Here is a 49,331-nt window from a genome sequence, read left to right as displayed (position 1 = left end):
GCCCCGAGGCGCACGCCGGACTGCCGCCGGTGGGGTTGCGCGCGGCGAGCGCCTCGCGCAACCCCACCGGCGGCAGTCCGGCGTGCGCCTCGGGGCCCTGCCCGGCGAGGTCGGCCGAGAAGGTGGCCGCCCAGTCCGCGGCGGGCACGACGTGGCGGCGGATGGACTTGGGCAGCGACCGCAGCAGCGCCGTGATGAGCTCGTCGCGCATGCCCGGCACCTGCCAGTCGAACCCGTCCGGCCGCAGCTGGGCCAGCAGTGCGAGCGGCACGACCGCCGTCACGCCGTCGTCGGCGGCGCCCGGTTCGAAGCGATACGCGAGCGAGAGCACCTGGTCGCCCTGCGTCCACCGCGCCGGGAAGTCCCGCTCGTCGCCGCGGGACGCCTCGTCGACCAGGTCCGCCTCGGTCATGTCGAGCAGGCGGGGCGTGCGGACCGAGGCCTCCCGCCACCAGGCCTCGAAGGAGCGCGCGTCGAAGACGTCACGGGGGATCCGCGCGTCGTAGAAGCGGTAGACGGCCTCGTCGCCCACCAGGATGTCGCGGCGCCGCTCGCGCTCCTCGATCTTCTCGAGGCGGCGGCGCAGCTCGAGGTTGCGCCGCTCGAAGGCGGTCAGCCTCTTGTCGCCCTTCGACGAGCTCAGGGACCCAGGGGGGTCCCACTCGCCCTCGACCAGCGCGTGGCGCAGGAACAGCTCGCGCGCGAACGGCCGGTCGAACCGGGCGAGCTGCACGCGCCGCTTCGGCACGATCTCGAGCCCGAACAGCGTGACCTTCTCATACGCGGATGCCGCCCCCGACGCCTTAGACCAGTGCGGCTCGCTCAGCGACCGCTTGGCGAGGTCGCCCGCGAGCGGCTCGGCCCACTCCGGATCGATCGCCGCGACCGTGCGCGCGAACAGCCGGCTGGTCTCGACGACCTCGGCGGCCATCACCGCGCTCGGGCGCTTCTTCTTGAGGCCGGAGCCCGGGAAGATCGCGAAGCGCGTGCCGCGCGAGCCCACGTACTCGGCGCCGCGGCGCTGCTCGGCGCGCTCCGAGCGCTCGCCCGATCGGCCTCGTGACGCGGTGCTCGTCGTGCGCTCGTCGAGGATCCCGAGCTGCGACAGCAGGCCCGAGAGGATCGCTTTGTGGACCTCGTCGGCGTCGGCGGCGCCCGTTTCGTCTCGCTTCGCTCGCTCAACGACCGAGGAGCGGGGTGCGTTCACGAGGGTGCTCAGCTGCCGATGCACATCGGCCCACTCCCGCACGCGCACGTAGTTGAGGTACTCGGCGCGGCACAGCCGCCGGAACGCGCTCGAGCCGAGCTCGGACTGCTTCTCCCGCAGGTGGTTCCACAGGTTGAGGAGGCTGAGGAAGTCGCTGGACGGGTCGGTGAATCGCGCATGCAGGCGATCCGCCTCCTCCCGACGGTCCTCGGGCCGCTCCCGCACGTCCTGGATCGACAGCCCAGCGACGATCGCCAGCACGTCGCGCAGGACGCCGGTGCGGCGGGCCTCGACGAGCATGCGGGCGAAGCGCGGGTCGATCGGCAGCCGCGCGATCTCGCGCCCGAGGTCGGTGAGCGTCGGGTGGCGTCTCGTCTCGCTCGTTCCTGGCTCGCTCAACGACCGATCCGTCACGGCGCCGAGTTCGACGAGCAGGTCGAACGCCGCCTTCACCCCACGGGAGTCGGGTGGGGTGAGGAACGGGAACGACGAGATGTCGCCGAACCCGAGCGACAGCATCTGCAGGATCACCGAGGCCAGGCTCGTGCGCAGGATCTCGGGCTCGGTGAACTCGGGACGGGTGTCGAAGTCCTCCTCCGAGTAGAGCCGGATCGCGATGCCGTCGCTGGTGCGCCCCGCGCGGCCGGAGCGCTGCTGCGCGGATGCCTGCGACACGGCTTCGATGGGCAGGCGCTGCACCTTGCTGCGGTTGCTGTACCGCGAGATGCGGGCCGAACCGGTGTCGACGACATACCGGATGCCCGGCACCGTGAGGCTCGTCTCGGCCACGTTCGTCGCGAGGATCACGCGGCGACGGACGCCGGCGACATGCGACCTCTCGAAAACCCGGTGCTGCTCGGCCGCCGACAGCCGCCCGTACAGTGGCAGGACTTCGGTGGGCGCGGCATCCTTCGCGTACATCCCGCGCACGGCGTCCGCGGCGTCGCGGATCTCGGCCTCGCCGGGCAGGAACACCAGGACGTCGCCCGCGGGCTCCCGGTCGAGCTCGCGCAGCGCCGAGGTGATGCCGTCGACGTCGTCGGGCGTCTCGTCTCGCTCGTTCCTCGCTCGCTCGACGACCGGCGCCGGCGGACGGTAGCGGATCTCGACCGGGTAGGTGCGTCCCGATACCTCGATGATGGGCGCGGGCGTGCCGTCGGCCTTCGCGAAGTGCTCGGCGAAGCTCAGCGGGTCGATCGTCGCGCTGGTGATGACGACCTTGAGATCGGGGCGCTTCGGCAGGATCCGTCGCAGGTAGCCCAGCAGGAAGTCGACGTTGAGCGAGCGCTCGTGCGCCTCGTCGACGATGATCATGTCGTACCGGCGCAGCAGCCGGTCGCGGTGGATCTCGTTGAGCAGGATGCCGTCGGTCAGGAGCGCGATCCGCGTGTCCTCCGACACCTTGTCGGTGAATCTCACCTTGTAGCCGACGGTGGAGCCGAGGGGCACCTGGAGCTCCTCGGCGATGCGCTCGGCGATGGTCCGGGCCGCGATCCGGCGTGGCTGCGTGTGGGCGATGCGCGTGCGGCCCAGCTCCAGCGCGATCTTCGGCAGCTGCGTCGTCTTGCCGGAGCCGGTGGCGCCCGCGATGATGACGACCTGATGGTCGCGGATCGCGCGCGCGATCTCGTCCCGCGCGGCGCTGACGGGGAGCTCCGGTGGGTACGCGATGACGGGTTCGGGCACGGACATAGCCTTCGATCGTATCCCGTGTGGCGGCGTGCTCCGCCTGCAGGGTCGTCGGGTCGAGCCGCGCAGGGTCTTGATCGGCAAACAACTTTGCGGTACAAAGTTCTCATGACCACCTCGTCGCGCACTCTCGCGCCGCCGCCCCCGTCCGGGCGACGCTCCGATCGCGGCGCGCTCGCCTGGGGCATCGGGCTGCCGGCTCTGCGCGTGCTGCTCGTCGCCGCGGCCTGCACGCTCGCATGGCTGCTGCTGACCGCGTGGGCGGGGCCGGCGGTCTTTCCGCCGCCGCCTCTCGTGGCCGCTGTGGCGATGCTGCCGGTCAACGTCGTGTGTCTGCTGGTGGTGGTGCGCCGCCTCCGAGCCTCCGGCACGAGCGCCGCCGCGCTGATCGGCTACCGGCGCGGGCGCCTCGGCCGCGACATCCTGTGGGGTCTGCTGTGGCTGACCGTGCTGTACGTGCCGTTCGTGCTGACCATCATGCTCGTCATGTGGGCGCTGCACGGCGCCGGCATGTTCACGGCGTTCGAGACCGTCTTCTTCGATCCGGAAGCGATTCCGCCGCTGTCTCCGGGTGTCGCGGCGGTGCTCGCGGTCGTCGCCGTCCTGACGTTCGCGCCGTTGAACGCGCCGACGGAGGAGCTCGTCTATCGAGGGTCGGCGCAGCGGGATCTCGGGAGCCGGATGCCGCTGCCCGCCGCGATCCTCATCTCGGCGGCGTTCTTCGGCCTGCAGCACGTCTGGTACGCGCCCACGCCCGACGCCGTCGTCGTCTACGCCAGCGCCTTCTTCGTCTGGGGCATCGGCTCCGGCATCATCGCGTGGCGCCAAGGGCGGCTGCTGCCGCTGATCATAGCCCACGGTCTGGTGAACCTGCTGTCGACGCTTCCCGCGCTCGCCGTGCCTTTCTTCCTCGCGGACGGAGTCCGATGAACATCCCCGGCACCACTGACCCTTCCGATCCGGCCGACGACGACGCGCCCCGCGACGCCGCCGCGATGCTGGATCTCGTCCGCAGCCAGCAGGACCGCGTCACCCGGCAGCTCGCGGCCGAGGTGCCGCTCATCCTGCTCGTGTGGGGGATCGCCTGGTTCGTGGGGTTCGGGCTGCTGTGGCTCATCGACGGGGCTGAGCCCGCCGTCAGTGTGCCGCTGCCGGTGGCGGTCACTGTCTTCATCGTGCTGATGGCCGGGGCTCTCGGCGCGACGGCGATCCTCGGCATCCGCAGCGGTCGCGGCATCCGGGCATCTGCGGAAGCGGCGTTCACCGGGGCGGTGTACGGCTGGAGCTGGACAATCGCGTTCGTCGCGATGTTCGTCTTCGGCACCGCGCTCGTCCAGAACGGGATGCCGCCCGATCTCGCGAACATCTACTACCCGACCGCGTCGACGCTGCTGGTGGGGCTCCTCTACTTCGTCGGCGGCGGGATCTGGCACGCGAAGCCGCTGCTGTGGCTCGGCGGCTGGATCGTGGTCGTCGCCCTGGTCGCGCCGTTCTTCGGGTATCCGACGCACTACCTCGTCTTCTCGATCGCGGGCGGCGGCGTCTTCCTCGTCGGCGCCCTCGTCGCCTGGCTGTGGATCCGCCGATGACCGAGCTCGATCCCGTGATCCACGCCGCTGCGCGCCTGCGGATCACCGCGACGCTCGCGACGCTGGACCCCGGCGAGAGCATCGCGTTCCCGCGCCTGCAGGAACTGCTCGACATGACCGCCGGAAACCTCTCGACGCACGTCCGCAAGCTCGAGGACGCCGGCTACGTCGCGGTCGAGAAGACGCATCGCGGGCGCACACCCGTCACCTATCTCGCGCTGACGAAGCAGGGCCGCCGCGCGTTCGAGGACTACACCGACGCCCTGCGCTCCGTACTGGGGGAACGGCCATGACCATCGCTGAGTTCGTGCACGTCACACGTCGCTACGGTGACCTCGTCGCCGTCGACGACGTCACCCTCGGGATCGATCCCGGTGTCATCGTCGGGCTGCTCGGTCCGAACGGGGCGGGAAAGACCACCCTCCTCTCCCTCCTGCAGGGCCTGCGCCGGCCGACCTCCGGACGCGTGAAGATGTTCGGCGGCGATCCGTCCGATCCGCGCAACCGCCGGCTGCTCGGGACGACGCCGCAGGAGACGGCGCTGCCCGACACGCTGCGCGTCGGCGAGGTGATCGACTACGTCGGCGGCCACTTCGCCGATCGGGCGCCGACAGCGGAGCTGGCGGCGGAGTTCGGCCTCGACGAGGTGCTGCGGCGACAGTGCGGGTCGCTCTCGGGCGGTCAGAAACGGCGTGTCGCGGTCGCCCTCGCCTTCGTCGGGCGACCTCGTCTGGTGCTGCTGGATGAGCCGACCACCGGTCTCGACGTCGATGCCCGCCGCACGCTGTGGGCAGCCATCCGGCGCCAGCATGAGGCGGGTGCGACGGTAGTCGTCACGAGCCATTACCTCGAAGAGATCGAGGCACTCGCCCAGCGTGTCGTGGTGATGGGGGAGGGCCGCGTGCTCGCCGATGACACCGTCGCGAGTGTTGTGGGCCGCGTCGGCGTGAGTCGGGTGGAGCTCACGATCGACGATGCCGATGGGGTCGCCGCGCTTCCCGGCGTCGTGCGCCATCAGCAGGCGGACGGCATCGAGGTGCTGACCGTGAGGGATGCCGATGCCTTCATCCGTGCGCTGGTGCAGAGCGGCGCCGACTTCCGCGATCTCGCCGTGCGCGGTGCGACGCTCGAAGAGGCGTTCCTCGCTCTCACGGAAGCCGCCGGCTCGGCCATGGCGCACTCCGCCCCGGGATCGCCGACCTCCTCACGGAAGGACCTGTCATGACCACCACCGCACGTGTGCCCGCGGCATCCCTGCCGGCATCCGTCCCCTCGACGATGCGGCTGACGGCGCTGCATGCGAAGTACGGGCTCATCGAGACGTTCCGCGTGCCCATCGCCGTCATCGGAACCGTCGTCTTCCCCGCGCTCGCGCTGCTCTTCTTCGTGGTGCCGCAGCGTGCGGTGGCCGAGAACCCGCTGTACGCGACGCAGGCGGTGATCTCGCTCTGCGTGTTCGCGGTGATGTCGAACGCGCTGTTCTCGTTCGGCCTGACGATCTCGGAGAACCGCGAGAAGCCGTGGGATCCGTACCTTCGCACGCTGCCCGCACCCGGCATCGCACGGGTGCTGGCGCAGATCCTCTCGACCGGTGCCCTCGGACTCGTGGCGATCCTGCCTGTGGTGCTCGTCGGCGGCTTCTTCACCGCTGCCACGGCGCCGCCGGTCCGCATTCTGGCGGGCATTCTCGCGCTCGCGATATCGGCGGTGCCGTTCATGCTGATCGGCACCGCGATCGGGTATGCGCTGCCGTTCAAGGCGGCGATCGCCGTCATCCAGATCGTCATGTTCTCGCTCGCGTTCATCGGCGGGCTGTTCCTCCCGCCGATACTCTTCGCCGACTGGTTGAACGAGATCTCGAAGTTCACCCCGTCGCGCCAGGCCCGCGAGTTCGTCATCTGGGCCGTCGAAGGTGGACCCCTCGACTGGTGGGTGTGGGTCGGCATCCTGGTCTGGACCGCTGTCATGCTCTTCGTCTCGCTGGCGCTCTACCGGCGCGACGAGGGCAAGCGCTACCGCTGAGGAGCCGGGAGCGGTGCTCCGTTGAGCCGTTCGGGCGGTCCATGCCGTTCGGGCGGTCCATGCCGTTCGGGCGGTCCATGCCATTCGGGCTGCGGTGCCGTTCCAGCCGCCCGCCATTGCGGGGCGCGATGGCGGCCGAAGTGCCGGGAACCGAATCTTCCGTGCGCCGTCTCTGGGTCCACCGGAACGAACCTTCCGAAAACCCCGATGAACTTCCGGCTCACACGGCTCCGATGAACTTCCGGCTCACACGGCTCCGATGAACTTCCGGCTCACACGGCTCCGGTGAACTTCCGGTGCACACGGCTCCAGTGAAATTCGGGGTCAACGGATCCAATGAACTTCCGGCTCACACGGCTCCGATGAACTTCCGGCTCACACGGCTCCAGTGAACTTCGGGGTCACCGGATCCAATGAACTTCCGGCTCACACGGCTCCGATGAACTTCGGGGTCACCGGTTCGGTGAACTTCGGGGTCACCGGATCCAATGAACTTCCGGCTCACACGGCTCCGATGAACTTCCGGCTCACACGGCTCCAGTGAACTTCGGGGTCACCGGATCCAATGAACTTCCGGCTCACACGGCTCCAGTGAACTTCGGGGGCACCGGATCCAATGAACTTCCGGCTCACACGGCTCCAGTGAACTTCGGGGGCACCGGATCCAATGAACTTCCGGGTCACACGGCTTCAGTGAACTTCGGGGTCAACGGGTTCAACGAACGGCCGGTTCATGCGGGACCGATGAAATTCCGGTTCACGCGGGTCGACGGACTTCGCGTCGAATGGCGTCGGGCTTGAGGTCCACCCGGATCCCCGGAACACGCTGTCGGCGACGGTCCGGGCTGACGCATGAGCGACGGCGTCGCAATGGCCTCATTTCCGAGGCGTCGTCGACACACGCGGCGGATACGTGGGTCGCCGTCGACCCTCGTCTCCCAGGCCCCTGTCGCTCGAATTGTCGGCGGAGACCCGGCCGGGGGTGGGGTGTGTGAACCGGAAGTTCATCGAGGCATTGTGAACCGGAAGTTCATCGGCGAAAAAGACATGGTGTCGCCCGATGGGGCGCTGTGTGTTGACTGCGAACGTCGGCCGCTTCCTCCCCAGCAGGAGCGCGGGCGATCCTTCGCACCGATCGGGCGCTCGCGATGAACGACACGACGCGTCCGGCTTAGCGTCGGTGCATGGACCCCTTCGAAGCCCTCGCGGAACCCGTGCGGCGACGGATCATCGAGATACTGGCGAGCGGCGAGCACACGTCGGGCCAGTTGGCCGATGTCATCGGGTTCGAGTTCCGCATCAGCCGCACCGCCGTGTCGAAGCACCTGCGGCTGCTGCGCAACGCTGAGTACGTCGACGTGCGGGCGGACGAGAACTGGCGCTCGTACCGGCTGAAACCCTCGGGCTTCGTGACGCTGGAGAACACGGTAGCCGGCCTGAAGCTGAAGATGGCGAGCGCGATCGGGTGGGATGCCGACGCCGGTCAGCAGCGCGACCCGCTGGCGGTGCTCCCGGTCTACCCCGCCGTCCCCTTCCGCGGACCGGGAAGGGCGCTCAAGCGCGGTCATCGCGGTCGGCAGACGGCATTCGAGCCGCACGCATCTCCGGATGACATCGCTCCGGTGCCGCCGATGATCGACCTCTCTCTACCGCCCGCATTGCGCGCGGCCGACGCAGCCGGCGACGACGAAGAAGACGACGACCTCGACGCTGGCCACGTCGAGCACCTCGGCAGCGCTCACGTCGGCCACACCGAACCTACCGACCCCGCCGACCCGCGCCCGCCTAGGCTGGGAGCATGACAGTTCCCACCGTGACCCTCAACGACGGCAACACCATCCCGCAGCTCGGCTACGGCGTCTTCAAGGTGCCGCCGGCCGATACCGAGCGGGCCGTCACCGAGGCGCTCGAGGTCGGCTACCGTCACATCGACACGGCCGCGATCTACGGCAACGAAGAGGGCGTGGGCGCGGCGATCGCGGCGAGCGGCATCGCGCGCGACGAGCTGTTCATCACGACGAAGCTGTGGAACGACCGCCACGACGGCGACGAGCCGAACGCGGCGATCGCCGAGAGCCTCGACCGACTCGGCCTGGAGCAGGTCGACCTGTACCTCGTCCACTGGCCGACTCCCGCCCGCGACAACTACCTGCACGCCTGGGAGAAGCTCATCGAGCTGCGCAGCGCCGGGTTCACCCGCAGCATCGGCGTCTCGAACCACCTCGTGCCGCACCTCGAGAAGATCGTCTCGGCCACGGGTGTGGCGCCGGCGGTGAACCAGATCGAGCTGCACCCCGCCTATCAGCAGCGCGACGTCACCGGCTGGGCGGCGGCGCACGACGTGAGGATCGAGTCGTGGGGCCCGCTCGGACAGGGCAAGTACGACCTGTTCGGCGCCGCGCCGGTGGCGGCCGCCGCCGAGGCGCACGGCAGGACTCCGGCGCAGGCCGTGCTCCGCTGGCACCTGCAGAAGGGCTTCATCGTCTTCCCGAAGTCGGTGCGCCGGGAGCGTCTCGAGGAGAACCTCGACGTCTTCGGCTTCGAGCTCACCGCCGACGAGATGGCGGCGATCGACGCGATGGACCCCGGCGACGGCACCGGCCGCGTCAGCGCGCACCCCGACGAGCTGAACTGACCGCTCGCGAGCGGGAGGAGCGGATGCCGTGAACCCACGCCTCGCGGATGCGACGAGCCCGTACCTGAGAGCCCACGCGGGCAACCCGGTCGCGTGGTTCCCGTGGGGCGAGGAGGCGTTCGCCGAGGCTCGGCGGCGCGACGTGCCGGTCATGGTGTCGATCGGCTACTCGACGTGCCACTGGTGCCATGTGATGGCACGGGAGTCCTTCGAGGATGCCGCGACCGCCGCAGACCTCGACGCCGGCTTCGTGTCGATCAAGGTCGACCGCGAGGAGCACCCCGAGGTCGACGCGGCGTACATGGCAGCGGCATCCGCGTTCAGCCCGAGCCTCGGGTGGCCGCTCACCGTGTTCGCCACACCCGACGGACGCCCGTTCTACGCCGGCACGTACTTCCCGCCCGAGCCCCGAGCGGGGATCCCCGCCTTCCGGCAGGTGCTCGCCGCCGTACAGGAGGCATGGACCGAACGACGCGATCAGATCGACGAGACCGCGGATGCCGTCGCCGGCGCTCTCGCGGAGGTGCGGGCGGCCGCGCCGGCCGCCGACGCCGTCGTTCCCACCGCCGAGGAACTCGCGCGCGCCGCGCACGCACTCGCCGCCCGCGAGGATCCGCGTCACGGCGGATTCGGCGATCCCGGCTCGAACGCGCCCAAGTTCCCTGTGGCGACGGCGCTGCGGTTCCTGCAGACCCGCATCGTGCGCGAGCAGGCGGCTGCGGCCTCCGGCGTCGCCGATCGCGCGCTCGCCGCCATGGCCTCGTCGCCGCTGCGCGACCCCGTCGAAGGCGGATTCTTCCGCTACGCCACGCGCCCCGACTGGACCGTGCCACACTACGAGCGCATGCTGACCGACAACGCCCAGCTCCTCGACGTGGCCATGGAGGCGTCACCGGCCCGGCACGATGTCGCGCGCGGCGTCGCGGGATTCCTCGTCGACGTGCTGCAGCAGCCGAGCGGCGGGTTCGGCGCCGCACAGGACTCGGAATCCTGGATCGACGGTGCGCGCAGCGAGGGGGGCTACTACGCCCGCGACGCCGCCGGCCGCGCCCCGCTCGAGCCGCCCGCGGTGGACGGCAAGGTCGTCAGCGGCTGGAACGGCCTGGCGATCGGCGCTCTCGCCCGCGCCGGGGTCCGCCTCGGCGAGGCGTCCTGGATCGAGGCAGCACGCTGGGCCGCCGACGCCGTCCTCGAGTCCAACGTCACCGCCGGCGGCCGGCTGCTGCGGGCATCGCTCGACGAAGTGCCGTCGCGCGCCCACGCGACCGTCGCCGACCACGGCCAGCTCGCGTCCGGGCTCCTGGCCTTGGCGGTCGGCACCGGCGAGACTGCCTATGCGGTGCGCGCCCGCGAGCTCGTCGACGCCTGCGTGCAACCCGACGGTCGCATCATGGTGCCCGGCGGGGGAGACCCGGTGCTCACCCGGCAGGGGATCGGAGCACCGGATGCCGCCTCCGACGCCGATGAGCCCTCCGGTACCGCAGCGCTCGCGGAGGCCGCCGCGGTGCTCTGGGTGCTGGGCGCGGGAGAGCAGTACCGATCCGTCGCCGAGCGTCTGGTCGCGACACATGCGTCGGCCGCGCTCGCCCAGCCGCTCGCGTACGGCGCCCTGCTGCGTGTCGCCACCACTCTCGCCGCGGCCCCGCGGCAGGTCGTGGTCGTGACGGACGACACCGGAGCGGCGATCGCGAGCGCGGCTCGCGGCATCCGTGCCGACGTCGTGAGCATCGTGTCGCCCGCGCAGGCGACCGCCTGGGCCGACGCCGGCTTCGGGCTGTTCGCCGACAAGGCCGTGCGCGACGGGCTGCCGACCGCCTACGACTGCCGCGACTTCGCGTGCCGGCTGCCGGTCACCGATCCGGCCGGGCTGCAGCTCTGAGCGGCGCGAAGGGTCAGATCCAGCTGCTGAGCCACATGTGCAGGTGCCAGAAGTCGTACGGCACGTTCGCCGCCGCGATGATCGGGTACCAGAACGCCGACAGCGCCACAGCGACCCCGAGGAACACGAGCACCAGGCGCTGGCCGGTGAGCCGGCGGTACGAGTCGGCCGTCGGCGACCCGGCGATGTCCTTGAGTGCGAAGGTGAGCGCCAGGAGCATGAACGGCAGGATGAGCACCGTGTAGAACTGGAACACCGTGCGCTCGGGCAGGAACAGCCAGGGCACGTAGGTGACGACCACACCGGTGAGCACGAGCGCGTAGCGCCAGTCGCGCACCACCACGAAGCGGTACACCAGGTACAGGACCGCAGCCACCCCGGCGTACCAGACGAGCGGATTCGGCATCGTCGAGATCACTTCGACGCAGCCGTTCGAGGCGCCGCAGCCGTTCACGCCGAGCGCATCGTGGTGGTAGTAGACACCGGTCGGGCGCATCAGCAGCGGCCACTGCCACGCCGGGCTCGCGTAGGCGTGACCCGAGGTGATGCCCGCCGTGGAGGTGTACATCGCGACGTGATAGAGCCACAGGCTCTCGAGCGGATTGCTTCCGGCGTGGCGGTCGTATCCGCCGTCGGTGACCAGCCAGCCGGTCCACGACGCGACGTACACGAGCACGGCGACAGGGACGAACAGCAGGAAGGTCACGAGACCCTGGCGCACGGCATCCGTCGGCCAGAAGAGCACACCTGCGCGGCGACGCGCGAGCGCATCTGTCACCACGAGGTAGACGCCGAGCCCGGCGAGCACCCACGCGCCGGACCACTTCACGGCGCTCGCCGCGCCGAGCGCCGCACCCGCCGCGATGACCCACGGCCGGTTCCAGAGCACCGGCCCCCACGACGGAGCCTCGTCGCCGTCGAACCGCGCCGCCACGGACTCGGCGATCCGCGTCATCGTGCGCTCCCGATCGCGCAGCAGGAAGAAGAAGGCGAGCAGCACGAAGAACGTCAGGGAGGTGTCGAGCAGCGCGACGCGGCTCATCGAGATCGCGAGGCCGTCCACCGCCATGAGCAGGCCCGCCACCACCGCGAAGGTGGTCGATCGCGTCAGGCGCTTGGCGATCAGCATCAGCAGGAGCACGGAGGCGATGCCGAGGAGCGCGGTCGTGATCCGCCACCCCCACCCCGACTCGGGGCCGAGCACCATCATGCCCAGCGCGATAATCCACTTGCCGAGCGGCGGGTGCACGACGAACGACGGGTCCGTCGAGAAGACGTTCACATCGCCCGACAGGAACCGCTCGTTGGCGCCGCCCGGCCAGGATCCCTCGTATCCGAGGTTGAGCAGAGTCCACGCGTCCTTGACGTAGTACGTCTCGTCGAACTGGTTCATCAGGTCGTGCGCGGCGGCGAGGTTCCACAGCCGCAGGACGGCGGCGATAACGAGCACGATCGCCGGTCCGAGCCAGGCGTAGAGGCGCCGGGCGCGCGCATCCCGGCTCAGGCGGCGTGCGAAGCGGTCGTACAGGCTCGGACGTGCCGGCGGAATGAGGGGTGCGGCGGGCTGGTCGGCACTGTGCTGGTCCACACTGGGCTGGTCGACCGCGGGCCGTGGGGCATCCGTCACCCGGCAAGTTTAGGCTGAGGGCGTGATCATCCTCGCGGCGACCCCCATCGGAAACCTCGGGGACGCGTCCCGCCGCCTCGTCGAGGCGCTCTCCGAGGCGACGGTCGTCGCCGCCGAGGACACCCGCACGACGCAGCGGCTGCTCGCCGCGCTCGGCATCTCGAACAGACCGCGCCTGATCGCCCTGCACGACCACAACGAGAAGGAACGCGCTCCGGAGCTCGTGGAGCTCGCCCGTGACCAGGACGTGCTCGTGCTGAGCGACGCCGGCATGCCCACGGTGAGCGACCCCGGCTACGGGCTCGTGGCGGCTGCCGCCGACGCGGGCGTCCTCGTGACAGTGATCCCGGGGCCGAGCGCGGTCGTGACCGCGCTCGCGGTATCGGGGCTGCCGACCGACCGCTTCACCTTCGAGGGATTCGTGGCGCGCAAGCCGGGAGAACGAGCGGCGGGCTTCCGCTCGCTCGCCTCGGAGCCGCGCACCATGGTCTTCTTCGAGGCGCCCTCGCGGGCGGCGGCCACGCTCGCCGATATGGCGACCGCCTTCGGCGCGGATCGGCGTGCGGCCGTCTGCCGCGAGCTCACGAAGCTGCACGAGGAGGTAGCGCGCGGACCGCTGGCCGACCTCGTCGCCTGGGCCGAGGCCGGCGTGCGGGGAGAGCTCGTGATCGTCGTCGAGGGGGCGCCGGCGCGCGCCGTCGCCTTCTCCGACGCGGTGACCCAGGTCCTCGAGCTCGTCCGCGAGGGCACACGCCTCAAGGCCGCCGCGGCCGAAGTGTCCGGCTTGACCGGACACTCCAGCCGCGAGCTGTATCAGGCAGCCCTCTCGATGCGCGGATAGCGCGCCTAGGGCTTCCGCTTCTTCAGCTGGTGCACCGCCTTCTCGACGAGCTTCGTGGCCGCCTTCACATCGACGGCCGTCGCCTTCGAACCGGCGAGCACGACCTCGCCCACCGCGACCGCCTCGTCGAGTCGGGCCAGCGAGGTGTCCGTGTACCGCGCGCGATCGACGGCTGCCGCCGCCGCGAGGGCGCGCTCCAGCGCGGTGGTGTCGGCTTCACCGCCGCCGCCGGTCGAGGCCGCGTCGACCAGGCGCACCTCGTCGAGCACGCCCCACGCGCCGGCCGCGAGCGAGAACTCCGCTGAGATCTCGACCACGCCGTCCGCTCCGACGACGATCGTGGGGATCTCGGCCGTGTGGAAGTCGTTCCACACGGTGAACTCCAGCGGTGCGCTCCACGATCCCTCCGACGTGGTGGCGCGCAACGTGCGTGCGTCCGTGGCGGGGCTGTTCGTGCCCTGCGTCGTCGCCTGCAGCACGTAGTTGCCCGCCGGAACGCCCGTCACCGTCTGCGAGACCGATGTCTCGTACGCCCACCCGTTCCAGAACGTCACGGCGTAGTCTCCGGCGAACGCGTCGGCGCTCTCCTGGCGCGCTGCGGGTGCCGTCAGCGACCACGCGCCCATATCGGCGCTCTCGAACCCGGGGTTCACGACGAAGTTCGGCGCGTCGACGGTGACGCTCGCCGTCACGGCGAGTCCGGAATCGGTGCGGCCGGGGATCGAGTACACACCGGGCCCGCGGATCCACTCGACGGCGTCGCTCCACTGCACCGCGTGGTACTCGGTGGTGCCGTCGTTGAAGTCGATCGCGAGGTTCTCGGGCAGCTCGATCGGCGCGCCGTCGACCACGACGAGCGACACCGCTTCCACGCCGACGATCTCGCGGGGCGCGACAGCGCCGGTGCGCACGTAGGAGAACGTGCGGAGCGACTCGAGCGGTGTGCCGTCCCACGCGAACAGCGCCTGGTTGTCCCACGCCGAACCGCCGTAGAACTCGCCGACGTGGAGCGGGTCGTAGTCGCTGGCGGCGCTCGTCGCCCAGCCCGAGCCGAACTGCTCCCAGAGCACGCGGTTGGCGTCCACCTCGGACGCCGGTCCGACGGGCAGCCAGGCCGGCTCCCAGTAGTACACCCCGATGCCCGCGGCGCCCACGGCCGCGACAGCCGCGATCACGTCGCGAAGCTCCCACGCCTGACCCTGCACGCTCACGGGGTACTGGCCGGTGATGCCGCCCGCGCCGATGACGTTCGGGTAGCCGTCGCCGTCCTCGAGCGTGTGCGCCCAGCTGGTCTCGGCGACCATGACCTTCTTGTCGTAGGTCGTGGCGATGTCCGACAGCACGGCGGTGAGGTTCTCCACGGTGCCGTGCCAGTACGGATAATAGGAGCTCGCGAAGACGTCGTAGTCGACACCGAACGACGCGAGGCCGGCCGCGTAGGTGGCGTACCGGCCCGCCGTCTCGGGGTTCGTGAAGTGCACCGCGACCAGCGCGCCGGGAAGCACCTCGCGGACGGCGGCGCTGCCGGCCGAGACCAGCGCCGCGAACTGCGCGTCGATCTCACGGCCCGACCGGGTGTGGCCGGCGATGGCGTTGTTGGTCTCGTTGCCGATCTGCACCATCCGCACGTCCACGCCGGCGTCGGCGAAACGCTGCAGCGCGCCGGCGGTGAAGTCGTGCAGCGCCGTGACGGTCTCGGCCTCGGTGAGAGCCTCCCACGCCTTCGGCGCGAGCTGACGCGCGGGGTCGGCCCAGAAGTCCGAATAGTGGAAGTCCACCAGCACGTCCAAGCCTGCGGCGGTCGCACGCTCCCCGATCTCGACGGCGCGGTCGACGTCGACGTTGCCGCCGCCGTAGCCGCGGCCCGTCGCGTCGTAGGGGTCGTTCCAGACGCGGACGCGCACCGAGTTCACGCCGTCGGCGGCGAGCACCTCCAAGAGGTCGGCGGGCTGCCCTGCGGCATCCCGGAACACCACGCCGCTCTCTTCGAGCGAGAGCACGGTGGAGACGTCGACGCCCATCGCGAAGTCGTCGGCAAGACCGTCGACCCTGTCGACGAAGATGCCGGCGTCGACCGGCTCGTCGGCCTCATCGGCGGCTGCCGGGGCCGCCAGCGCGAAGCCGGCGACGAGGGTGACGGATGCCGCGGCGGCGGCGAGGACGGACCGCACGGGGTGGCGGCGGAAGAGGGTGGACATGTTCTTCTCCGATCGACGGTGATCAGGGACCCGGGTGGGTCAGCCCTTGACGGAGCCGGCGGTGAGGCCGCCGACGATGTAGCGCTGCAGCGACAGGAAGAGGACGAGCACGGGGATGGCGGCGATGACGGCGCCGGCCGCGAACAGGCCCCAGTTGGAGGCGAGCTGGTTGGAGACCCACTGGTACATGCCGACGGCGAGCGTCCAGTTCTCCTCCGAGACGAGGACGATCTTGGCGATGATGTAGTCGCCGAACGCGGCGATGAAGGCCAGCAGCGCCACGACCGCGAGGATCGGCGTCACGAGCGGGATGATGAGCCGCCAGAAGATCTGCGCGTGCGTCGCGCCATCGATCTTCGCGGACTCGTCGATCTCGATCGGCACCGTGTTGAAGAAGCCGTACATCAGGAACGTGTTCACGCCGAGCGCACCGCCCAGGTATACGCAGATGAGCGCGATCTTCGAGTTGAGTCCGAGCACGGGCACCACCTCGCCGAGGGCCAGCAGCATGAGGAAGATCGCGACGAACGCGAGCGCCTGCGGGAACATCTGGATGATGAGGAGGCCCGTGAGCCCGGCCCGGCGCCCTGAGAAGCGGAAGCGCGAGAACGCGTAGGCCGCCGCGGCGCCCATCAGCACCGCGCCCACCGCGGCGATGCCGCCGATCAGCAGGGTGTTGCCCGCCCACGTCCAGAACCGGGTCTCGCCGAGTGCGGCGTAGTTGGACACGTCGATCACGCTGAAGAGGGCGTTGCTGGCGGCGAGCGTGCCGTTCGGGTTCAGCGACGCCGACAGCACGTACACGAGCGGGAAGATCGCGTAGAAGATCACGACGACGGCGAGGAGATACTTCCAGCCGACCTCGAGCAGCCAGCGCCGCCGGCGGGCGGCACGGCGATCTTCGGGGGCACGGGTGGCCCGTCCCGCAGCGACCTCGGTGGTGGTTGTCATCACTGGAACTCCTCGAGCTTGCGGGTCTGGCGGAACGCGATCGCCGAGATGCCCCCGACGACGGCGAACACGAGGATCGACAGCGCGCTCGCGAGGCCGTAGTCGGCTGCGCCGCCCGAGACCCCCGAGATGTCGTAGATCGCGGAGATCAGGATGTCGGTGGCGCCGAGCGCGTACGGCGCGCCGGGTATCGCCGGGCCGCCGTTGTTGAACATGTAGATGACCGTGAAGTTGTTGAAGCTGAACGCGAACGACGAGATCAGCAGGGGCGCGGTCGCGACGAGCACCAGCGGCAGGATGATGGACCGGAGCTGTCGGGTCCGGCCGGCGCCGTCGATGGATGCCGCCTCCAGCGTGTCCTGCGGAAGCGCCTGCAGCGCGCCGGTGCACACGAGGAAGTAGTACGGGTAGGTGAGCCACAGGTTCACCCAGACCACGGCGGCGCGGGCGAGCCATGGATCGCCCAGCCAGTTGATGTTGGCGCCGAAGAAGAACAGGTCGTTGATCACGCCGAACTCGGCGTTGAACATGCCGCGGAACAGCAGCGCCGACATGAACGCGGGGAACGCGTAGGGGAGGATGTACAGCGTTCGCAGGAACCGCCGGCCCTTCAGGCGCGCGTCGTTGTAGATGAGCGCGAGCAGGAGCCCCAGCGCGAACGGCAGCACGACCGAGAGCGTCGCGAACGCGAAGGTCCACACGGTGACCGAGAGCAGCGTCTGCGCGAGCGCGGGATCGGTGAACAGGCGGAAGAAGTTCTCGAACCCGACGTTCACGTACCAGCCGGTGGGAAGCGCCGAGCCGTCCTCGGCGACGAACGAGCCCTGGTCGTTCGCGGTGTAGACCGTGCCGGTGGTCGTGTCGGTGATCGTCTGGGCACCGGCATCCCACACCAGCGTCGACTCGTAGACGGCGCCCGACGAACCGTCGCGCGTGCGGATCGAGCCGTCGTTGGGGTCTTCCGACACCGCGACGCGCAGGCCGGCGATCTGCTCCTGCAGTTCGGCGTCGGTGATGACCGTGGTGCGCGGCACGACGTCCCAGCCAGGGACCTCCGTGGGGACGCCGCCGCTGCCCACTTCGGCATCCCGGGCCTCTTCCAGCGGCTGCTCGGCCGACCCGACGAGCACGTCGCCGTTCTCGTCGACGACCGCGAAGCCGAGCTCGCCGACCCGCTCGACCACCGAGAGCGGGTAGGTCGGCGAGTCCTCGATGCGACGCTCGCCCTGGATGAGCGCCGCCTCGACGGCCTGCTCCTGCGTGCCGGCGTGGCCCGTGCCGTAGTTCGTGAAGGCGATGTACGCGGTGTACCCGAAGATGAACACCTGGAACACGAGCAGGAACACCAGCCCCGGCAGCAGGTACTTGAGCGGCAGCGACCGTCTGGTGAAGTAGACGACGTCGGCCGCGAGCAGCAGCACGAGCGTCGCCGAGAACACGACCCACGACTCGACGCGGAACGCGCTCAGCAGCGTCATCACCCCGAATGCGTTGACGAGCGCCATCAGCGCGAGCTTCGCGAGGAAGCCCCAGCCGGGGCCCCGCCAGCGGCGCGCGTGCGATTCGCGCGGCGCGGGCTCTGCCGGCGCCCGTGGGGTGGTGGGTGCGTCCACCGTCATTCGTCTGCTCCTGTCACGGTCCCCGTCGACCTGGGGCAATCGGGGTGCGGATGTGTGGGGTCGAGATGGTGGGGTCCGGGAGGCGGGGAGAGGCACTCACCCGCCTCCCGGAGTCGATCGGCCGCAGGAGGTCCTGCGGCCCGTTCAGGCGACCGAGGTCAGCCGGCGACCGCGGCCTGGACGTCGGCGACCATCGTGTTCCACGTCGACACGGGGTCGGCGCCGTTGATGATCTGCGACTGTGCGGCGTTCCAGAGGTCCCACACCGAGCCCATCTCGGGGATGCTCGGCATCGGCACGCCGTTCTGCGCCGACGCGAGGAACCCCGCGATGATCGGGTCGGAGGAGACCTCGGTCGCCAGGGTCGACCACGCCGGGATGCGCGGGTCCGCCTCGTAGAGGGCGCGCTGCGCCTCCTCGGTGCCGAGGTAGTTCACGAGGAACTCCTGCGCGAGCAGCGCGTTCTTCGACTGCGAGCTCAGGTAGAAGCCCTGCACGCCCACGAACGGCGCCGCCGTCTCGCCGCCCGCCGTGGGGATCGGGTTCACCGCAATGTTCTCGACGTCGGGATAGGCGCTGATCGCCCAGGGACCCTGGATCGTGTACGGCGCCTTGCCGGTGTTGAACAGCTCGTTGTTGATGTCGTAGTCGACCGTCGTCGAGACGTAGCCGGTGCCGGCCGAGCCGTTGGCGCCGAGCCACGTGGCGAAGCCCTCGCCCGCCGCGCCGCCCATGCCGACCTCGGTCGTGTACGAGCCGGAGTCGTCCTGCACGAAGACCGGGGCGCCGAACGACGTCTGGAAGCCGTACATCGTGTAGCCGTCGCCGGTCTCGCCGTTGGTGTTGATCACGAACGGACGCTCGGCGCCGGACGCGAGGCCCTTCTGGATCATGTCGTCCCACGTCGCAGGGGCCTCGGCGCCGACGAGGTCGACGTTCTGCACCAGCGCGATGGTCTCGAGCGAGTACGGGAGGGCATAGAGCTGACCGTCGTAGGTCATGGCCTCGAGGGCGACCGGCTCGAACTCCGACGCCTTGTCGCCGAGGTCGATCGTGTCGACGACGCCCGCGGCGACGAGCGCGCCCAGCCAGTCGTGCGCGCCGACGGTGATGTCGGGGCCCTCGCCGGTGGGGACCTGCGCGATGAAGTCGTTGCGGAGGTCCTCGAAGTTCTTCTGCACGAGTGTGACCGTGGCGCCGGTCTCCTCTTCGAAGGCGGCCGCGGCGTCGGCGATGGACTGCTCGCGCTCCTCGTCGGTCCAGATGACGAGCTCGGCGCCGCTGCCGTCGGACTCGCTGTCGCCGTTGTCGGACGAGCCGCCGCCGGCGCAGCCGGCGAGGACGACCGCTGCCGTGAGCGCCAGCGCTCCGAGTGCGATCTGCTTTCGCATGGTTTCCCTTTCGGTGGTGGGTGGTGTTGCAGGTTTCGGGTTCGGGTCAGGAGGTGCGGTCCGTGCGGACGACCGCGATGCCGCCGGCGGTCACGACGAACTCCCCGTCGACCGCCCGGCCGGTGAGGAGCTCGACGCCCGAGGCGGCGAGCGTGACGTCGTCGTCCCGGTGGTTGATAGCGACCGTGTAGTCGGCCGCGTCTCCGCGGCGCACGACGACCTCGAGCCCCTCGGGGTGCACCGACGGCGCCACGCCGGCGTCGGCGTACACGTCGTTCATCACGGTGCGCAGGCCCGCGGCATCCAAGCGGGTGCTGATGTACCAGCCGTGTCCGGTGCCGTGCGAGTGGCGGGTGATCGCGGGCTTACCGGCACCGGGGCCGTCGACGTACGTCGCCCTCACGTCCGCCCCGCTCGGCACAAGGTCCTCCTGCCAGGCGTCGGCGAGGAGCGTGGCGGGTGCGGCACCCGTCCAGTGCACAGCGTGGCGGGCGCCCTCGCGCAGGGGCAGGAACTCCTCCACGGCCACGCCCAGCGCGTCGCGCAGCGGGGCGACGAAACCGCCCGGGTGGACGGCGTCGTTCTCGTCGACGATCGCGGAGAAGAAGGAGACGACGAGCGTGCCGCCGGCTTCGACGTATCGGGTCAGGTTCGCGGCATCGCCGGCACTCAGCAGGTACTGCGCGGGGGCGAGGACGAGCTTGTAGCCGGACAGGTCCTGACCGGGCAGCGCGAAGTCGACGGTGATGCCGTCGCGCCAGAGCCGCTCGTAGAACGCGCGGATCTGCTCGGCGTGCGAGACGTCCACCGACGGGCGCCACTCGAGGTCCTGCGCCCAGAAGGACTCGAAGTCCCACAGGATCGCGACCTCCGCCTGCACCCGCGAGCCCCGCACCTCGTCGAGGCGTCCCAGCGCGTCGCCGAGCTCGACGACCTCGCGCCACACGCGGGAGGTGGTGCCGGCGTGGGGGATCATCGCCGAGTGGAACTTCTCGGCGCCCGAGCGCGAGGCGCGCCACTGGAAGAAGAGGATCGCATCGGCGCCGCGCGCGAGGTGCGTGAGCGAGTTGCGGGCCATCTCGCCGGGACGCTTGGCGACGTTGCGCGGCTGCCAGTTCACCGCCGACGTCGAGTGCTCCATGAGGATCCACGGCTTGCCGTCGCCGACGGAGCGCGACAGGTCGGCCGCGATCGCGAGCCCGACCTCCCCCTCCGGGTCGGCCGCCCACAGGTAGTGGTCGTCCGACACGATGTCGACCTCGCGGGCCCAAGCCCACATGTCGGTCGTCCAGCTCTGGTTGGCCATGAAGTTCGTCGTGATCGGCTGCGGGGCATGGGCGCGGATGGCATCGCGCTCGGCGACGAAGCAGGCGCGGAGCTGGTGGTCGGTGAAGCGGGCGAAGTCCAGGCGCTGCGCCGGATTCACGACCGATGGCGCCGCCGCGGGGGCGCCGATATGGTGCCACTCGCCGTAGCGCTGGCCCCAGAACGTCGTTCCCCACGCCGCGTTGAGCGCGTCGAGGGTGCGGTACCTGTCGCGGAGCCACCCCCGGAAAGCGCGGACCGACTGGTCGGAGTAGTCCTCGCCGACCGGCACGCCGTACTCGTTGTGCACGTGCCAGAGGACGACGGCGGGGTGCGACGCGTAGCGCTCGGCGAGTGCCGACGCGATGCGGACGATCGCCTCGCGGTAGGCCGGTGAGGAGTGCGAAGCCATGCCGCGCGCTCCGAAGCCCATCGTGACCCCGTCGCGCGTGACGACGCGGGCGTCGGGGTGATCGGCGAAGAACCACGCCGGGGGAGAGGCGGTGGGGGTGCCGAGGTCGACCGAGATGCCGTTGTCGTGCAGCAGGTCGAGCAGCTCGTCGAGCCACGCGAAGTCGAAGACGCCCTCGCTCGTCTCGATCAGAGCCCAGGCGAAGATCCCGACGCTCACCATGTTGACGCCGGCCTCGCGCATCAGGGCGACGTCTTCGCGCCACACCTCCCGGGGCCACTGTTCGGGGGTGTAGTCGCCGCCATAGGCGATTCCCCGGATCTCGGGCCAGCGGTCGGGCGAAGTCATGGACGCTCCATCGGGTCGATGCGGGTGTGATCCGCAAGTCGTGGCGGGCACGGTCGGCGAGTGCGACTGTGACCGGTCACAGTTCTACCTGAGCGTGTGCCCGGACGCAGGCGCACGGCGTCAACCGTTACCCAACTGTGACCGGTCACAGTCAGGTCGTGTCGGCGCGATGTTCGCGGCCCGGCGGGGAGTAGAGTCGCTCGTCGTGGACGAGACGACGACCGTGCGGCGCAAACCGACGATCCGCGATGTGGCCGCGGCGGCCGGCGTCTCTCGCGGCACGGTGTCACGGGTCATCAACGGCGGGCACTGGGTGTCGCCCGACGCTCGCGTGGCCGTCGAGGAGGCGATCCGCCGCACCGGCTACACCGCCAACCACGCGGCGCGCAGCCTCGCAACCGGTCGTGCCGGGTCGCTCGCGTTCCTGCTCACCGAGCCGCAGCACTTGCTGTTCGACGATCCGACCTTCGCGCTCCTGCTCCGCGGCGCCGCCGAGGCGCTCGCCCAGCGGTCGATGACGCTGGTGCTGCTGGTCGCCGGCACACCGGCCGAGCGCGCCAACGTCACGCACTTCGTCAGTGCCGGTCACGTCGACGGCGTGCTGCTCATCTCGTCTCACGAAGCCGATCCGCTCGTGGAGGAGCTGCTCGAAGCCGGCGTGCCCACCGTATGCTGCGGCATCCCGCTCGGTCACGAAGCCCAGGTGCCGACGGTGTCGGTCGACGAGATCGGTTCGGCGCGCGAGATGACCCGTTACCTCCGGGGGCGCGGCCATCGCCGCATCGCGATGATCGCCGGCCCTCACGACACGCCGGGCGGCAGGTTCCGGCTCGTGGGCTTCGAGGAGGAGATGGGCGCGGACTTCGACCCCGCGCTCGTCGAGGAGGGCGACTACAGCCAGGAGTCCGGGGCCGTCGCGATGGCGCACCTGCTGGAGCGGACGCGCGACATCGACGCCGTCTTCGCCGCGAGCGACCTGATGGCCGCCGGCGCCGTCGCGACGCTGCGCAAGGCGGGGCTGCGCGTCCCCGAAGACATCGCGGTCGCGGGATTCGACGACTCGGGTCTCGCCGCCACTCATGAGCCCGCGCTCACCACGATGCGCCAGCCATGGGACCGCATCAGCGACGGGATGGTGTCGCTGCTCCTGGAGGTCATCGCCGGGGCTCACCCGGAGCCCATCACGCTGCCGACGACCCTCATCGTGCGCGACAGCGCCTGAGTGCTGCCTTCCGGGCCTGAGTGCTGCGTTCCGGGGCCTGAGCGCTGCCTTCCGGGCCCGAGTATTACGTTCGGGCCCGTTTTCTCCGCGCGCGTGGCGGCGTCCGGTCACAGCGGCGGACGGGGCATCCGCGCTGGCTAGACTCGTCGGGTGACTTCCGGCCCCTCGTCCTTCTACATCACGACGCCGATCTACTATCCGAGCGACGTGCCCCACATCGGCCACGGCTACACCACCGTGGCGGTCGACACCCTCGCGCGCTGGCACCGCCAGGCGGGCGACGACACCTGGATGCTGACCGGCACCGACGAGCACGGACAGAAGATGATGCGGGCGGCCGCCGCGAACGGCGCGACGCCGCAGGAATGGGTCGACCGTCTCGTGGGCGAGTCGTGGTTCCCGCTGCTGAAGACGCTGGACGTCGCCAATGACGACTTCATCCGCACGACGCAGCCGCGCCATGAGGAGCGTGTCCGCGCGTTCGTGCAGGCGATCTACGACCGCGGCTACATCTACGCCGGCGAGTTCGAGGCGCTCTATTGCGTGGGCTGCGAGGAGTTCAAGACGGAGTCCGAGATCGTCGACGGCACCGGGCCCTTCGAGGGTCTCAAGGTCTGCGCGATCCACTCCAAGCCGCTCGAGCTGCTGCAGGAGAAGAACTACTTCTTCAAGCTGAGCGAGTTCCAGGACAAGCTCCTCGAGCTCTACTCCGGCGGCGACTTCATCCGGCCGGAGTCGGCGCGCAACGAGGTCGTCTCGTTCGTCAGGAACGGCCTGAAGGACCTCTCGATCTCGCGGTCGACGTTCGACTGGGGCATCAAGGTGCCGTGGGACGAATCGCACGTGATCTACGTGTGGGTCGACGCGCTGCTCAACTACGCGACGGCCGTCGGCTACGGCAGCGACCCCGTGGAGTTCGCGCGACGCTGGCCCGCCTACCACGTCGTCGGCAAGGACATCCTGCGCTTCCACGCCGTCATCTGGCCCGCGATGCTGATGGCCGCCGGCGTCGACGTGCCCAAGGGCGTCTTCGCGCACGGCTGGCTGCTCGTCGGTGGCGAGAAGATGTCGAAGTCGAAGCTCACCGGCATCGCCCCGACCGAGATCACCGACGTGTTCGGCTCGGACGCCTACCGGTTCTATTTCCTGTCGGCGATCGCGTTCGGGCAGGACGGATCGTTCTCGTGGGAGGACCTCTCGGCCCGCTACCAGGCGGAGCTCGCGAACGGCTTCGGCAACCTCGCGTCGCGCACCACCGCCATGGTCGAGCGCTACTTCGAAGGAATCGTGCCGCCGCCCTCGTCGTACACCGAGGCCGACCTGCACATCCAGACGACGGTGGCGGATGCCGCGGCTCGCGCCGACGATGCGATCGAGCGATTCCGCATCGACGAGGCGATCAGCTCGGTCTGGACGATCGTCGACGCGCTCAACCTGTACATCACCGAGAACGAGCCGTGGGCGCTCGCCAAGGACGACTCCCAGCGGGAGCGCCTCGGCACCGTGCTGTACACGGCGGCAGAGGGCCTCCGTGCGCTGGCGGTGCTGCTGTCGCCGGTCATGCCGGAGTCGACCGAGAAGCTCTGGATCGCGCTCGGCGCCGCAGAGTCGATCGGCCGCCTGCAGGACCAGCCGATCCGCGAGGCGGGCGGATGGGGCGTGCTGAAGCCCGGCACGTCGGTCAACGGCCTGGCACCGCTCTTCCCGCGCGTCGAGCAGTCGGTCTGATGGCGACACCCCCCGTCCCGTACCCGGCGGAGGGCTCGGACCCCTCGCAGTACGTCCGCACCCGCGAGAAGGGCTCGCGCGACGTCACGTACCCCGTGGCGCCGGAGCCCCTCGCGGTGCCGGTCTACGACAACCACGCCCACCTCGAGATCGAGGACGGCGAGGTCGGTCTGTCGCTCGACGAGCAGCTGCAGCGCGCGGCGGCGGTCGGCGTCGTCGGCGTCGTGCAGGCGGGCGGCGACATCGACTCGAGCCGGTGGTCCGCGTGGGCCGCGGCATCCCATCCCCGCGTGCTGGCGGCCGTCGCCATCCACCCCAACGAGGCGCCCGCGTACAAGACGGCCGGCCGCCTCGACGAGGCGATCGCGGTGATCGACGAGCTGGCGGCGCAGCCGCGCGTGCGTGCGATCGGCGAGACCGGCCTCGACTTCTTCCGCACCGGCGAGGACGGGCGGCCCGCGCAGTTCGAGAGCTTCGAGGCGCACATCGCGCTCGCGAAGAAGCATGGCGTCGCGATGCAGATCCACGACCGCGACGCCCACGACGCCGTGCTCGAGACCCTGGATCGGGTGGGTCCGCCGGAGCGGACCGTCTTCCACTGCTTCTCGGGCGACGCGGCCATGGCCCGCCTCGCGGGCGAGCGCGGCTACTGGCTGTCGTTCGCCGGCAACGTCACCTTCAACAATGCGCAGAACCTCCGCGACGCGCTCGCGGTGATCCCGCGCGAGCGGATCCTGGTCGAGACGGATGCCCCGTTCCTGACCCCGACGCCGCACCGCGGTCGTCCGAACGCGCCGTACCTCGTCCCGGTGACGGTGCGATTCATGGCCGCCGAACTCGGCGTCGACGTCGACGAGCTGTGCGCACAGCTCGCGGCGAACACGCTCGAGGTCTACGGAGCGTTCGAGGACTGACGGGATTCGAGGAGCGCTGTGGACGGCGAGCTGTGGGATGTGACGGATGCCGACGGCATCCCCACCGGACGCACGCACCGTCGCGGCGACCCGGACTTCCCGGCGGGGATGTTCCACATCGTGGCGTCGGTGTGCGTCGTGCGCGGCGACGGGCTCGTGCTCATGACGCGCCGCGCGGCCACCAAGGACTTCCCGCTGGACTGGGAGTTCCCGGCGGGCAGCGCCCTCACCGGCGAGACGAGCGCCCAGGCCGCGGTGCGTGAGCTCGCCGAAGAGGCCGGGGTCCGGGTCGGCGCCGACGACGTGGTGCTGGTCGGCCGGCTCACCGAGCGGACGGCCCTGTTCGACGTCTATGTCACGGCCGTCGCGGGCGACCCGGCCCTGACGCTCGACCCGGAAGAGGTGTGCGAGAGCGCGTGGGTCCCGTTCGCGGAGGCGCTCCGCCGCGCAGCGGCGGGCGAGATGGCAGCGCCATGGGTGCCGCGGCTGGAGCGGTTCGGCACGCGTCTGGCCGAGCTCGTGGACTCGCGAGGCGCGTAGCCGGCTGATCCACCGGGCGGCGGCTCAGGTGTCGATCCGATACCGCACGGGTGTCTGCCGATGAGCCTTGCCGCTGCACCCGTCAGTCGGGCAACGGCATCCCGCCGGCACCCGGCTCTTGCGAGGGTCGCACATCGCCCTCCGTGCCGTCGCCGAGCACGGGCTTGGCGGCGGCGATGTGCGAGATCGAGCGCCACACCAGCAGCAGAGTGATCGCCGATCCCGCGAAGGCGAACCACCACGGGGCGGTGAGTCCGAACAGCTGGGCCAGGATGCCGCCGATGAACTGCCCGATCACGAGACCGCCGAAGACGCCCACCATGTTGACCGAGGCGATCCGGCCTTGCAGCTCCATCGGCACGAGTCGCTGGCGCACGGTGGTCGAGATCGTGCCCCACACGAACGCGTACACCCCGAAGCCGAACATGATGACGAACGCGACGGGCGGGGACGTCGTGAGGGCGAAACCCAGGTGCATGAGCACCTCGAGCGACAGGCACACGCGCATCAGCGTCGAGAACGACACGTGCTTCTCGAGCCAGCCGAAGCTCGCGATGCCGACGAGGCCGCCGAGCGCGGATGCGGTGGTGAGCGCCCCGTAGCCGACGGGGCCCATGCCGAGGTGCTCGGTGGCGTAGAGCACCAGGACGCCCCACGGCGCGGCCCAGGTGACGTTGAACACCAGGATGATGATCACGAGGGTGCGCACCGGCGCGTTGTGACGCAGCCACCGGAGGCCCTCGCGGATCGCGTGCACCTTGGTGCCCGGTGGGGCACCTGGCTGATCCGGCACGGGCGTGCGGGCGATGCGCGAGATGAGCAGCACAGCGAGTGACACGCAGATCACCTGCAGCAGGAACGGCCAGAACGATCCGAGCGCGAAGAGGAACGCTCCCAGCGGCGGACCGGCGAGCTGGTTGGCCACGAGGAAGCCGGCCTGCATCCGGGCGTTGCCTATGCCGAGGTCGGCGGGCTTGACCAGCATCGGCAGCAGCGTGCTGCCGGCGGAATCGGCGAACACCTCGGCCGTGCCGTAGAGGAACGCCGTCGCGAGCACGAGCCACACCGTCGCCTGGCCGGTGACGAGGAAGACGACCAGGGCGAGGACGACCACCGCTCGCAGTCCGTTGGCCAGCATGACGAGGCGGCGGCGGTCGTGGTGGTCGGCGACAGCCCCTGCGAGCAGCCCGAACAGCAGCCACGGCAGGAACTGCATCATGGCGCCCGCGGCGACGAGGAACGGCGACGAGGTCAGCGACGCGATCAGCAGAGGCGCGGCGGCGAGTGCGATGCCGTCGCCGAGATTGCTCGTCCACGACGACGCGAGCAGCCAGCGGAAGTCTGTCCCGAGGCGGCGCGGCGCGATGATCTCCCCGAGCGAAGGCATCCCGCCATCCTATGAGGGCGGCGGGATGCGCGACGGCCCGCGGGCGCGACGTCAGCTCGTGGGCGTGGCCGCGCCCTTATGCGTGAACAGCGTCTCGGTCTGCTCGATGTCCATGCCCTTGGTCTCGGGAATGCGCAGGAGCACGTAGAAGAACGAGAGCGCCGCGAACAGGGCGTACATGCCGTATGTGAGCGGCAGCGACCACGACGACATCGCGGGGAACGAGATCGTGATGAGGAAGTTCGCGATCCACTGCGCGCCGGCGGCGACGCCGAGAGCCTTGCCGCGGATGCGGCTGGGGAAGATCTCGCCGAGCAGCACCCAGACGAGAGGGCCCCACGAGGCGCCGAATCCGACGACGAAGACGTTCGCCGCGATGAGCGCGATCGGTCCCCACGGTGCGGGCAGGGTGACCGCGCCCTCGGCGTCGGTCTCGGAGAACACGAACGAGATCGCCATCAGGCCGAGCGAGAGCGCCATCATCACGGAGCCCGTGAGCAGGATCGGCTTGCGCCCCACGCGGTCGACCAGGAAGATCGCGATGAGCGTCACGAGCACGTTCGTGATCGAGGTCACGACGCTGATCGTGAACGAGTCGCTCTCGTCGAACCCGACCGACTGCCAGAGGCTCGTCGAGTAGTAGAAGATCACGTTGATGCCGACGAACTGCTGGAACACCGACAGGATGATGCCGACCCAGACGATCCGCTGCAGGCCCAGCACGGGACCCCGCAGCGAGACGCCGGCATTCTTGCGGTCCGTCTCTATCGCGGTCTGCAGATCGCGCATGGTGTGGTCGAGGTCTGCGGCCGGGACGAGCCGCGAGAAGATCTCCTTCGCCTCGTCGTAGCGGCCCTTCGCGATCAGGTAGCGAGGGGACTCCGGCAGCGTGAACGACAGGATGCCGTACACCGCCGACGGGATCACGCCGACGAGGAACATCCACCGCCACGCCTCGAGTCCGAACCACAGCACGTTGTCGGCACCACCCGCGGTGTTCGCCAGCAGTGCGTCCGACAGGAGGGCGGCGAAGATGCCGATCGTGATCGCGAGCTGCTGCAGCGACGCGAGCCCGCCGCGGATCTGGCGAGGCGCGATCTCGGCGATGTATGCGGGAGCGATCACCGACGCGATGCCGATGCCGAGACCGCCGATGACGCGCCACAGCGCGAGGTCCCAGGCCGAGAACGCGAGGCCGGCGCCGATGGAGCTGACGAAGAACATGATCGCGCCGAGGAACATGACCCGCAGGCGCCCCCAGCGGTCCGACAGGTTGCCGGCGATGATCGCTCCCACGGCACAGCCGAGGAGGGCGATGGCGACGACGAACCCGGTGATGACGTCGTTGAGCGCGAAGTCCTTCGAGATCGAGTCGACGGCGCCGTTGATGACCGACGAGTCGAAGCCGAACAGGAAGCCGCCGACGGCGGCGGCGACCGAGAGGCCGATCGCCCGTCGCCCGTAGGGGCTTCGGAGAGAGAACGCGTCTGCGGGGATCGATCCGGTCGAACTCATGGTCGTACGCTAGCGGCCGACCGCCCCGAGGGCGAGGCAATCGACGGCTCGTCGGCGAACCGAGTGGTGCGGCTCCCGCCGGCGCCGCAGGACGGATGCCGGCACGCGTGGCGCCGGCGACCAAGGACTCCCGGCCGGCCCCCGCCGCGACGATGGGTACAGTGAACGCATGCCCGTGACACTCCTCGGTGCGGCCGAGATCCGCGCGCTGGCCGCCGACCTCGACGTGACGCCGACCAAGAAGCTCGGGCAGAACTTCGTCGTCGACGCAAACACGGTGCGCAAGATCGTGAGCGTCGCCGAGGTGGCTCCGGGCGACCGCGTGGTCGAGGTGGGGCCGGGACTCGGGTCGCTGACTCTCGCGATCCTCGAGGCGGGCGCATCCGTCACCGCCGTCGAGATCGACCACCGACTCGCCGAGCGCCTGCCGGCGACGGCGGCCGCGCACGGCGTCGCAGACGGCGCTCTCACCGTCGTGGACGCGGACGCGTTGCGTGTCACCGAGCTTCCGGGCGACCCCGCCGTGCTCGTGGCGAACCTGCCCTACAACGTCAGCGTGCCGGTCCTGCTGCACTTCCTCGAGAACTTCCCCGGCCTCGAACGCGGTGTGGTCATGGTGCAGGCCGAGGTGGGGGAGCGCCTCGCCGCCCCGCCCGGATCGAAGGTGTACGGCGCCCCGAGCGTCAAGGCCGCCTGGTACGGACCCTGGCGTCTGGCCGGCACCGTCTCGCGCCAGGTGTTCTGGCCCGTCCCGAACGTCGACAGCGTGCTCGTCGGATTCCGCCGCGACCCCGAGCCCCGCGGTGACGAGGCCCTCCGCCGGAGGACGTTCGGCATCGTCGACGCGGCTTTCCAGCAGCGGCGGAAGATGCTGCGTCAGGCCACGTCGGGCGTTCTCGGGGGCACCGCGGCCGCGGCGTCGGCGGTGCTGGAGAGCGCGGGAGTGGCGCCGACCGCACGCGGCGAGGACCTCTCCATCGACGATTTCGTGCGCATCGCGCGGGCTGCCGGAGACGCCGTCGTCGTGTGAGTTTCGTGATTGTTCACCGTGTGGTGACCGGACGGCCCGAAACATGCCGGTAACATTTCTGCGTCCGCCGTCCCGTTCCACGGGCAGCTCGCCTCGCGGCGGACCGGAGTGAATCGACATGCGACCCGCCGAATATCCGGCCCCTGAACGCATCTTGCTGCACATCAGCGACACCCACCTGCGCGCGGCGTCGACGCCGCGCCTGTTCGATGCCCTGGACGGTGCGGCCCAGCTGGCCCGCGCGCTGGGGGTCATCGAGGACTCGGGCATCCGGCCCGACGCGGTCGTCTTCACGGGCGACCTCGTCGACCTGGGGGAGCGCGGCGCCTACGCCGACCTCCGCGCCCTCGTCGAGCCGTTCGCAGCGCGCATCGGCGCACGGGTGCTGTGGGTGATGGGCAACCACGACGATCGTGCGGCATTCCGCGCCGAGCTGCTCGGCGAGGCATCGGATCTCCGCCCCGTCGACCGCGTCGACGAGCTCGACGGCCTCCGCGTCGTCACCCTCGACACGAGCGTCCCCGGGCACCACCACGGCGAACTGCGCGACGAGCAGCTCGCGTGGCTCGTCGACGTACTGGCCACGCCGGCGCCGCTCGGCACGATCCTCGCCATGCACCACCCTCCCGTTCCGGCGGTGCTGCCGCTCGCGGCGAGCGTCGAGCTGCGCGACCAGGCGCGCCTGGCGGCGGTGCTGCGCGGCAGCGACGTCCGCGCCGTCATCGCCGGCCATCTGCACTACTCGACCTTCGCGACCTTCGCCGGCATCCCCGTGTCGGTGGCGTCATCCACCTGCTACGCGCAGGACCTGACGGTTCCCGTCGGCGGCACCCGGCCGCAGGACGGCGCGCAGGCGTTCAATCTCGTCCACGTCTACGACGACACCGTCGTGCACTCGGTCGTGCCCGTCGACGCGCCGCGCACCCTCGAGTACATCGACGCCGACGAGGCGCAGCGCCGGCTGCGCCTGGCCGACGTCGCGCCCCTCAGCGCCGCGCCGAGGGATGCGCCGACCGAGCCGATTCCTCTGCTGCGCTGAGCTCGGCGCGCTCCCACGGCGCCCGCACCGGGAACATGCGCTCCAGCGCATCGCGAAGGCTCTGTACGCGCACGTCCTCGGGCACCTCGGCGTTGCCGCCGTCGTTGAGGCAGAACATGTCGACATCAGTGCGCTCGGCCAGGCGCTGCATGCGGCGAAGACCCGACGCCATCGTGGTCTGCGCGTAGCGCACGCGCGGCTCGCGCGTGGCGACGGCGCGCCCGGTCATGAGCGCGTAGTAGTGGTAGAGGCTGTTCGTGACCGAGATATCGGTGGCCGAGCGGAAGCGGGATGCCGCCGTCCGGGCGAAGTCGTCGGGGAAGGCCTCCTCGAGCTCGGCCATCACGCTCTTGCGCAGCGGCGTCGCGCAGTGGTCGAGGTCGCGCACGATGGTGCGCCCGAACCGCTCGCCGAGGAGGGCGCGGTTGACGCGGAGTCCGTTGTCGTGTCCGCTGCGGTGCGGCGCGGGGGCACCGGCCCCGATCCGCACCTCGCACTCGACGAACTTCGTCACCCCCCCGGGCGTGAAGAACAGCTCCGGCTCCACCAGCCGCCCGAAGAACATGTCGTCGTTCGAGTACAGGAAGTGCTCGGCCAGCCCCGGGATCCGGTGCAGCTGCGCCTCGACGGCGTGCGAGTTGTGGGTCGGCAGGACCGACGGGTCGGCGAAGAACTCCTCGCTGCGGACGATCGTCACCTTCGGGTGGTCGAGCAGCCACGACGGCGCGGGCGAGTCGGTCGCGATGAAGATCCGCCGCACCCAGGGCGCGTACATGTGGACGCTGCGCAACGCATAGCGCAGCTCGTCCACGTGCCGGAAGCGCGCGGGGCTGTCGTCGCCGTCGCCGACGACGTACTCGGCCATCTGGGCGGCGCGCATGCGCTGGAACGCGCTCGATGAGCCGTCCACCCACGAGAAGACGAGGTCGACCTCCTCGGTGAACTCGTGGGGCTGCGGATCGAACATGCCGTCGAGCGTCCGCCAGGAACGCCCGTAGCGCTCGACGGTCGTGTACGCGAGGTCGTCGGCGGGCGTGAGCTTGCGGGTGAGTGCGTTGTCGCGCGGCGCCTCGACGAGGTCGTCGGTGAAGCGCCAGAGCTCGAGGTGGGCGCCGAGCGCGGCGGTGTAGCGAAGGGTGCCGTTGCGGCTGATCCGGGGACGGTAGACGCGCACGGCCGTCGGTGCCGCCGCGAGGGGCTGGGCGTCTGAGGCGAGCACCGGCGGACGCCCCTTCGCCTTGAGGTACAGCGGCTCCGTATCGCAGAGACCGTCGAGCGCCGCCAGGGCGGCGTCGCGATCGGCGAGGTCGATCGCCAGCGCGGGGACCGCGCGATCGTGGCGGATGAGCGTCACGGTGATGCCGGCCGCCTCCAGGGCGCCGGCGACGAGCAGCAGATCCGACGTGCGGGCCTCGACCGGCGTGACATCGTCGTGCACGAGATGCAGGATGCCGCGGTCGACGGCGATGTCCGCGCGCTCCAGCAGCCCCGTCCACGTACGGGCGGGCTGCGGCAGAGCCGAGAGTGCGGCCATATTTCCTCCTTCGCTGGCGACGACGTGTCGCCGTCCGGTGTGGTCACCCTAGGCATCATCCGTTACGAAGACGTTTCCTCTTGCATCCCTTGACAGGCCGGCACTGCGTGTGCCCTGCTCGAGGACACCCGGGGGAGTACACGCCGGCGGCTGTCACCTGCGCGCCGGACGCCGCGCCGATAGCCTGGACCGGTGACCGAAGACGCGCGCTACCTGTCCCGTGGAGGAGACCTCCACCGCCCTTACGCCGCCGCCCACGACCGCTACGATCTCGCGGAATACCGCCGCGTCGGAACGTCGGGCCTGACCCTTCCGCCCGTCTCTCTCGGCCTGTGGTGGAACTTCGGCGACAACATCCCGTTCGACAACCAGCGGGCGCTGCTGCGCCACGCCTTCGATCGCGGCATCACCCACTTCGATCTGGCCAACAACTACGGTCCGCCGTACGGCAGCGCCGAGACGAACTTCGGCCGCATGATGCGCGAGGACTTCGCCCCGTACCGCGACGAGCTCATCATCTCGTCGAAGGCCGGCTACGACATGTGGCACGGGCCCTACGGGAACGGCGGCGCGCGCAAGTACCTGCTGGCCAGCGCGGAGCAGTCCCTGCGGCGCATGAACGTCGACTACGTCGACATCTTCTACTCGCACCGCGTCGATCCCGACGTGCCGGTCGAAGAGACCGTGGGGGCGCTCGACACGCTGGTGCGTCAGGGCAAGGCCCTCTACGTGGGCATCTCGTCGTACAGCGCCGAGCGGACGGCGGTGGCGGCATCCGTGGCCCGCTCGCTCGGCACCCCGCTGGTCATCCACCAGCCGTCGTACTCGATCCTCAACCGCTGGATCGAAGACGGCCTGACGGGCGTCCTGACGCAGGAGGGCATGGGCGCGATCGCGTTCACTCCGCTCGCCCAGGGCCTGCTCACCGACAAGTACCTCGGCGACGGTTCCGCCGAGCGCGCGCAGCAGCGCGCGTCGCTTCCGGGCGGCTCGCTCAGCGAGAAGGGTCTCAGCACCCTCCGCTCGCTCGACGTCATCGCGAAGGGGCGCGGGCAGACGCTCGCGCAGATGGCGATCCAGTGGGTGCTGCGCGACCCCGTGGTCGCATCCGCGCTGATCGGCGCATCGCGTCCGGCGCAGCTCGACGAGAACCTCAAGGCGCTCGATGGTCCGGCGTTCGACACCGAGGAGCTCGAGCGCATCGACGCGCTGTCGGACGGCATCGACGTGGACCTCTGGGCGGAATCGGCGAACCGGTGACGCAGGCTCTCGCCCCCGACGGCGTCCGGGTGCGGGCGCCGGGCAAGCTGAACCTCTTCTTCGAGGTCGGCGGCGTGCACGACGACGGCTACCACGACGTCGCGTCGGCGTACCAGGCGGTCTCGCTCTACGAGGACGTGTGGGCCTCGTCGTCCGACGAGTTCACCGTGGCGATCTCAGGCACGGTCGACGTGTCGGGCGTGCCGGCCGACGACCGCAACCTCGCGGTGCGCGCGGCGCGGCTCGTGGCTCAGCGCATCGGGTACTCCGGCGGCGTGCACCTCGACATCGTCAAGCACGTGCCCGTCGCCGGCGGCATGGGCGGCGGATCCGCGGATGCCGCAGCCGCCCTCGTCGCCTGCGACGCGCTGTGGGGGGCCGAGCTCGGCAGCGCCGAACTGCACAAGCTGGCGTCCCGTCTGGGCGCCGACGTCCCCTTCGCCCTCATGGGAGGAACGGCGATCGGAACCGGCCGCGGCGACCAGCTCAGCCCTGCCCTCGCGAAGGGCCGGTTCGACTGGGTGCTGGTGCCGTCGAACGCGGGCCTGTCGACCCCCGAGGTGTACGCGCACCTCGACGAGCTGCGCGCGCGCCCCGACATCGCGGCGACCGGTGCGCCGGCCGTGGATCCGGCGGTGCTGCAGGCGCTGCGCGCCGGCGATCCGGTCGCCCTCGCCGAACACACCCGCAACGACCTGCAGATCGCGGCGCTCTCGCTGCTCCCGCAGCTGCGGGAGGTGCTCGAACTGGGCGAGGAGTCCGGAGCGCTCGCGGGGCTGGTGTCGGGGTCCGGCCCTACCCTGGCATTCCTGGCCGTCGATCCGGAGTCCGCACTCGAACTGCAGATCACGCTGTCGGCCGCGGGGTACGAGGCGCTTCACGTGCACGGCCCGGTGGCCGGTGCGCGTGTGGTCACCTAGACCGCCGGCCTGAGTCCCGCACGCCGACCTGAGCCCGCCCCTGCGGGTGTGGAGAGGAAGATCCCATGAACACGCTTGATCGCATGCGCGGTGCCGACGAGTCCGACCGCGCGGCCTTCCGGGCCGGACCCGTCGACGAGCAGTCCCGCGCACGCCTCGCCGCGAACGGCCTCGACTACCGCCGGCTCGAGGTCGACGGCGACGGGTTCGTCGGCTGGCTGCAGAGCGTGGTGCGGGGCTTCCAGGACGGCGAACGCACCGACGAGCAGGTTGCGGCCACGCGCGACCGCAGCGGCTACCGACGGCTCACGGGGGTCTACGACCCCGCCGGACCGATGGCCGATGCGCCGGTCGCGACCATCGCGTCCTGGCTCGGCGAGCTCACCGTGCCCGGCGGCGCGGCGATCCCGTCGTGCGCGATCTCGGCTGTGACGGTGGCGCCCACCCACCGTCGGCGCGGCGTCGCCCGGTCCATGCTCGAGGGGGAGCTGCGGGCCGCTCACGGCGCCGGCATCCCGATGGCGATGCTCACGGTGAGCGAGTCACCGCTCTACGGCCGCTACGGATTCGCCCCCGCCGCTGCGAGCGCGTCGTGGCGGATCGAGACCAAGCGCGCCGCGTGGATCGGCCCGCAGCCCGCCGGGCGCATCGACTTCGTCACCCGCGAGCGCGTGCGGGAACTGCTGCCGTCGCTGCACGAGCGTGTGCGCCACCGCTTCCCGGGCGAGATCGACGTTCCCGGTGGTCACTGGGACGGGTTCGCCGGCACGAGTCCGGCCGCGGAGAAGGCGGGCGAGAAGCGCGCCGTGCAGTACACGGATGCCGAGGGCGAGGTGCGAGGCGCCGCGGTGTACGCCGTGCGCGAGAACCACGACGACTTCACCAAGGCGACGGTCACCGTCCACTACCTCCTGGCCGAGACGGACGACGCGTATGCCGCGCTGTGGCGGTTCCTGCTGGAGCTGGACCTGGTGGCCGAGGTCCACGCGGGCGAGCTGTCGATCGACGAGCCGCTACTGTGGATGATCGCCGATCAGCGTGCGGCGAAGGTCGCGATCCGCGATCACCAGTACGTGCGGATCATCGACGTGGTCGCATGCCTCGAGACGCGTCGCTACGGCGCGGCGGGAACGCTCGTGCTCGACGTGTCAGACCCGATCGGGCTCTCGACGGGCCGCTACCTGCTCGAGGTCGACGCGGACGGCGTCGGACGGGTGACGACGCTCGCCGACGGCGAGTCGCCCGACGGAGCGGTGGAGGTCGCGCTCGGCATCACGGAGCTGTCGGCCACCTACCTCGGAGCCGTTTCGCCGGCGACGCTCGCCGCGGCGGGACGTGTGAGGACGACGGATGCCGTGGCCGCTGCTCGCGTGCTGGGCTGGCACACCGCGCCCCGGCTGAGCATCTGGTACTGACCCCGCCAGAACGCCCACCGACCCGGACTCCTGGACGCCCGGCGCGCGGCCGGGCCCCGCACCTCGCCTAGCCTGGAGGGGACATGGCACATCTTCTGGGGGCCGAGGCCCTGCACCTGGAGTTCCCGACGAAGGTCGTCTTCGACCGGGTCTCGCTCGGCATCGACGAGGGCGACCGCATCGGCGTCGTCGGCCGCAACGGCGACGGCAAGTCGAGCCTGCTGGCGATGCTCGCCGGCCGGCTCGAACCCGACGGCGGTCGCGTGACGGTGCGCGGCGGCGTTCGCGTCGGCGTGCTCGACCAGGCGGACACGCTGGACGACACGCTCACGGTGCGCCAGACGGTCGTCGGCGATCGTCCCGACCACGAGTGGGCCGGTGGCGCCCGAGCGCGCGATGTCATCGCCGGGCTGCTGGGCGATCTGCCTTGGGACGGACCCGTCGCTGGGCTGTCGGGCGGCCAGCGGCGGCGCGTCTCGCTCGCGACGCTGCTCGTGGGCGACCATGACGTGCTCTTCCTCGACGAGCCCACCAACCACCTCGACGTCGAGGCCATCTCGTGGCTCGCCGCGCACATCAAGGGCCGCTGGCCGGCCAACCAGGGCGGCCTCCTGGTCGTGACCCACGATCGCTGGTTCCTCGACGAGGTGTGCAACACCACGTGGGAGGTGCACGACCGCCTCGTCGAGCCCTTCGAGGGCGGCTATGCGGCGTACATCCTGCAGCGGGTCGAGCGCGACCGCCAGTCCGCGGTGATCGAGCAGCGGCGACAGAACCTGGCACGCAAAGAGCTGGCGTGGCTGCGCCGCGGTGCGCCCGCGCGCACGTCCAAGCCGAAGTTCCGCATCGACGCCGCCAACGTCCTGATCGCGGACGTGCCCGAGATTCGCGACGCGACCGAACTGCGCTCGCTCGCCGTCTCGCGCCTCGGCAAGGACGTCGTCGACCTTCTCGACGCCGCCGTCTCGTACGACGGCCGCGAGGTGCTGCATCCGGTCGAGTGGCGTATCGCTCCCGGCGAGCGCACCGGCATCCTCGGTGTCAACGGCGCCGGCAAGTCGACCCTTCTCGGACTCGTGGCGAGCGACGTCGAGCCCACCGCGGGGCGGGTCAAGCGCGGCAAGACGGTGAAGGTCGCGACCCTCACCCAGCGCCTCGACGAACTCGAGGAGCATCTCAACGATCCGGTGCGCGTCGTCATCTCGCGCCTGCGCACGACCTACACGTTCGGGGCCGGCTCCAAGGCGCAGGAGCTCACTCCCGGCCAGCTGCTCGAGAGCATGGGCTTCCAGAGCGCGCAGCTCTCGACGCCGGTGAAGGACCTCTCGGGCGGTCAGAAGCGGCGGCTGCAGCTGCTGCTGATCCTGCTCGAGCAGCCGAACGTGCTCATCCTCGACGAGCCCACGAACGACCTCGACACGGACATGCTGGCCGCCATCGAGGATCTGCTCGACTCCTGGCCGGGCACGCTCCTCGTCGTGTCGCACGACCGGTACTTCATCGAGCGCGTCACCGACCAGCAGTACGCGATCCTCGACGGCCATCTGCGCCACCTCCCCGGAGGCGTCGACGAGTACCTGCGGCTGCGCGCCCGGGCACTGAGCGAGCGCGACGACACGAAACGCGGCGCCGCAACGGATGCCGCAGGCTCCGCGTCTACGTCCCCCTCGCTGTCGGGCGCCGACCTGCGCGCCGCGCAGAAGGAGGTATCTGCGCTCGAGCGTCGGCTCGAGAAGCTCGAGTCGCAGATCGGTGCCGCCCGCGTCTCGCTCGCCGACCACGACCAGGCGGACTATGTAGGCCTCGGAGCGGAGATGGCGCGCATCGGCGAACTCGAGAAGGAGCGCGACGGCGTCGAGGAACGCTGGTTCGAGCTCACCGAGCAGATCGGCTGACCTCGGCGATCTAGTCGTGGGCGTCGAAGCCGAGGCTGAGCTTTCGCAGCAGCCCGGCGAGCCGCTCCCGGTCGCCGCGCGAGAGGGTGTCGAGCAGCAGGGCCTCGGCGTCGACGAGACGCGTGATGGCGGCATCCACCCGGATCTTCCCCTCGTCTGTCAAGGTGACCAGGACGCTCCGGCCGTCGTCGGGATCGGACTCGCGGCGCACCAGCCGTCGGCCGACCAGGCGATCGATGCGGTTGGTCATCGTGCCGCTCGAGACGAGCGTCTGCTGCAGCAGCTGCTTGGGACTGAGCTGGAACGGCTCTCCCGCGCGGCGGAGAGCGGACAGCACGTCCCACTCCCACGGCTCAAGCTCGCTCCGACGGAAGGCGTCGCGCCGCGCGCGGTCGAGGTGCCGCGAGAGACGGTCGACGCGCGAGAGCACGCCGAGCGGTGAGAAGTCGAGGTCGGGGCGCTGCGTCGTCCAGGCCTCGACGATGCGGTCCACTTCGTCGCTCTGCGCCGTCATGCCCTCATTATCGCGGGGCCGATGCTTCCGCAGGCTCAGCGACCGGAGGCGGTCTGGCAGACTTGACGGGCGGCATCCGGAGTCCTGGTCGCCGCGTTCCGCCGTGGTGTAACGGCAGCACGACAGCCTTTGGAGCTGTGAGGTTCAGGTTCGAATCCTGGCGGCGGAGCATGACCGACACCCCTGACAACGCTCTGGCCGTCATCGTCCTCGCCGCCGGACAGGGCACCCGCATGAAGTCGTCGCTGCCGAAGGTGCTGCACCGCATCGGCGGTCGCCCCCTCGTCGGGCACGTCCTCGCCTCCGCCGCCGCCCTGACGCCGGCGCGCACCCTCGTCGTCGTGCGCCATGAGCGCGACCAGGTGGCCGCGGCGGTCGCCGACCTGGCACCCGAGGCGCGGGTCGTCGACCAGGACGAGGTCCCCGGCACCGGCCGCGCCGTCGAGGTCGCGCTCGCCCAGCTCGAGGGCTTCGCCGGCGATGTGCTCGTGCTCTCGGGCGACTGCCCGCTGGCAGATGCCGGGACCCTGACCGCGTTCCTCGCGGCGCACCGCACGACCGATGCGGAAGTGACCGTCATGACCGCCGTCGTCGACGACCCGAACGGGTACGGACGCGTGATCCGCGACGCCGACGGAGACGTCGCCCGCATCGTGGAGCAGAAGGACGCCGACGACGCCGAGGTCGCGGTCCGCGAGATCAACGCGGGCATGTACGTCTTCCGCATCGACGCGCTGCGCACCCACCTGCCGGCGATCGGCATCGACAACGCTCAGGCGGAGAAGTACCTCACCGACGTCGCGGGGCTCGTCCGGCGAGCCGGCGGCAGGGTCGCGGCATCCGTCGTCGACGACGTCACCGTCACGTACGGCGTGAACGACCGCGCCCAGCTCTCGGAGGTCGGGCGTCTGCTCAACGCGCGCACGGTGCGCCGCTGGCAGCTCGAGGGGGCGACGATCCTCGACCCGGCGACCACCTGGATCGACGTCGACGCGAAGCTCGCCCCCGACGTGACGGTGCTTCCCAACACGCACATCCTCGGCGCCACCGTGATCGACACCGGCGCGATCGTCGGACCCGACACGAGCCTCGTCGACTGCGAGGTCGGAGAGGGCGCCACCGTCCGGCGCGCCGACGCGACGCTCGCCGTGATCGGCGCCCACGCGACCGTCGGCCCGTTCGCATACGTCCGCCCCGGCACGTACCTCGGCGACAACGGCAAGATCGGCACCTTCGTCGAGACGAAGAACTCGACCATCGGCGAGGGCAGCAAGGTGCCGCACCTGTCGTACATCGGCGACACCACGATCGGCCGCGGCGTCAACCTCGGCGCCGGCGCGATCACCGCCAACTACGACGACCTGGCCAAGCACCGCACCGAGATCGGCGACGAAGTGCACGCCGGCTCGCATAACGTCTTCGTGGCGCCCGTTAGGATCGGAGACGGCGCGAAGACGGGGGCGGGGGCGGTCATCCGCAAGGATGTGCCCGCCGGTGCTCTCGCTCTCAGCGTCGCCCCTCAGCGCAACGTCGAGGGGTGGGTCGAGAAGAACAGACCGGGTACTCACGCGGCGGATGTCGCCGCCAAGGCCCGCAGCGCACAGAAGGCGGACGATGGCGCGCAAGAAGAAGACCGTTGAACTCGACCGGGCGAATGACATCGCCCCGGGCCTCGTCGCCAAGACGAAGAAGCGGCTCGTCATCGCGCGCGGGAGCTCGCATCCCGAGCTCGCGGCGCAGGTCGCCGAGCAGCTGAGCACGGAGCTCGTCCCCACCGAGTACCGCACGTTCGCGTCGGGTGAGATCCTGACGCGGTTCGAGGTCTCGATCCGCGGCTGCGACCTGTTCCTCATCCAGAGCTTCGGGCCGCCGGTCAACGAGTGGATGATGGAGACCCTCATCATGCTCGACGCCGCGAAGCGGGCGTCGGCCAAGCGCATCACCGTCGTCGCGCCGTACTTCCCGTACTCGCGTCAGGACAAGAAGGGCCGGGGCCGCGAGCCCATCAGCGCCCGCCTCGTCGCCGACCTGTTCAAGACCGCCGGCGCCGACCGCGTCATGAGCGTCGACCTGCACGCCGCGCAGATCCAGGGCTTCTTCGACGGTCCCGTGGACCACCTGTTCGCCAAGCCTGTGCTGCTGGAGTACTTCGAGAACACGCTCAGCGAGACGGACCGCGCCCGCCTCACCGTCGTCTCACCCGACACCGGACGCGTGCGCGTGGCGGACCAGTGGTCCGACAGCCTGGGCGCTCCGCTGGCGATCATCCACAAGCGCCGCGACCCCAACGTCGCCAACCAGGTCACCGTCAATGAGATCGTCGGCGCCGTCGACGGACGCGTCTGTCTGCTCGTCGACGACATGATCGACACGGGTGGCACGATCGTGAAGGCCGCCGAGGCGCTCAAGGCCAACGGCGCGACCAAGGTCATCGTCGCCGCGACGCACGCGATCTTCAGCGATCCCGCCGCCGAACGCCTGCAGAGCCCGGCGATCGACGAGGTCGTCGTGACCGACACGGTGCCGATCCCCGACGAGAAGCGGTTCCCGAGCCTTACGATTCTGCCAATCGCACCGCTTCTCGCACGCGCGATCCACGAAGTGTTCGAGGACGGCTCCGTCACCAGCATGTTCGACGGGGCGGCCTGACGCCGGCACAGGGTCGGACCCCCGACTCCGCGGCGGCGACGGAAGGATGACGAATCCATGACGCAGCCGCTGAGCTCCGCACCGTTGACCGAAGCGCGCCTCACCGTGGCGCGTCCCTGGGCGCTGGCCACCGGCGAGGTGCTGGCGCATCTCGAGGCCGACGCCGGGGGACTGCGCGCAGCCGACGCGGCGGCGCGCCTGGAGATCGCCGGACCCAACCGCCTCCCCGAGCCTGCGCGCAAGCCGGCGGTGCTGCGGTTCCTGGCGCACTTCAACGACACCCTGATCTACATCCTGCTGGGCGCCGCGGTCATCAAGGCGCTCATGGGGGACTGGCTCGACTTCTGGGTGATCATGGTCGTCGCGATCATCAACGCGGTGATCGGCTATATCCAGGAGGGGCGCGCCGAGAAGGCGCTCGCCGGCATCCGCGGGATGCTGTCGGCTGACGCCAGTGCGCGCCGCGACGGCGGCTGGGTGACGGTGGCCGCCGCCGACCTGGTGCCGGGCGATGTCGTGCGGCTCATGCCCGGCGACAAGGTGCCCGCCGACCTGCGGCTTCTCCAGGCCTTCCAGCTGCGCATCGATGAGGCCGCGCTCACGGGGGAGTCCGTCCCGTCGTCGAAGACCACCGACCCGTCGGTCCCGGAGGCGGGGGTGGGCGACCGCGGATCGATGGCGTTCTCCGGCACCATCGTCAGCGCCGGGCAGGGCCGGGGCGTCGTCACCGCCACCGGATCCGACACCGAGCTCGGCCGCATCCAGAGCCTCGCCGACGAGGCCGAGTCGCTGGCCACGCCGCTCACCCGCCAGCTCGACGGGTTCGGCCGCGTGCTCACCGTCGTGATCCTGGCGATGGCGGCGATCATGATGATGATCGGGCGCTTCCTGCACGGGATGCCGTACCCCGAGCTCATCTCGGCGGCCATCGGGTTCGCCGTCGCGGCGATCCCCGAGGGGCTGCCGGCGCTGGTGACCATCACGCTCGCGATCGGCGTGCAGCAGATGGCCCGCCACAACGCCATCACGCGCAAGCTCCCCGCGGTCGAGGCGCTCGGCTCGGTGACCACGGTGTGCTCCGACAAGACGGGCACGCTCACCCGCAACGAGATGACCGTGCGGCACATCGTCACACCGCTGGGCGAGTACAGCGTCACCGGGCTGGGCTACGTGCCCGAGGGCGAGATCGTCCGCGCGGCCACGGCTGCGGGCGCGGCTTCGGACCCCGACGCCGCTGCTGCCGAGGGCGCGGGGGCACCTGCCGACCGCGGCGATCTGGCGGCGCTCCTGGCCATCGCGACGCTCTGCAACGACGCCCACATCGTCCGCGGCGACGACGGCGAGTGGGGCCTCGTCGGCGAGCCGACGGAGGGCGCGCTCAAGGTCGTCGCGATGAAGGGCGGTGTCGGGAGCGCGGGCGGACGCCGGGTCGCGGTCATCCCGTTCGACTCTGCCAACAAGCTGATGGCGACGCTCAACGAGGGCGCCCGATCCGGGGGTGCGGCCGGCGAGGTCTCGCGGGCGATCCTCGTAAAGGGCGCGCCCGACCGCCTGCTCGAGCGCTCGCTCACCCAGCGCGGCGCCGACGGGTCCGAGCCGCTCGACCTGGTGCGCTGGAACGCGGCGATCGAGGCGCTGAGCTCGCAGGGCCTGCGCGTGCTCGCGGCGGCACGCAAGCCGGTGCGACCGACGACCGACGAGTTCGCGCTCGACGACCTCATCGACCTCGAGTTCATCGGCCTCTGGGGGATCGTGGACCCGCCCCGGCCGGAGGCCGTCGAGGCGATCGCGGACTGCCACACCGCCGGCATCCGCGTGAAGATGATCACGGGAGACCACGCCGGCACCGCCCTCGCCATCGCGCACGAGATGGGGCTCGCCGGCTCCGACGCCGAGGTGCTCACGGGCGCGGAGCTCGAGGCGCTCACCCAGGAGCAGCTGCGCGAGGTCGTGCGCGACGTCGACGTGTACGCGCGCACGAGCCCCGAGCACAAGATCCGCATCGTGCGGGCGCTGCAGTCGCACGGCGAGGTCGTCGCGATGACCGGTGACGGGGTCAACGACGCTCCCGCGCTGACGCGGGCCGACGTCGGCATCGCGATGGGCATCAAGGGCACCGAGGCGACCAAGGAGGCCGCCGAGTTCGTGCTGGCCGACGACAACTTCGCGACGATCCGCAGCGCGATCGCCGAGGGACGTCGCATCTACGACAACCTGCGCAAGTCGATCGTGTTCCTGCTGCCGACCAACGGAGCCCAGTCGCTCGTGATCCTCGTCGCCGTCGTGTTCGGGCTCGCGCTGCCGATCACGAGCGTGCAGGTGCTGTGGGTCAACATGGTGACCGCGGTGACCCTCTCGCTCGCGCTCGCGTACGAGCCGGCCGAGCGCGGCATCATGCGCCGCCCCCCGCGCGCCACCGGCGGACCGATCATCGATCGCCGCGAGCTCGGGTTCGTGCTGGTCGTGTCGCTCCTCATCGGCGGCGCCGCGATGGGCGTCTTCTACGGCGTCGTCGCGACCGGAGCCGACATCGAGGTGGCCCGCACCGAGGCCGTGCTCATGCTCGCGCTCGGACAGCTCGCGTATCTGCTCAACTGCCGGTTCCTCGGGCGCTCGAGCCTCACCCTCGACGTGCTGCGGGGCAACCGCGTGGTGTGGTGGTCCGCGATCGCCCTCATCGTGCTGCAGCTGATCTACACCTACGTGCCGTTCATGAACGTGCTGTTCGACTCGCGGCCGCTGGACGCGGCATCCTGGATCCTCCCGATCGTGGTGTCCATCGGCATCTTCCTCGCCGTCGAGGTGCTCAAGGCTGTGCTGCGCGCACGAGGCACGTCATCGACGACCCCGGACACCCTCAAAGGCGGCTCATAGGAGCGGTTGGCAGGATCCTTTCCAGACGCTTCCGCGTCACCGCTCGCACGACACGAGCCCGACACGAGCCAGGAGGACCGTCATGATCCGCACCGCACTCGCTTCCCGCCCCGTTCGCGCCGGAGCGGCGCTGACCGCCGTCGCCGGCATCGCGCTCCTCGCCGGCTGCACGCCGGAGGCCTCGGAGGCCGAAGAACCGGCGACACCCGACACCTCGGAGAGCACCGACAGCGGCTCCGCCGACAGCGGCTCGAGCGGCGCGTACGCCGACGGCACGTACACGGCGGACGGCTCGTACGCGACGCCCGAATCGGTCGAGACGATCACCGTCACGGTGACCCTCGAGGACGACGTGATCACGGCGGTCGAGGTGACCGGCGACCCGCAGAAGCGCGAGTCGGAGCAGTACCAGGGCGAGTTCATCGGCGGCATCGCCGATGTCGTCGTCGGGCAGGACATCGACGACATCCAGGTCAGTCGCGTCGCGGGGTCGTCGCTCACCAGCGGCGGGGTCAACGAGGCCATCGAGACGATCAAGTCCGAGGCGGCGAACTAGGCCGTGCACACCGCGCCGGACTCCTGGCGCTTCGACGCCATCGGCACGACGTGGGAGATCGTCACCGAGCGTGGCCTGCCGGCGGCGGCGCGCGACGAGGTGACCGCGCGCATCGACGAGTTCGACCGCGAGTGGTCGCGATTCCGGGCGGACTCGGTCGTGAGCGCCCTGGCGCGGACGGCCGGTTCCGTCCCCGCGCCGGCGGATGCGGTGCCGATGCTCGACGCCCTCGCCGCCCTCTCGGACGCGACGGCAGGGGCCGTCAACCCGCTCGTCGGCGGATCCCTCGTCGCGCGCGGCTACGACGCCGCCTACTCGCTCCGTGATCGCGGGGCGACGCCGGCGCCTGCCGAATGGCGGGAGCTGCTGAGCTGGCACGACGGGCGCCTCACGCTGGTCGAGCCGGCCACGATCGACGTCGGCGCCCTCGGGAAGGGCCGCCTCGTGGACCTGGTCCTCGGCATCCTCAGGAGCACCGAATCGGGCGACATCACGGTCGACGCCGGCGGCGACCTGGCTGTGCGGGGGCGTCCGCAGCGCATCGGGCTCGAGCACCCGTTCGATCCGCGTCGTGCCATCGGCGTGTGGGAGGTGACGGATGCCGCGCTCTGCGCGTCGGCCGTCAACCGGCGCGCGTGGCCCTCGGCGACGGGCACCGCACTGCACCACGTGCTCGACGCGCGCACCGGGCAGCCGGTGCGGACGATCGCCGCGACGTGGACCGTGGCGGCCGATGCGATGGCCGCGGATGCCGTCGCGACGGCCCTGTTCTTCGACGGCGGCCCCCGCCTCGCCCACGAGTGGGGCGTCGAATGGGTGCGCATGACGACGGACGGCCGCGTCGAGTGGTCTCCGGGATGCCGCGCCGACCTGTTCGTGCGAACGGATGTCGGACCCGGGATCGCGCCGGCTTCGCGACCGAATAGCCTGGAACAGTGACCGAACCCCTCTCCGGACACGTCATCGCGGTCGCCCGCGACGACGCGCATCGCTTCAGCAAGCCGACGCGCGAGAGCATCACCCTGATCGCCGGCATCGGCGTCGAGGGCGACGCCCACGCCGGCACCACCGTGCAGCACCTGTCCCGCATCCGGCGCGATCCCACGACGCCCAACCTGCGCCAGGTGCACCTGATCCACGCCGAGCTGTTCGACGACATGGCCGAGCGCGGCCACGAGGTGCACCCGGGCGCCCTGGGCGAGAACGTGACCACCGCCGGCATCGACCTGCTCGGGCTGCCGCGCGGCACGCGACTCGCACTGGGCGACGACGCGGTGATCGAGATCACGGGCCTCCGCAACCCCTGTGTCCAGATCGACGGCGTCTCGGAGGGACTGATGAAGGAGCTGGTCCACCTCGACGACACGGGCGCCACCGTGCGCCTGGCGGGCGTCATGTCGGTCGTGCTCGAGGGCGGCGTCGTGCGCCCGGGCGACGGCATCCGCGTCATCCCGCCCGCAGGCCGCCCTCAGCCCCTGCAGCCGGTGTGACCCGGATGGGCACTCTCACCGCCATCTGGAATCGCGCCTTCGCGGTGCTCGGCCGCGTGTCGATGTACCGCCTCGTGTATCTCGCGCTCGCGACGCTGGCCGTCGTGGCCCTGCTGCTCTCGTTCTTCGGCCTCGTCGGCCCCGATCCGCTGCAGCTGATCGTGACGCTCGCGGTGCTCTCGGCGGTGTGCGTGGGGGTGGATGCCGCCGCCCAGCGCGTGCTCAACCTGCCGTGGCGCCTCGAGTCGTCGCTCATCACGGCGCACATCCTGCTGTTCGTGCTGCGCCCGACGCTCGAGCTCGTGGGGCTGCTGGGGATCGTGATCGCCGCCGCGGTCGCCTCGCTCTCGAAGTATCTGCTCGCGTGGCGGGGACGCCACATCTTCAACCCTGCGGCGGTGGGCGCGACGGTGCTGACGCTGCTCGGCCTGGCATGGCCCGGTCTCGGCGCGTCGTCCTGGTGGGTGGGGACGCCGGCGCTCGCCGCGCCCGTCATCCTGCTCGGGCTCGCGGTGCTGGTGCGCACCGAGAAGCTGCGGGTCGTCGCCGTGTTCCTGGTGTTCGCAGTCGCGGTCGCGGTCTTCCGCACCGCCGCGCAGTACCAGACCGCGGGCGTCGAGATCGACGTGCTCGACCTGCTGTGGCCGATCCTCTGGTCGTCGCCGTTCCTCTTCCTCGGGGCGTTCATGCTGTCCGAGCCGCTCACGCTGCCGCCGCGCCGCTGGCAGCAGCTGACCGTCGCCACGGTGGTCGGCGTGCTGGCCGGGTGGCCCATCCCGATCGGCGACATCACCCTCGGCCAGGAGCGGGCGCTCCTCGTCGGCAACCTCGTCGCGTTCGCGTTCGCCGTGCGCACCGCCGTGCGCCTCACCCTCGTCGCACGCGCCGAGCCCACACCGAGCGTGCAGGAGCTCACCTTCCGCGTGCACGACCGGCTCGGGTTCCTTCCGGGCCAGTACCTCGAGCTCGAGGTGCCGCACCGCCACCCGGACGCCCGTGGCACGCGTCGCGAGTTCAGCATCGCGTCGGCGCCCGAGGACCTGCCGCTGCTGAAGGTGGCGTTCAAGGACGGCAAGACCACCAAACCCCTGAGCTCGTACAAGAAGGCGCTCGCCGAGGTTCAGCCCGGCGACGCGCTCGCGATCACCGGCGTCTGGGGCGACTTCCTGCTGCCCAAGCGCGACGGGGCGCCGATCCTGATGGTGGCCGCCGGCATCGGTGTCACGCCGTTCGTGTCGCAGCTGCGCCACGCGCGGGCCGCTGCCCTCGACCGCGACATCGTCCTGGTCTACGTGGCGTCGGATTCCTCGGAGCTGGCGTACCGCGACGAGATCGCGGCATCAGGTGCGCGCGTCATCCTGTTCACCCGCGACCGGCCGGCGGATCTGCCGGACCACTGGGTGTGGGCGCAGGGCGTGCGCCTCGACGCCGACGGGCTCCTGCGCGTCGTGCCCGACATCGGGTCGCGTCACGCGTACATCTCGGGTCCGGCGGCGCTCATCGCTGATCTCGCGCCGGCGCTCGAGCGCGCCCGCTCGATCACGACGGACGCCTTCAGCGGCTACTGAGCCGTCCCTCGCGCCCCGGCCTGTGGCCGTGAGACCTCATCTGACGGCCGAGACATCGGGTGAACCCCGCGGTCTCGGCGGTCAGATGAGGTCTCGACGTCGTGGGGCGGCGGGTCGTCGCACGCGCGGGACGGCACGGGGCGGCGCGGGGATCAGGCCGGGCCGGCGGAGCGAGCGGGCAGGCGCACCTCGAACGTCGTGTCGCCGGGCGTGCTGTCGACACGGATGCCGCCGCCGTGGGCGTCGACGATGGCACGGGCGATCGAGAGGCCGAGGCCGGTACCGCCGGTCTGGCGCGCCCGCGAGCGGTCGGCGCGCGCGAAGCGCTCGAACAGCTCGTCCTTGATCGACGGATCGATGCCCGGGCCGTCGTCGTGCACCCGCAGGACGGCGGTGTCGCCCTCGCGGACGACGCTCACGGTGACCGTCGTCCCGGGCGGGGTGTGCGTCCGCGCATTCGCGAGGAGATTCGCGGCGACCTGGTGCAGGCGTCCGGTGTCGCCGGCGATAAGCACGGGATCGTCGCCGACCTCGAGCACCCACTCGTGATCGGGGCCGGTGGGTGTCGCGTCGCCGACCGCGTCGATCGCGACGCGCGTGAGATCGACGGTGCCGTAGACGAGCTCCTGGCCCTCGTCGAGGCGCGCCAGCAGCAGCAGGTCCTCGACGAGCGAGGTCATGCGCAGCGACTGGGCCTGGATGCGCTCGAGCGAAGCTTCCGTGGTCTCGATGGTCGCCGCACCCTGCCCGCGGCTGAGTGCCTTCAGCGACAGCTCGCTGTAGCCGCGGATCGACGAGAGCGGTGTGCGCAGCTCGTGGCTCGCGTCCGCGACGAACGCGCGCATGCGCTCCTCGTTGCGCTGGCGAGCGGAGAGCGACTCGTCCACGTGGTCGAGGAGCGTGTTCAGCGCTTCGCCCACACGGCCGACCTCGGTGCGCGGGTCGGCCTGGTGGGACGGCACCCGTTCGGCGATGGTGACCTCGCCCTGGTCCAGTCGCTGGGTCGAGACCCGGGCTGCCGTGTCGGCGACGGCGCGCAGGGGTGCGAGGCCTCGCCGGATGGTCCAGGCGGTCGCTACCGCGAGCAGGATCAGGCCACCGGCCGTGAGGAGGCCGATCGTGGTCAGCATGCGTCCGATCGTCGCCGCGACGTCATCGCGTGAGAGTCCCAGGACGACGATGGACCCTCCGACGGGTTCTCCCTGCACGCGGAACGTCCCCACGTCATCGATCGTCACGACGAGGGGGCCCTCCTCGGGAATGCGTTCGATGAGCTGTGCGATCTGGTCTTCGGTGAGGGCCTCCACCGAGCCGTCCTCGGTGGTGTACGCGGCCGTCGGACGAGCCGGAGGCGTCTCGACGACCAGCAAGGTCCCCGGCGGCAGCGGCTGCTCGGCGAGGATCTGTTCCGCCGTGAGCCCGGCGGCGACCGGGCCGCGGACCATGTTCGCCGTGCGTGCGGTCTGCGATTCCAGGTCCTTCGCCAGCCCGTCTTCGAGGACGCTGCCGAGGATCGCGCTGGTCGCGACAGCGACCAGCACCATGATGAACGACGTGATGCCCACGAC

At 70.7% G+C, this 49,331-nt stretch carries 38 protein-coding genes and 1 tRNA gene; 27 read left to right on the top strand and 12 right to left on the bottom strand.

Going from position 1 to position 49,331, the window contains the following annotated elements:
* Nucleotides 1-2,899: ATP-dependent RNA helicase HrpA (gene hrpA / locus ACI3KX_RS14075; protein WP_404910128.1), on the bottom strand; the 2,899-nt coding region annotated here is incomplete at its 3' end.
* Between the two features lie 105 nt (nucleotides 2,900-3,004).
* On the opposite strand from hrpA, the gene ACI3KX_RS14070 reads away from it, so the two are divergent.
* The 8 genes from ACI3KX_RS14070 to ACI3KX_RS14035 all read left to right on the top strand — a co-directional run bounded on the left by ACI3KX_RS14070 (nucleotide 3,005) and on the right by ACI3KX_RS14035 (nucleotide 11,021).
* Nucleotides 3,005-3,826 carry a CPBP family intramembrane glutamic endopeptidase gene (locus ACI3KX_RS14070; RefSeq protein WP_404910127.1) on the top strand — a complete coding sequence of 274 codons (822 nt, stop codon included), beginning with the start codon at nucleotides 3,005-3,007 and terminating at the stop codon, nucleotides 3,824-3,826.
* On the top strand, nucleotides 3,823-4,485 hold the full coding sequence (locus tag ACI3KX_RS14065; protein ID WP_363353053.1) for a hypothetical protein: 663 nt from the start codon (nucleotides 3,823-3,825) through the stop codon (nucleotides 4,483-4,485). Before ACI3KX_RS14070 ends, ACI3KX_RS14065 begins: the two co-directional genes overlap by 4 nt.
* The gene (locus ACI3KX_RS14060) at nucleotides 4,482-4,778 is read left to right on the top strand and encodes a transcriptional regulator (protein WP_194413531.1); all 297 of its coding nucleotides are present in this window, start codon (nucleotides 4,482-4,484) and stop codon (nucleotides 4,776-4,778) included. The genes ACI3KX_RS14065 and ACI3KX_RS14060 overlap by 4 nt, the downstream gene beginning before the upstream one ends.
* Nucleotides 4,775-5,710, top strand: coding sequence for an ABC transporter ATP-binding protein (locus ACI3KX_RS14055; protein WP_404910126.1), 936 nt, complete (start codon nucleotides 4,775-4,777; stop codon nucleotides 5,708-5,710). Before ACI3KX_RS14060 ends, ACI3KX_RS14055 begins: the two co-directional genes overlap by 4 nt.
* A complete protein-coding gene (locus ACI3KX_RS14050) occupies nucleotides 5,707-6,507 on the top strand; it encodes an ABC transporter permease (RefSeq protein WP_404910125.1) in 801 nt (266 codons plus the stop codon). The genes ACI3KX_RS14055 and ACI3KX_RS14050 overlap by 4 nt, the downstream gene beginning before the upstream one ends.
* Nucleotides 6,508-7,691: 1,184 nt before the next feature.
* The gene (locus tag ACI3KX_RS14045) at nucleotides 7,692-8,309 is read left to right on the top strand and encodes an ArsR/SmtB family transcription factor (protein ID WP_404910124.1); all 618 of its coding nucleotides are present in this window, start codon (nucleotides 7,692-7,694) and stop codon (nucleotides 8,307-8,309) included.
* A complete protein-coding gene (locus ACI3KX_RS14040) occupies nucleotides 8,306-9,142 on the top strand; it encodes an aldo/keto reductase (RefSeq protein WP_404910123.1) in 837 nt (278 codons plus the stop codon). Before ACI3KX_RS14045 ends, ACI3KX_RS14040 begins: the two co-directional genes overlap by 4 nt.
* A 28-nt stretch (nucleotides 9,143-9,170) precedes the next feature.
* A complete protein-coding gene (locus ACI3KX_RS14035; protein ID WP_404910122.1) occupies nucleotides 9,171-11,021 on the top strand; it encodes a thioredoxin domain-containing protein in 1,851 nt (616 codons plus the stop codon).
* A 13-nt stretch (nucleotides 11,022-11,034) separates the two neighbouring features.
* Here the strand turns inward: ACI3KX_RS14035 and ACI3KX_RS14030 are convergent, their stop codons facing one another.
* Nucleotides 11,035-12,648 (bottom strand): dolichyl-phosphate-mannose--protein mannosyltransferase, encoded by a 1,614-nt coding sequence (locus ACI3KX_RS14030; RefSeq protein WP_404910121.1) that lies wholly within the window; start codon nucleotides 12,646-12,648, stop codon nucleotides 11,035-11,037.
* A 22-nt stretch (nucleotides 12,649-12,670) separates the two neighbouring features.
* Between ACI3KX_RS14030 and rsmI the strand changes: the two genes are divergently transcribed.
* Nucleotides 12,671-13,489, top strand: a complete 819-nt coding sequence (gene rsmI / locus ACI3KX_RS14025; RefSeq protein WP_404910120.1) for a 16S rRNA (cytidine(1402)-2'-O)-methyltransferase — start codon at nucleotides 12,671-12,673, stop codon at nucleotides 13,487-13,489.
* 5 nt (nucleotides 13,490-13,494) lie between these two features.
* Here rsmI and ACI3KX_RS14020 read toward each other — a convergent pair whose 3' ends face one another.
* The 5 genes from ACI3KX_RS14020 to ACI3KX_RS14000 form a co-directional block, all read right to left on the bottom strand.
* Nucleotides 13,495-15,687, bottom strand: a complete 2,193-nt coding sequence (locus ACI3KX_RS14020; protein WP_404910119.1) for an arabinogalactan endo-beta-1,4-galactanase — start codon at nucleotides 15,685-15,687, stop codon at nucleotides 13,495-13,497.
* A 39-nt stretch (nucleotides 15,688-15,726) separates the two neighbouring features.
* Nucleotides 15,727-16,638, bottom strand: coding sequence for a sugar ABC transporter permease (locus ACI3KX_RS14015; RefSeq protein WP_363353035.1), 912 nt, complete (start codon nucleotides 16,636-16,638; stop codon nucleotides 15,727-15,729).
* Nucleotides 16,638-18,257 (bottom strand): ABC transporter permease subunit, encoded by a 1,620-nt coding sequence (locus ACI3KX_RS14010; protein WP_349427998.1) that lies wholly within the window; start codon nucleotides 18,255-18,257, stop codon nucleotides 16,638-16,640. Before ACI3KX_RS14010 ends, ACI3KX_RS14015 begins: the two co-directional genes overlap by 1 nt.
* Nucleotides 18,258-18,415: 158 nt before the next feature.
* The gene (locus ACI3KX_RS14005; protein WP_363353031.1) at nucleotides 18,416-19,648 is read right to left on the bottom strand and encodes an extracellular solute-binding protein; all 1,233 of its coding nucleotides are present in this window, start codon (nucleotides 19,646-19,648) and stop codon (nucleotides 18,416-18,418) included.
* Between the two features lie 46 nt (nucleotides 19,649-19,694).
* A complete protein-coding gene (locus ACI3KX_RS14000; protein ID WP_404910118.1) occupies nucleotides 19,695-21,713 on the bottom strand; it encodes a beta-galactosidase in 2,019 nt (672 codons plus the stop codon).
* A gap of 205 nt (nucleotides 21,714-21,918) precedes the next feature.
* Here ACI3KX_RS14000 and ACI3KX_RS13995 point away from each other — a divergent pair, with 205 nt between their 5' ends.
* From ACI3KX_RS13995 to ACI3KX_RS13980, 4 genes are all read left to right on the top strand, one after another.
* Nucleotides 21,919-22,935, top strand: coding sequence for a LacI family DNA-binding transcriptional regulator (locus ACI3KX_RS13995; RefSeq protein WP_404910117.1), 1,017 nt, complete (start codon nucleotides 21,919-21,921; stop codon nucleotides 22,933-22,935).
* A 150-nt stretch (nucleotides 22,936-23,085) separates the two neighbouring features.
* Nucleotides 23,086-24,663 (top strand): methionine--tRNA ligase, encoded by a 1,578-nt coding sequence (gene metG / locus ACI3KX_RS13990; protein WP_363353025.1) that lies wholly within the window; start codon nucleotides 23,086-23,088, stop codon nucleotides 24,661-24,663.
* Nucleotides 24,663-25,577, top strand: coding sequence for a TatD family hydrolase (locus ACI3KX_RS13985; protein ID WP_349427993.1), 915 nt, complete (start codon nucleotides 24,663-24,665; stop codon nucleotides 25,575-25,577). The genes metG and ACI3KX_RS13985 overlap by 1 nt, the downstream gene beginning before the upstream one ends.
* Before the next feature lie 18 nt (nucleotides 25,578-25,595).
* Nucleotides 25,596-26,117: an NUDIX domain-containing protein gene (locus tag ACI3KX_RS13980; RefSeq protein ID WP_404910116.1), complete on the top strand. Its 522-nt coding sequence runs from the start codon at nucleotides 25,596-25,598 to the stop codon at nucleotides 26,115-26,117.
* 82 nt (nucleotides 26,118-26,199) lie between these two features.
* Here the strand turns inward: ACI3KX_RS13980 and ACI3KX_RS13975 are convergent, their stop codons facing one another.
* Both ACI3KX_RS13975 and ACI3KX_RS13970 read right to left on the bottom strand, forming a co-directional pair.
* Nucleotides 26,200-27,504 carry an MFS transporter gene (locus tag ACI3KX_RS13975; RefSeq protein ID WP_363353019.1) on the bottom strand — a complete coding sequence of 435 codons (1,305 nt, stop codon included), beginning with the start codon at nucleotides 27,502-27,504 and terminating at the stop codon, nucleotides 26,200-26,202.
* Between the two features lie 51 nt (nucleotides 27,505-27,555).
* On the bottom strand, nucleotides 27,556-29,019 hold the full coding sequence (locus tag ACI3KX_RS13970) for a sugar porter family MFS transporter (protein WP_363353017.1): 1,464 nt from the start codon (nucleotides 29,017-29,019) through the stop codon (nucleotides 27,556-27,558).
* 169 nt (nucleotides 29,020-29,188) lie between these two features.
* Between ACI3KX_RS13970 and rsmA the strand changes: the two genes are divergently transcribed.
* Together rsmA and ACI3KX_RS13960 are read left to right on the top strand one after the other, a co-directional pair.
* Nucleotides 29,189-30,049 (top strand): 16S rRNA (adenine(1518)-N(6)/adenine(1519)-N(6))-dimethyltransferase RsmA, encoded by an 861-nt coding sequence (gene rsmA / locus ACI3KX_RS13965; protein WP_363353015.1) that lies wholly within the window; start codon nucleotides 29,189-29,191, stop codon nucleotides 30,047-30,049.
* Between the two features lie 118 nt (nucleotides 30,050-30,167).
* Entirely contained in the window at nucleotides 30,168-31,088 is a 921-nt protein-coding gene (locus ACI3KX_RS13960) for a phosphodiesterase (protein ID WP_404910115.1), read from the top strand.
* Here the strand turns inward: ACI3KX_RS13960 and ACI3KX_RS13955 are convergent.
* Nucleotides 31,036-32,622 carry a stealth conserved region 3 domain-containing protein gene (locus ACI3KX_RS13955; protein ID WP_404910114.1) on the bottom strand — a complete coding sequence of 529 codons (1,587 nt, stop codon included), beginning with the start codon at nucleotides 32,620-32,622 and terminating at the stop codon, nucleotides 31,036-31,038. The two genes, ACI3KX_RS13960 and ACI3KX_RS13955, sit on opposite strands and share 53 nt — an antisense overlap.
* Nucleotides 32,623-32,814: 192 nt before the next feature.
* Here ACI3KX_RS13955 and ACI3KX_RS13950 point away from each other — a divergent pair, with 192 nt between their 5' ends.
* The 4 genes from ACI3KX_RS13950 (at nucleotide 32,815) to ACI3KX_RS13935 (ending at nucleotide 38,112) form a co-directional block, all read left to right on the top strand.
* On the top strand, nucleotides 32,815-33,882 hold the full coding sequence (locus tag ACI3KX_RS13950) for an aldo/keto reductase (protein WP_404910113.1): 1,068 nt from the start codon (nucleotides 32,815-32,817) through the stop codon (nucleotides 33,880-33,882).
* Nucleotides 33,879-34,802: a 4-(cytidine 5'-diphospho)-2-C-methyl-D-erythritol kinase gene (locus ACI3KX_RS13945; RefSeq protein WP_363353009.1), complete on the top strand. Its 924-nt coding sequence runs from the start codon at nucleotides 33,879-33,881 to the stop codon at nucleotides 34,800-34,802. The genes ACI3KX_RS13950 and ACI3KX_RS13945 overlap by 4 nt, the downstream gene beginning before the upstream one ends.
* A gap of 65 nt (nucleotides 34,803-34,867) precedes the next feature.
* On the top strand, nucleotides 34,868-36,217 hold the full coding sequence (locus ACI3KX_RS13940; RefSeq protein WP_404910112.1) for a GNAT family N-acetyltransferase: 1,350 nt from the start codon (nucleotides 34,868-34,870) through the stop codon (nucleotides 36,215-36,217).
* Nucleotides 36,218-36,300: 83 nt separating this feature from the next.
* Entirely contained in the window at nucleotides 36,301-38,112 is a 1,812-nt protein-coding gene (locus ACI3KX_RS13935) for an ABC-F family ATP-binding cassette domain-containing protein (RefSeq protein WP_404910111.1), read from the top strand.
* A gap of 10 nt (nucleotides 38,113-38,122) precedes the next feature.
* On the opposite strand, the gene ACI3KX_RS13930 is transcribed toward ACI3KX_RS13935, so the two are convergent.
* Nucleotides 38,123-38,626 carry a MarR family transcriptional regulator gene (locus ACI3KX_RS13930; RefSeq protein WP_308869616.1) on the bottom strand — a complete coding sequence of 168 codons (504 nt, stop codon included), beginning with the start codon at nucleotides 38,624-38,626 and terminating at the stop codon, nucleotides 38,123-38,125.
* 97 nt (nucleotides 38,627-38,723) lie between these two features.
* Between ACI3KX_RS13930 and ACI3KX_RS13925 the strand changes: the two genes are divergently transcribed.
* From ACI3KX_RS13925 to ACI3KX_RS13890, 8 genes are all read left to right on the top strand, one after another.
* Nucleotides 38,724-38,795 (top strand) — tRNA-Gln (locus ACI3KX_RS13925).
* A 1-nt stretch (nucleotide 38,796) separates the two neighbouring features.
* The gene (gene glmU / locus ACI3KX_RS13920; RefSeq protein ID WP_404910110.1) at nucleotides 38,797-40,266 is read left to right on the top strand and encodes a bifunctional UDP-N-acetylglucosamine diphosphorylase/glucosamine-1-phosphate N-acetyltransferase GlmU; all 1,470 of its coding nucleotides are present in this window, start codon (nucleotides 38,797-38,799) and stop codon (nucleotides 40,264-40,266) included.
* On the top strand, nucleotides 40,241-41,275 hold the full coding sequence (locus ACI3KX_RS13915) for a ribose-phosphate diphosphokinase (RefSeq protein ID WP_349427980.1): 1,035 nt from the start codon (nucleotides 40,241-40,243) through the stop codon (nucleotides 41,273-41,275). Before glmU ends, ACI3KX_RS13915 begins: the two co-directional genes overlap by 26 nt.
* A gap of 57 nt (nucleotides 41,276-41,332) precedes the next feature.
* Nucleotides 41,333-44,149 carry an HAD-IC family P-type ATPase gene (locus ACI3KX_RS13910; RefSeq protein ID WP_404910109.1) on the top strand — a complete coding sequence of 939 codons (2,817 nt, stop codon included), beginning with the start codon at nucleotides 41,333-41,335 and terminating at the stop codon, nucleotides 44,147-44,149.
* A gap of 82 nt (nucleotides 44,150-44,231) precedes the next feature.
* Nucleotides 44,232-44,705: an FMN-binding protein gene (locus ACI3KX_RS13905; RefSeq protein WP_404910108.1), complete on the top strand. Its 474-nt coding sequence runs from the start codon at nucleotides 44,232-44,234 to the stop codon at nucleotides 44,703-44,705.
* Between the two features lie 3 nt (nucleotides 44,706-44,708).
* Nucleotides 44,709-45,644 (top strand): FAD:protein FMN transferase, encoded by a 936-nt coding sequence (locus ACI3KX_RS13900; protein ID WP_404910107.1) that lies wholly within the window; start codon nucleotides 44,709-44,711, stop codon nucleotides 45,642-45,644.
* Nucleotides 45,641-46,195: an MOSC domain-containing protein gene (locus ACI3KX_RS13895; protein ID WP_404910106.1), complete on the top strand. Its 555-nt coding sequence runs from the start codon at nucleotides 45,641-45,643 to the stop codon at nucleotides 46,193-46,195. The genes ACI3KX_RS13900 and ACI3KX_RS13895 overlap by 4 nt, the downstream gene beginning before the upstream one ends.
* Before the next feature lie 5 nt (nucleotides 46,196-46,200).
* On the top strand, nucleotides 46,201-47,763 hold the full coding sequence (locus tag ACI3KX_RS13890) for an FAD-dependent oxidoreductase (protein ID WP_404910105.1): 1,563 nt from the start codon (nucleotides 46,201-46,203) through the stop codon (nucleotides 47,761-47,763).
* A gap of 152 nt (nucleotides 47,764-47,915) precedes the next feature.
* On the opposite strand, the gene ACI3KX_RS13885 is transcribed toward ACI3KX_RS13890, so the two are convergent.
* Nucleotides 47,916-49,331 (bottom strand): sensor histidine kinase (locus ACI3KX_RS13885; protein ID WP_404910104.1); only part of this gene is annotated, 1,416 nt, incomplete at its 5' end.

Source organism: Microbacterium sp. ZW CA_36, assembly GCF_044987475.1.
Classification (GTDB): Bacteria; Actinomycetota; Actinomycetes; order Actinomycetales; family Microbacteriaceae; genus Microbacterium.
The sequence above is the reverse complement of the archived record's forward strand: the minus strand, read 5'-3'. Positions and strand labels throughout refer to the sequence as shown.

What these genes read in the sequence shown, in the direction of transcription:
- ACI3KX_RS14070 (WP_404910127.1), top strand. Translation starts at nt 3,005, where the DNA reads ATGACCACCTCGTCGCGCACTCTCGCGCCGCCGCCCCCGTCCGGGCGA.
- ACI3KX_RS14065 (WP_363353053.1), top strand. Translation starts at nt 3,823, where the DNA reads ATGAACATCCCCGGCACCACTGACCCTTCCGATCCGGCCGACGACGAC.
- ACI3KX_RS14060 (WP_194413531.1), top strand. Translation starts at nt 4,482, where the DNA reads ATGACCGAGCTCGATCCCGTGATCCACGCCGCTGCGCGCCTGCGGATC.
- ACI3KX_RS14055 (WP_404910126.1), top strand. Translation starts at nt 4,775, where the DNA reads ATGACCATCGCTGAGTTCGTGCACGTCACACGTCGCTACGGTGACCTC.
- ACI3KX_RS14050 (WP_404910125.1), top strand. Translation starts at nt 5,707, where the DNA reads ATGACCACCACCGCACGTGTGCCCGCGGCATCCCTGCCGGCATCCGTC.
- ACI3KX_RS14045 (WP_404910124.1), top strand. Translation starts at nt 7,692, where the DNA reads ATGGACCCCTTCGAAGCCCTCGCGGAACCCGTGCGGCGACGGATCATC.
- ACI3KX_RS14040 (WP_404910123.1), top strand. Translation starts at nt 8,306, where the DNA reads ATGACAGTTCCCACCGTGACCCTCAACGACGGCAACACCATCCCGCAG.
- ACI3KX_RS14020 (WP_404910119.1), bottom strand. Translation starts at nt 15,687, where the DNA reads ATGTCCACCCTCTTCCGCCGCCACCCCGTGCGGTCCGTCCTCGCCGCC.
- ACI3KX_RS14015 (WP_363353035.1), bottom strand. Translation starts at nt 16,638, where the DNA reads ATGACAACCACCACCGAGGTCGCTGCGGGACGGGCCACCCGTGCCCCC.
- ACI3KX_RS14010 (WP_349427998.1), bottom strand. Translation starts at nt 18,257, where the DNA reads ATGACGGTGGACGCACCCACCACCCCACGGGCGCCGGCAGAGCCCGCG.
- ACI3KX_RS14005 (WP_363353031.1), bottom strand. Translation starts at nt 19,648, where the DNA reads ATGCGAAAGCAGATCGCACTCGGAGCGCTGGCGCTCACGGCAGCGGTC.
- ACI3KX_RS14000 (WP_404910118.1), bottom strand. Translation starts at nt 21,713, where the DNA reads ATGACTTCGCCCGACCGCTGGCCCGAGATCCGGGGAATCGCCTATGGC.
- ACI3KX_RS13985 (WP_349427993.1), top strand. Translation starts at nt 24,663, where the DNA reads ATGGCGACACCCCCCGTCCCGTACCCGGCGGAGGGCTCGGACCCCTCG.
- ACI3KX_RS13975 (WP_363353019.1), bottom strand. Translation starts at nt 27,504, where the DNA reads ATGCCTTCGCTCGGGGAGATCATCGCGCCGCGCCGCCTCGGGACAGAC.
- ACI3KX_RS13970 (WP_363353017.1), bottom strand. Translation starts at nt 29,019, where the DNA reads ATGAGTTCGACCGGATCGATCCCCGCAGACGCGTTCTCTCTCCGAAGC.
- rsmA (WP_363353015.1), top strand. Translation starts at nt 29,189, where the DNA reads ATGCCCGTGACACTCCTCGGTGCGGCCGAGATCCGCGCGCTGGCCGCC.
- ACI3KX_RS13960 (WP_404910115.1), top strand. Translation starts at nt 30,168, where the DNA reads ATGCGACCCGCCGAATATCCGGCCCCTGAACGCATCTTGCTGCACATC.
- ACI3KX_RS13955 (WP_404910114.1), bottom strand. Translation starts at nt 32,622, where the DNA reads ATGGCCGCACTCTCGGCTCTGCCGCAGCCCGCCCGTACGTGGACGGGG.
- ACI3KX_RS13940 (WP_404910112.1), top strand. Translation starts at nt 34,868, where the DNA reads ATGAACACGCTTGATCGCATGCGCGGTGCCGACGAGTCCGACCGCGCG.
- ACI3KX_RS13935 (WP_404910111.1), top strand. Translation starts at nt 36,301, where the DNA reads ATGGCACATCTTCTGGGGGCCGAGGCCCTGCACCTGGAGTTCCCGACG.
- ACI3KX_RS13930 (WP_308869616.1), bottom strand. Translation starts at nt 38,626, where the DNA reads ATGACGGCGCAGAGCGACGAAGTGGACCGCATCGTCGAGGCCTGGACG.
- glmU (WP_404910110.1), top strand. Translation starts at nt 38,797, where the DNA reads ATGACCGACACCCCTGACAACGCTCTGGCCGTCATCGTCCTCGCCGCC.
- ACI3KX_RS13915 (WP_349427980.1), top strand. Translation starts at nt 40,241, where the DNA reads ATGGCGCGCAAGAAGAAGACCGTTGAACTCGACCGGGCGAATGACATC.
- ACI3KX_RS13910 (WP_404910109.1), top strand. Translation starts at nt 41,333, where the DNA reads ATGACGCAGCCGCTGAGCTCCGCACCGTTGACCGAAGCGCGCCTCACC.
- ACI3KX_RS13905 (WP_404910108.1), top strand. Translation starts at nt 44,232, where the DNA reads ATGATCCGCACCGCACTCGCTTCCCGCCCCGTTCGCGCCGGAGCGGCG.
- ACI3KX_RS13890 (WP_404910105.1), top strand. Translation starts at nt 46,201, where the DNA reads ATGGGCACTCTCACCGCCATCTGGAATCGCGCCTTCGCGGTGCTCGGC.